The sequence below is a fragment of the Kineococcus deserti genome (assembly GCF_050871945.1).
In the GTDB taxonomy this organism is placed as follows: Bacteria; Actinomycetota; Actinomycetes; order Actinomycetales; family Kineococcaceae; genus Kineococcus.
On the sequence record NZ_JBJLSI010000033.1, the window covers coordinates 1 to 56,789 of the forward strand.

General features: G+C 74.2%; 56 protein-coding genes, 1 tRNA gene and 1 pseudogene (1 of these 58 running past the window's edge). 44 read left to right on the top strand and 14 right to left on the bottom strand.

Features of this window, described 5'->3' with window-relative positions:
- Positions 1-126 precede the first annotated feature (126 nt).
- Entirely contained in the window at positions 127-489 is a 363-nt protein-coding gene (locus ACRYR2_RS20155; protein ID WP_432564676.1) for a PRC-barrel domain-containing protein, read from the bottom strand.
- A 110-nt stretch (positions 490-599) separates the two neighbouring features.
- On the opposite strand from ACRYR2_RS20155, the gene ACRYR2_RS20160 reads away from it, so the two are divergent.
- Positions 600-1,478: a GtrA domain-containing protein gene (locus ACRYR2_RS20160; protein ID WP_432564677.1), complete on the top strand. Its 879-nt coding sequence runs from the start codon at positions 600-602 to the stop codon at positions 1,476-1,478.
- A 1-nt stretch (position 1,479) separates the two neighbouring features.
- Here the strand turns inward: ACRYR2_RS20160 and ACRYR2_RS20165 are convergent, their stop codons facing one another.
- From ACRYR2_RS20165 to ACRYR2_RS20180, 4 genes are read right to left on the bottom strand one after another with little or no spacing between them, the layout of a single operon-like run.
- On the bottom strand, positions 1,480-2,418 hold the full coding sequence (locus ACRYR2_RS20165; RefSeq protein WP_432564678.1) for an NAD(+)/NADH kinase: 939 nt from the start codon (positions 2,416-2,418) through the stop codon (positions 1,480-1,482).
- Between the two features lie 44 nt (positions 2,419-2,462).
- Positions 2,463-3,311 (bottom strand): ABC transporter ATP-binding protein, encoded by an 849-nt coding sequence (locus ACRYR2_RS20170; RefSeq protein ID WP_432564679.1) that lies wholly within the window; start codon positions 3,309-3,311, stop codon positions 2,463-2,465.
- Between the two features lie 26 nt (positions 3,312-3,337).
- Complete coding sequence (locus ACRYR2_RS20175) at positions 3,338-4,423, bottom strand: FecCD family ABC transporter permease (RefSeq protein WP_432564680.1); 1,086 nt, start codon at positions 4,421-4,423, stop codon at positions 3,338-3,340.
- Between the two features lie 8 nt (positions 4,424-4,431).
- On the bottom strand, positions 4,432-5,499 hold the full coding sequence (locus ACRYR2_RS20180) for a FecCD family ABC transporter permease (protein WP_432564681.1): 1,068 nt from the start codon (positions 5,497-5,499) through the stop codon (positions 4,432-4,434).
- A 277-nt stretch (positions 5,500-5,776) separates the two neighbouring features.
- Between ACRYR2_RS20180 and ACRYR2_RS20185 the strand changes: the two genes are divergently transcribed.
- Genes ACRYR2_RS20185 through hrpB form a run of 3 tightly spaced genes read left to right on the top strand, consistent with a single transcriptional unit; the run spans position 5,777 to position 10,589 of the window.
- Positions 5,777-7,318, top strand: a complete 1,542-nt coding sequence (locus ACRYR2_RS20185) for a DEAD/DEAH box helicase (RefSeq protein WP_432564682.1) — start codon at positions 5,777-5,779, stop codon at positions 7,316-7,318.
- 24 nt (positions 7,319-7,342) lie between these two features.
- Positions 7,343-8,134, top strand: a complete 792-nt coding sequence (locus tag ACRYR2_RS20190) for a hypothetical protein (protein WP_432564683.1) — start codon at positions 7,343-7,345, stop codon at positions 8,132-8,134.
- A gap of 4 nt (positions 8,135-8,138) precedes the next feature.
- Positions 8,139-10,589 (top strand): ATP-dependent helicase HrpB, encoded by a 2,451-nt coding sequence (hrpB, locus tag ACRYR2_RS20195; RefSeq protein WP_432564684.1) that lies wholly within the window; start codon positions 8,139-8,141, stop codon positions 10,587-10,589.
- On the opposite strand, the gene ACRYR2_RS20200 is transcribed toward hrpB, so the two are convergent.
- On the bottom strand, positions 10,581-11,081 hold the full coding sequence (locus tag ACRYR2_RS20200) for a phosphoribosyltransferase (protein WP_432564685.1): 501 nt from the start codon (positions 11,079-11,081) through the stop codon (positions 10,581-10,583). The two genes, hrpB and ACRYR2_RS20200, sit on opposite strands and share 9 nt — an antisense overlap.
- Before the next feature lie 110 nt (positions 11,082-11,191).
- Between ACRYR2_RS20200 and ACRYR2_RS20205 the strand changes: the two genes are divergently transcribed.
- Together ACRYR2_RS20205 and ACRYR2_RS20210 are read left to right on the top strand one after the other, a co-directional pair.
- A complete protein-coding gene (locus ACRYR2_RS20205; protein WP_432564686.1) occupies positions 11,192-12,244 on the top strand; it encodes an NAD(P)-binding domain-containing protein in 1,053 nt (350 codons plus the stop codon).
- Positions 12,245-12,313: 69 nt separating this feature from the next.
- Positions 12,314-13,111 carry a methyltransferase domain-containing protein gene (locus tag ACRYR2_RS20210; RefSeq protein WP_432564687.1) on the top strand — a complete coding sequence of 266 codons (798 nt, stop codon included), beginning with the start codon at positions 12,314-12,316 and terminating at the stop codon, positions 13,109-13,111.
- A 65-nt stretch (positions 13,112-13,176) separates the two neighbouring features.
- Here ACRYR2_RS20210 and ACRYR2_RS20215 read toward each other — a convergent pair whose 3' ends face one another.
- Positions 13,177-13,872, bottom strand: coding sequence for a SprT family zinc-dependent metalloprotease (locus tag ACRYR2_RS20215; RefSeq protein WP_432564688.1), 696 nt, complete (start codon positions 13,870-13,872; stop codon positions 13,177-13,179).
- Positions 13,873-13,975: 103 nt separating this feature from the next.
- Positions 13,976-14,050: transfer RNA gene (locus tag ACRYR2_RS20220), tRNA-Arg, on the bottom strand.
- Positions 14,051-14,158: 108 nt separating this feature from the next.
- Here ACRYR2_RS20220 and argS point away from each other — a divergent pair.
- The 28 genes from argS to ACRYR2_RS20360 all read left to right on the top strand — a co-directional run bounded on the left by argS (position 14,159) and on the right by ACRYR2_RS20360 (position 42,236).
- Positions 14,159-15,823 (top strand): arginine--tRNA ligase, encoded by a 1,665-nt coding sequence (gene argS, locus ACRYR2_RS20225; protein ID WP_432564689.1) that lies wholly within the window; start codon positions 14,159-14,161, stop codon positions 15,821-15,823.
- Positions 15,745-17,214 (top strand): diaminopimelate decarboxylase, encoded by a 1,470-nt coding sequence (lysA, locus tag ACRYR2_RS20230; RefSeq protein WP_432564690.1) that lies wholly within the window; start codon positions 15,745-15,747, stop codon positions 17,212-17,214. Before argS ends, lysA begins: the two co-directional genes overlap by 79 nt.
- 83 nt (positions 17,215-17,297) lie before the next feature.
- Complete coding sequence (locus ACRYR2_RS20235) at positions 17,298-18,596, top strand: homoserine dehydrogenase (protein WP_432564691.1); 1,299 nt, start codon at positions 17,298-17,300, stop codon at positions 18,594-18,596.
- Positions 18,596-19,675: a threonine synthase gene (gene thrC / locus ACRYR2_RS20240; RefSeq protein ID WP_432564692.1), complete on the top strand. Its 1,080-nt coding sequence runs from the start codon at positions 18,596-18,598 to the stop codon at positions 19,673-19,675. The genes ACRYR2_RS20235 and thrC overlap by 1 nt, the downstream gene beginning before the upstream one ends.
- Before the next feature lie 33 nt (positions 19,676-19,708).
- Entirely contained in the window at positions 19,709-20,689 is a 981-nt protein-coding gene (gene thrB / locus ACRYR2_RS20245) for a homoserine kinase (protein WP_432564693.1), read from the top strand.
- A gap of 424 nt (positions 20,690-21,113) precedes the next feature.
- Complete coding sequence (gene rho, locus ACRYR2_RS20250; RefSeq protein WP_432564694.1) at positions 21,114-23,183, top strand: transcription termination factor Rho; 2,070 nt, start codon at positions 21,114-21,116, stop codon at positions 23,181-23,183.
- A 135-nt stretch (positions 23,184-23,318) separates the two neighbouring features.
- Positions 23,319-23,534, top strand: a complete 216-nt coding sequence (rpmE, locus tag ACRYR2_RS20255) for a 50S ribosomal protein L31 (RefSeq protein ID WP_432564695.1) — start codon at positions 23,319-23,321, stop codon at positions 23,532-23,534.
- 88 nt (positions 23,535-23,622) lie between these two features.
- Complete coding sequence (prfA, locus tag ACRYR2_RS20260) at positions 23,623-24,684, top strand: peptide chain release factor 1 (RefSeq protein ID WP_432564696.1); 1,062 nt, start codon at positions 23,623-23,625, stop codon at positions 24,682-24,684.
- Positions 24,685-24,810: 126 nt separating this feature from the next.
- Positions 24,811-25,296 (top strand): ArsR/SmtB family transcription factor, encoded by a 486-nt coding sequence (locus tag ACRYR2_RS20265; protein WP_432564697.1) that lies wholly within the window; start codon positions 24,811-24,813, stop codon positions 25,294-25,296.
- 4 nt (positions 25,297-25,300) lie between these two features.
- Positions 25,301-26,416 (top strand): serine hydrolase domain-containing protein, encoded by a 1,116-nt coding sequence (locus tag ACRYR2_RS20270; protein WP_432564698.1) that lies wholly within the window; start codon positions 25,301-25,303, stop codon positions 26,414-26,416.
- A gap of 9 nt (positions 26,417-26,425) precedes the next feature.
- Positions 26,426-27,283: a peptide chain release factor N(5)-glutamine methyltransferase gene (gene prmC / locus ACRYR2_RS20275; RefSeq protein WP_432564699.1), complete on the top strand. Its 858-nt coding sequence runs from the start codon at positions 26,426-26,428 to the stop codon at positions 27,281-27,283.
- Between the two features lie 70 nt (positions 27,284-27,353).
- The gene (locus ACRYR2_RS20280) at positions 27,354-28,064 is read left to right on the top strand and encodes an L-threonylcarbamoyladenylate synthase (protein ID WP_432564700.1); all 711 of its coding nucleotides are present in this window, start codon (positions 27,354-27,356) and stop codon (positions 28,062-28,064) included.
- A complete protein-coding gene (locus tag ACRYR2_RS20285) occupies positions 28,061-29,236 on the top strand; it encodes an MraY family glycosyltransferase (RefSeq protein WP_432564701.1) in 1,176 nt (391 codons plus the stop codon). The genes ACRYR2_RS20280 and ACRYR2_RS20285 overlap by 4 nt, the downstream gene beginning before the upstream one ends.
- A gap of 143 nt (positions 29,237-29,379) precedes the next feature.
- Complete coding sequence (locus tag ACRYR2_RS20290) at positions 29,380-29,817, top strand: ATP synthase subunit I (protein ID WP_432564702.1); 438 nt, start codon at positions 29,380-29,382, stop codon at positions 29,815-29,817.
- Positions 29,814-30,044, top strand: a complete 231-nt coding sequence (locus tag ACRYR2_RS20295; protein ID WP_432564703.1) for a hypothetical protein — start codon at positions 29,814-29,816, stop codon at positions 30,042-30,044. The genes ACRYR2_RS20290 and ACRYR2_RS20295 overlap by 4 nt, the downstream gene beginning before the upstream one ends.
- An 88-nt stretch (positions 30,045-30,132) precedes the next feature.
- The gene (gene atpB, locus ACRYR2_RS20300; protein WP_432564704.1) at positions 30,133-30,921 is read left to right on the top strand and encodes a F0F1 ATP synthase subunit A; all 789 of its coding nucleotides are present in this window, start codon (positions 30,133-30,135) and stop codon (positions 30,919-30,921) included.
- Positions 30,922-30,986: 65 nt separating this feature from the next.
- Positions 30,987-31,199 carry an ATP synthase F0 subunit C gene (gene atpE / locus ACRYR2_RS20305; RefSeq protein ID WP_432564705.1) on the top strand — a complete coding sequence of 71 codons (213 nt, stop codon included), beginning with the start codon at positions 30,987-30,989 and terminating at the stop codon, positions 31,197-31,199.
- A 47-nt stretch (positions 31,200-31,246) separates the two neighbouring features.
- Positions 31,247-31,813: a F0F1 ATP synthase subunit B gene (locus tag ACRYR2_RS20310; RefSeq protein ID WP_432564706.1), complete on the top strand. Its 567-nt coding sequence runs from the start codon at positions 31,247-31,249 to the stop codon at positions 31,811-31,813.
- Complete coding sequence (locus ACRYR2_RS20315; RefSeq protein ID WP_432564707.1) at positions 31,810-32,637, top strand: F0F1 ATP synthase subunit delta; 828 nt, start codon at positions 31,810-31,812, stop codon at positions 32,635-32,637. The genes ACRYR2_RS20310 and ACRYR2_RS20315 overlap by 4 nt, the downstream gene beginning before the upstream one ends.
- A 104-nt stretch (positions 32,638-32,741) precedes the next feature.
- Entirely contained in the window at positions 32,742-34,400 is a 1,659-nt protein-coding gene (gene atpA / locus ACRYR2_RS20320; RefSeq protein WP_432564708.1) for a F0F1 ATP synthase subunit alpha, read from the top strand.
- 51 nt (positions 34,401-34,451) lie between these two features.
- Positions 34,452-35,360, top strand: a complete 909-nt coding sequence (locus ACRYR2_RS20325) for a F0F1 ATP synthase subunit gamma (protein WP_432564709.1) — start codon at positions 34,452-34,454, stop codon at positions 35,358-35,360.
- Positions 35,361-35,424: 64 nt separating this feature from the next.
- On the top strand, positions 35,425-36,885 hold the full coding sequence (gene atpD / locus ACRYR2_RS20330; RefSeq protein ID WP_432564710.1) for a F0F1 ATP synthase subunit beta: 1,461 nt from the start codon (positions 35,425-35,427) through the stop codon (positions 36,883-36,885).
- The gene (locus ACRYR2_RS20335; RefSeq protein ID WP_432564711.1) at positions 36,885-37,160 is read left to right on the top strand and encodes a F0F1 ATP synthase subunit epsilon; all 276 of its coding nucleotides are present in this window, start codon (positions 36,885-36,887) and stop codon (positions 37,158-37,160) included. Before atpD ends, ACRYR2_RS20335 begins: the two co-directional genes overlap by 1 nt.
- A 16-nt stretch (positions 37,161-37,176) precedes the next feature.
- Positions 37,177-37,629, top strand: a complete 453-nt coding sequence (locus ACRYR2_RS20340; RefSeq protein WP_432564712.1) for a DUF2550 domain-containing protein — start codon at positions 37,177-37,179, stop codon at positions 37,627-37,629.
- A 179-nt stretch (positions 37,630-37,808) separates the two neighbouring features.
- Positions 37,809-39,050, top strand: coding sequence for an ABC transporter substrate-binding protein (locus ACRYR2_RS20345; RefSeq protein WP_432564713.1), 1,242 nt, complete (start codon positions 37,809-37,811; stop codon positions 39,048-39,050).
- Positions 39,047-39,925, top strand: coding sequence for a carbohydrate ABC transporter permease (locus ACRYR2_RS20350; protein ID WP_432564714.1), 879 nt, complete (start codon positions 39,047-39,049; stop codon positions 39,923-39,925). Before ACRYR2_RS20345 ends, ACRYR2_RS20350 begins: the two co-directional genes overlap by 4 nt.
- Complete coding sequence (locus ACRYR2_RS20355) at positions 39,922-40,794, top strand: carbohydrate ABC transporter permease (RefSeq protein WP_432564715.1); 873 nt, start codon at positions 39,922-39,924, stop codon at positions 40,792-40,794. Before ACRYR2_RS20350 ends, ACRYR2_RS20355 begins: the two co-directional genes overlap by 4 nt.
- Positions 40,791-42,236: a YcaO-like family protein gene (locus ACRYR2_RS20360; protein ID WP_432564716.1), complete on the top strand. Its 1,446-nt coding sequence runs from the start codon at positions 40,791-40,793 to the stop codon at positions 42,234-42,236. The genes ACRYR2_RS20355 and ACRYR2_RS20360 overlap by 4 nt, the downstream gene beginning before the upstream one ends.
- Here the strand turns inward: ACRYR2_RS20360 and ACRYR2_RS20365 are convergent.
- Both ACRYR2_RS20365 and ACRYR2_RS20370 read right to left on the bottom strand, forming a co-directional pair.
- Complete coding sequence (locus ACRYR2_RS20365) at positions 42,221-43,210, bottom strand: hypothetical protein (protein ID WP_432564717.1); 990 nt, start codon at positions 43,208-43,210, stop codon at positions 42,221-42,223. The genes ACRYR2_RS20360 and ACRYR2_RS20365 overlap by 16 nt on opposite strands.
- The gene (locus tag ACRYR2_RS20370; RefSeq protein ID WP_432564718.1) at positions 43,207-43,536 is read right to left on the bottom strand and encodes a hypothetical protein; all 330 of its coding nucleotides are present in this window, start codon (positions 43,534-43,536) and stop codon (positions 43,207-43,209) included. Before ACRYR2_RS20370 ends, ACRYR2_RS20365 begins: the two co-directional genes overlap by 4 nt.
- Before the next feature lie 379 nt (positions 43,537-43,915).
- Here ACRYR2_RS20370 and ACRYR2_RS20375 point away from each other — a divergent pair.
- A pseudogene (locus ACRYR2_RS20375) lies at positions 43,916-44,206 on the top strand (STAS domain-containing protein); the annotation flags it as partial.
- A 74-nt stretch (positions 44,207-44,280) separates the two neighbouring features.
- Here the strand turns inward: ACRYR2_RS20375 and nucS are convergent.
- A complete protein-coding gene (gene nucS / locus ACRYR2_RS20380) occupies positions 44,281-44,976 on the bottom strand; it encodes an endonuclease NucS (protein ID WP_432564719.1) in 696 nt (231 codons plus the stop codon).
- Positions 44,977-45,130: 154 nt separating this feature from the next.
- Here nucS and ACRYR2_RS20385 point away from each other — a divergent pair, with 154 nt between their 5' ends.
- The 3 genes from ACRYR2_RS20385 to ACRYR2_RS20395 are packed head-to-tail and all read left to right on the top strand — an operon-like array spanning position 45,131 to position 47,247.
- Positions 45,131-45,424 carry a hypothetical protein gene (locus ACRYR2_RS20385; protein WP_432564720.1) on the top strand — a complete coding sequence of 98 codons (294 nt, stop codon included), beginning with the start codon at positions 45,131-45,133 and terminating at the stop codon, positions 45,422-45,424.
- Between the two features lie 25 nt (positions 45,425-45,449).
- A complete protein-coding gene (locus ACRYR2_RS20390; RefSeq protein ID WP_432564721.1) occupies positions 45,450-46,547 on the top strand; it encodes a threonine aldolase family protein in 1,098 nt (365 codons plus the stop codon).
- Positions 46,540-47,247 (top strand): alpha/beta hydrolase, encoded by a 708-nt coding sequence (locus ACRYR2_RS20395; protein ID WP_432564722.1) that lies wholly within the window; start codon positions 46,540-46,542, stop codon positions 47,245-47,247. Before ACRYR2_RS20390 ends, ACRYR2_RS20395 begins: the two co-directional genes overlap by 8 nt.
- 9 nt (positions 47,248-47,256) lie before the next feature.
- Here ACRYR2_RS20395 and ACRYR2_RS20400 read toward each other — a convergent pair whose 3' ends face one another.
- Entirely contained in the window at positions 47,257-48,339 is a 1,083-nt protein-coding gene (locus ACRYR2_RS20400; RefSeq protein ID WP_432564723.1) for a coiled-coil domain-containing protein, read from the bottom strand.
- 105 nt (positions 48,340-48,444) lie between these two features.
- Here ACRYR2_RS20400 and ACRYR2_RS20405 point away from each other — a divergent pair, with 105 nt between their 5' ends.
- Complete coding sequence (locus tag ACRYR2_RS20405; RefSeq protein WP_432564724.1) at positions 48,445-48,786, top strand: thiamine-binding protein; 342 nt, start codon at positions 48,445-48,447, stop codon at positions 48,784-48,786.
- Positions 48,787-48,807: 21 nt separating this feature from the next.
- On the opposite strand, the gene ACRYR2_RS20410 is transcribed toward ACRYR2_RS20405, so the two are convergent.
- Entirely contained in the window at positions 48,808-49,269 is a 462-nt protein-coding gene (locus ACRYR2_RS20410) for a DoxX family protein (protein WP_432564725.1), read from the bottom strand.
- Between the two features lie 275 nt (positions 49,270-49,544).
- Between ACRYR2_RS20410 and ACRYR2_RS20415 the strand changes: the two genes are divergently transcribed.
- The 3 genes from ACRYR2_RS20415 to ACRYR2_RS20425 are packed head-to-tail and all read left to right on the top strand — an operon-like array spanning position 49,545 to position 52,179.
- Complete coding sequence (locus ACRYR2_RS20415; RefSeq protein WP_432564726.1) at positions 49,545-50,195, top strand: hypothetical protein; 651 nt, start codon at positions 49,545-49,547, stop codon at positions 50,193-50,195.
- Positions 50,192-51,178: a hypothetical protein gene (locus ACRYR2_RS20420; RefSeq protein WP_432564727.1), complete on the top strand. Its 987-nt coding sequence runs from the start codon at positions 50,192-50,194 to the stop codon at positions 51,176-51,178. The genes ACRYR2_RS20415 and ACRYR2_RS20420 overlap by 4 nt, the downstream gene beginning before the upstream one ends.
- Positions 51,179-51,216: 38 nt before the next feature.
- Positions 51,217-52,179, top strand: coding sequence for a co-chaperone YbbN (locus ACRYR2_RS20425; protein ID WP_432564728.1), 963 nt, complete (start codon positions 51,217-51,219; stop codon positions 52,177-52,179).
- A gap of 3 nt (positions 52,180-52,182) precedes the next feature.
- Here ACRYR2_RS20425 and ACRYR2_RS20430 read toward each other — a convergent pair whose 3' ends face one another.
- Positions 52,183-53,823 (bottom strand): ABC-F family ATP-binding cassette domain-containing protein, encoded by a 1,641-nt coding sequence (locus ACRYR2_RS20430; protein WP_432564729.1) that lies wholly within the window; start codon positions 53,821-53,823, stop codon positions 52,183-52,185.
- A gap of 206 nt (positions 53,824-54,029) precedes the next feature.
- Here ACRYR2_RS20430 and ACRYR2_RS20435 point away from each other — a divergent pair, with 206 nt between their 5' ends.
- On the top strand, positions 54,030-55,412 hold the full coding sequence (locus ACRYR2_RS20435; RefSeq protein ID WP_432564730.1) for a serine hydrolase domain-containing protein: 1,383 nt from the start codon (positions 54,030-54,032) through the stop codon (positions 55,410-55,412).
- A 1-nt stretch (position 55,413) separates the two neighbouring features.
- Positions 55,414-56,789: the 5' portion of an aromatic amino acid ammonia-lyase gene (locus tag ACRYR2_RS20440; RefSeq protein WP_432564731.1), read on the top strand. The gene runs 52 nt beyond the window's last position; 1,376 of the gene's 1,428 nt are visible here — the first part of the coding sequence; its start codon is at positions 55,414-55,416; the stop codon falls past the right edge of the window.

Sequence of the window (56,789 nt, forward strand, 5' to 3'; positions counted from 1 at the left end):
TGTGGTGCCCGTCGCCGCGCTGCCGGCCCACCACCACCCCCCCCCCCCCCACCCGCGCGCCCCCGCCCCCCCCCCCCCCCCCCCCCCCCCCCCCCCCCCCCCCCCCCCCCCCCCAACGGTCCGTCCTCAGCGGCGCGCCAGGCGCCGGCCGCTGGGGGTGGAGGCGGGGGAGTAGCCCATGCCGTAGGCCGCGTAGATGCGCGGTTCGTCGTCGGGGCCCAGCTCCTCGTCGGGGCCGAACGTCGGGGCGTTCTTCACCGCCTCCTTGGAGTGCGCCACGCGGATGTCCTGCCGACCGACGGCGGCACCGTCCAGCGGCACCAGCACGACCTTCTTGAAACCCACGAGCCCCGTCTCGACGGCGGCGAAGAGCCACTCGTCGGTGGCCGCGTCGACGTACACCGACGCCAGGGTGCCGATCTTCGCGTCGGTGACGTCGACGACGGCCGCGCCCTTCCACTGGTTCAGGTCCTGCACGAGGATCGTCATGCGATCACTGTGGCCGAGCCCGCCGCACCCGGCCACACGAAGGCCTTCACAGGACCCTCCCGCCCCGTGGCGAGCACCGCCGGGAGTCGGATGCCACCATGGGAGGCGGCATGAGCGAGCAGACACCGCAGAAGACGACCCTGACCATCAACTGGCTGCAGATCGCCGGCGGTGCGGGGGCGGCCGTCACCTCCGCGGTCCTGCTGGCCGGGCTCAAGAGCCTGGGCACGTACGGCACCCTCGTCGGCGCCGCCCTCGGCAGCATCATCGCCTCCACCGCCGCGGCGGTCTACGGGTTCTACCTCAACCGCAGCAAGGAGCACCTGGCCGAGGTCGCCCGGCGGGCCCGCGAGCGTCGCACCGGGACCGTCCCGCCCGCGCAGGACGAGCACCCCGACCGTGCCGAACCACCCGTCGAGGAGGGCGCCCCCATCCCCGACCCGACGCCGGATCCGATTCCGGAACCTCTGCGCCGCAAGCGGTTCCGCCCGGTCCACGCCGTCGTCCTCGGCGTCGTGGCGTTCGTGCTGAGCGTCGGGGGCATCTTCGTGTGGGAACAGGCCAGCGGTCAGAGCGTCGCGGCCGAACGGCAGGGGTCCACGGCGACGGCGAACGCCGGCATCCTCGGCAACGAGATCACCTCGACGCCGACGCCCACCCAGAGCTCGACGCCGACCGACAGCCCGACGAGCACCGACACGGCGACGAGCACGGACACCGCCACCGACAGCCCCACCAGCACCGGCACGGGCACCGCGACGGACGAGAGCACCGCCACGGGAACCAGCAGCCCGTCCGGCAGCAGCAGCTCCTCGTCCTCCAGCAGCAGCTCCAGCTCGTCCTCGACGGCCGACCCGACGGACCGGTCGACCTCCCAGGACGGCGCGGACGACGAGGCGGACGGCGCCCCGACGGCGACCTCCGGCAGCAGCGACGGCGCGTTCAGCGCCCCGACCGGCGCCCCGACCGGAGCCCCGGCGGCGGGCTGACTCAGCGGGTCCGGGTGGACTCGCTGCGCCGCAGCTCCTGGGGCACGAGCTCGAGCATCTCGTCGGGCAGCAGGGGCAGGTCCAGCAGGCTGAGCTTCACCCGCGACCGGCGGCCGTGGTCGCCCGCGTCGAGCCGGATGACGTGGCCGGCGTCGCGTTCGGCGCGGACCTCCACGACCGAGCCGGGCGGCAGTTCCCCCGACGCGATGCCGTCGACCTCCACGACGGGCGCGCCGGACTTCTCGAGCAGTTCCAGCCGGACGGGTTCGTCGACGCCCAGGACGATGGGGCGCCCGATGCCGGACATCGGCGCGACCGGGGTGACGACGAGGGAGTCGGCGCCGGGAGAGACGACCGGACCGCCGGCCGCGTAGCTGTAGGCCGTCGACCCGGTCGGGGTGGCCAGCACGACGGCGTCGCAGCGCAGGTAGCCGATGCGCTGGTCGGCCACCGACAGCGCCGCGGTCACCGTCCCGTGCCCGGGCCGGCGGGCCAGGGCGACGTCGTTGAACGCCACCGACTCGCGGTGGCCCTCCCCGGTGCGCAGCTCGGTGCGCAGGCACAGGTGCGGTTCGACGGTGAAGTCGCCGGCCGAGATGCGCTCCAGGGCAGCGGGCAGTTCACGCGGTTCGAGCTCGACGAGGAACCCCAGGTGGCCCAGGTTCACCCCGAGCACGGGAACTCCGCGGCCGACCAGCAGCCGCAGCGCGCCGAGCATCGTGCCGTCGCCGCCCAGGCTCACGGCCGCGTCGACGGTCGAGGCGAACTCCTCCGGCCCGACCAGGTCCACGCCCTCGGGCAGCCGGGCGGCGTCGGTGCGCAACCCGACGACCTCCTTGCCGTGCGCCGCCGCCCACGTCTGCACCAGGCGGGCCTGTTCCACGGTGTCCCGCACGGGGTGCACGACGAGACCGAGTCGGCCGACGCTCGCAGGCTGCACGCTCGACACGCTAAACGGCGGGCGCACCAGCGGACCGGGCGGGGTCAGGCCGACTCGCGCGCGGGAGCGTGGGCGTGCGCCGCGGCGTCCCTGCCCAGCCGGCTCGTGCGGGCCTTCGGCACGACCAGCGGCGTGCCGGTCTCGGGATCGGGGACGACCACGCACGGCAGCCCGAACACGTCCTCGATGAGCCCGGCCGTGACGACCTCGGTCGGGTCGCCCTGGGCCATGACCCGGCCGTCCTTGAGCGCGACGAGGTGGGTGGCGTAGCGGGTGGCGTGGTTGAGGTCGTGCAGGACGGCGACCATCGTGCGGTCCTGCTCCTCGTGCAGCTGCGCGCACAGGTTGAGGACCTCGATCTGGTGGGCGATGTCGAGGTAGGTCGTGGGCTCGTCCAGCAGCAGGATGGGCGTCTCCTGGGCCAGCGCCATGGCGATCCAGACGCGCTGGCGCTGCCCGCCGGACAGTTCGTCGACGGTGCGGTCGGCCAGGTCGGCGACGCCGGTGGAGGCCATGGCCTCGTCGACGGCGCGTTCGTCGTCCCGCGACCACTGCCGCAGCAGCTTCTGGTGGGGGAACCGGCCGCGGGCGACGAGGTCGGCGACGGTGATGCCGTCGGGGGCCGTGGCCGTCTGCGGCAGCAGACCCAGCCGGCGGGCGACCTCCTTGCTGGGCAGCGACTGGATCTGCTCACCGTCGAGGAAGACGGTGCCGACCTTGGGCTTGAGCATCCGGGCCAGCGCCCGCAGCAGCGTCGACTTCCCGCACGCGTTCGGGCCGATGATGACGGTGAACGAGCCGTCGGGGATCTCGATGCCCAGGTCGGTGGCGATGGTGCGCTCGTCGTAGGCCAGCGTGAGGTTCTCGCCGCGCAGCCGGTTCCGGGTGGTCATGGGTCTCTCTCGCAGTCGGTTCTGGGTCAGCCGCGGCCGCGGCGCCACTGGGTGACGAGCAGGTGGGCCAGGTACAGCCCGCCGACCGCGCCGGTCATCACGCCGACGGGCAGCTGGGTCGGGGCGAACAGGCGCTGGGCGGCGAAGTCGCTGACCAGCAGCAGCAGCGCGCCGGTCAGGCCTGCGGCCACCAGCCCCGAACCGACGGCCCCGGTCAGCCGGCGCGCCACCTGCGGGGCGGCCAGGGCCACGAAGGCGATGGGGCCGGCGGCCATGGCGGCCAGCGCCGTGAGCGCCGTCGCGACGACGAGGACGAGCACCCGGGTGCGGCCCAGGTCCACGCCCAGGGCGCGGGCCGCGTCGTCACCGAGGTCGAGCATCGTCAGCGACCGGCCGCAGCCGAGCAGCACGGGCACCAGCAGCGCCAGCCCGATGCCCAGCGGCGTCGCCTGCTCCCAGCCGCGGCCGTTGAGCGAGCCGGTGATCCACACCTGGGCCTGCTGGGCGTCCTCGACGCGCGAGCGGGTCAGCAGGTAGCCGTTGGCGGCCTGCAGGACGGCGCTGATGCCGATGCCGACGAGGATCAGCCGGTAGCCCTGGACGCCGCCGCGGGTGGACAGCAGGTACACCAGGACCGCCGTCGCGCCGCCGCCGACCAGGGCGCCGAAGGAGGTCTGCCAGCCGCCGCCGTCCAGCACGAGCAGGACCACGAGCGCCCCGGTGACGGCGCCGGAGGTGAAGCCGATGACGTCGGGGGAGCCCAGGGGGTTGCGGGTGACCAGCTGGAAGACCGCGCCGGCCATGCCGAGCGCGCAGCCGACGAGCAGGCCGGTGACCACGCGCGGCAGCCGCAGCCCCAGGACGATGAACTCGTCGGCCCGCTCGCCCTGGCCGACGAGCGTGCGCAGCACGTCCGGGACGGTGATCGGGTAGTCGCCGGTGGTGAGGCTGACCGAGACGACGCCGAGCAGGGCCACGACCAGGCCGAGGCAGACCGCCAGGCTGCGGCCCTCGACGCGGACCGACAGGCCACGGCCGGCGCGGACCGTGCGCCCCTTGCGCGCCTTGTCGGCGACGCGCTGCCGCGGGATCGCCACGGGCTTCTCGCTCACGCCCGCGCTCACAGCTGGGCCAGCCGGCGCCGGCGGACGAGCGCGACCAGGACGGGCGCGCCGAGCAGGGCGGTCACGATGCTGACCTCCAGTTCTCCGGGCCGGACCACGATCCGGCCGATGACGTCGCCGAACAGCAGCAGCGCGGGCGCGACGACGCAGGAGAACGGCAGGACCCAGCGCTGGTCGGGGCCGGTCAGCGCGCGCACCAGGTGCGGGACGGCGAGGCCCACGAAGGCGATCGGCCCGGCCGTCGCCGTCGCGGCCCCGCACAGCAGGGTCACGGCGATCGCGGTCAGCACCCGGGTGCGGTTGACGTGGGCGCCTAGCGCACGGCCGGAGTCCTCCCCCAGGGCCAGCGCGTTCAGCGGGCGGGCCTGGGTCAGGGCCAGCGCGGTGCCGACGGCGAAGAAGGGCAGCATCTGCCAGAAGACCGTCATGTCGTGCCCGGCCAGCGAGCCGACCTGCCAGAAGCGGTAGCGGTCGAACGTCGTGGTGTCGAGCAGGATCTGCGCGCTGGTGTAGGCGTACAGCGCCGCGGAGATCGCGGTGCCGGCCAGCGCGAGCCGCACGGGTGTGGCCCCGCCGCGGCCGGTCGCGCCCAGGACGTAGACGGCCACCGAGACCACCGCGGCGCCGAGCATCGCCGCCCACACCAGCTGCATGCGCGAGGTGAGCCCCAGCACGCCCAGCGCGGTGACCATGGCCGCGGCCGCACCGGCGTTGACGCCGAGCAGGCCCGGGTCGGCCAGCGGGTTGCGGGTCAGCGCCTGCATGAGCGCGCCCGACAGGCCCAGCGCGACACCCACGACGATGCCGACGAGCGTGCGGGGGACGCGCAGCTCGCGCACCACCAGGACGTCCTGCGAGTCGCCCCCGGCACCGCGCAACGCGTCCAGGACCGTTCCCAGCGGGATCGCGCGGGAGCCGACCGCCAGGCTCGCCAGGACGGCGAGCACGAGCAGGGCGAACGCGACCGCCAGCGCCAGGCGGCGGTCGACCCGTCGCCGGCCCCGCGCCTGCGGGCGTGCGGTGGGGGCGGCCGCGGGGGGCGGCGCGCTCGTCGAGGTGGGCACGTAGTGAGGTTAGCCTCTCCACCTGTGGCTTGCGGAAGGCTCACCTCACCCGGCCCGTCCGCAGCGGAGTGGAATGCGTCACGAACTGTCCTCCGGGCCTCCATCTGCCGATGGAGGGGGAGCGGCGGCACTAGGGTGGTCGTCGGCGGTCACCGCAGGTGACCGCGGTCGAGTGTTCAGTCCGGGGTTCCCGGACGCAGGTCCCCCGCGATCGACGCGGGTGCGGTCGGGCACCACGGCCGATCCCCGTCGTGACCGTCCTCCGGAAGGCCCTGCAGTGAACTCGTCCGCGTCCCGCGGCCCCCGCACGCCCAGCACCACCACCCGCACCGCCGGTGAGTCGGTCCCGAACCCGCGCCGTCGCCGCCGCTCCGGTGGCGGGGGGCAGACCGTCCCCGCCCCCCGCACCGAGGCCGTGCGCCCCGAGGTCGTGCCCGACACCGTGACCGAGGTCGTCGCCGACGACCGCTCCTTCGCCGAACTCGGTGTGCCGCAGGCGCTCGTCGACGTCCTGGCTGCGCGCGGCGTCGCCTCGCCGTTCCCCATCCAGACCGCGACGCTGCCCGACTCCCTCGCCGGCCGCGACGTCCTGGGCCGCGGCCGGACCGGCAGCGGCAAGACCATCGCCTTCGCGCTGCCGCTGGTCGCGCGGGTCGCGGCCTCGCAGCGTCCGCGCCGCACGACCCGCCCGCGCTCGCTGGTCCTGGTCCCGACCCGTGAACTGGCCAACCAGGTCGCGGCCACGGTGACCCCGCTGGCGCAGGCGCTCGGGCTGCGCACGGCCGTGGTGTTCGGCGGTGTGGGGCAGAACCCGCAGGTCACCGCCCTGCGCGAGGGGGTCGACGTCCTCATCGCCTGCCCGGGCCGGCTGGAGGACCTCATCCGGCAGGGCCACTGCCACCTCGACGCCGTGGAGGTCACCGTCCTGGACGAGGCCGACCACATGGCCGACCTCGGCTTCCTGCCCGGCGTCAAGCGCCTGCTCGACGCGACCCCGGTCGTCGGCCAGCGGCTGCTGTTCTCGGCCACCCTGGACAACGGCATCGACGTCCTGGTCAAGCGCTACCTGTCCGAGCCGGTCGTGCACTCGGTCGACCCGGCGGTGGCGCCGGTGGCGACCATGGAGCACCACGTGCTGGAGGTCGCGGCCGACGGCAAGAACTCCCTCGTGCGCGAACTGGCGTCGGGCCAGGGCCGGACGGTCCTGTTCACGCGCACCAAGCACGCCGCCAAGAAGCTGGCCAAGCAGCTGACCGCGGCCGGCATCCCGGCCGTCGACCTGCACGGCAACCTCAGCCAGAACGCCCGCGAGCGCAACCTCGCGGCCTTCTCCGACGGGTCGGTGCGCGTGCTGTGCGCGACCGACATCGCCGCCCGCGGCATCCACGTCGACGAGGTCGGGCTCGTGGTCCACGTCGACCCGCCGACCGAGCACAAGGCCTACCTGCACCGCTCGGGCCGCACCGCCCGCGCCGGCTCCGACGGCCTGGTCGTCACCGTCGCCACCCCCGACCAGCGCGGCGACGTCCGCACGCTGGCCCGGCAGGCGGGGATCTCCCCGCAGTGGACGGCGGCCGCCTCCGGTCAGGACCTGATCGCGCGGCTCGTGGGCCCGCAGGCGGAGTGGGTCGACCCGGCCACCTCGCCGGTGCCGACCGCCCCGCCCCAGCCGCAGCGCCAGCCCAAGGCGGCCAAGACCGCCGCCAGGCCCGCCGCCAAGCCCGCGGGAAAGCCCGTCGGCGAGTCCACCGGTGACCCCGCGCGTCGTCGCCGTCGTCGCGGCGGGCGCGGGCGCGGCACGGGCGCCCCGGCGAACTGACCGCCGCGCATCTGGATCGCCGGAGTGGGGCGGCGCAGCTGGCGGGGGTACAGCCACCCGCGCAGCCGCGCCGCGATCCACCTCGGCTTCTGGCTGCTCGTCGGCGGGGTCCTCGGAGCGCTGTACTGGTGGTTCAAGGGCCGGCACGCTCCGATCCGGTCGGCGCCGGTGCGCGTCGCCCAGGGCGTCGCGGCCGGGCTGGCCGTGGGCCTCGTCCTCGTCGGCACGACGTGGCGCAGCCTCACCGACCTCGGGAACGCGCCGGTCTGCGCCGCGCCACCGGGGGAGGAGTGGGGGTCGACGCCCGAGGTCGGCCCGCTGACGGCCTCGGTGTTCGCGCAGAAGGTCGCGACGTGGCCCGAGACCGGCCTGGCGATGCTCTACGCCGACGCCCGCGGGCTCACGGTCTGCCGGTACGCCGCGGCGAACTACTACGTCGGGGTCGTGCAGGTCGCCGAGGCCGGCAAGCGGACCGTGAACTTCGGGGACATGGTCATCTCCCCACGCTTCCCGACGCTGCCCTCGGAGGCCGCCGAGCTCGCCGAGCACGAGTCGCACCACCGGCCGCAGTGGGCGGTGGGGACGCTGCTGGCCGGGCCCGCGGGGTTCCCGGTGGCCTACGGCGTCGACGACTTCTTCTTCCCCGGGGCCCGCAACCACTTCGAACGGCTCGCCGGGCTCGAGAGCGGCGGCTACGTCCCGGAGGGGACCGGGCCGGTCCTGGGTGCTGCGCAGATCGCCGCCCTGACCGGGGTGGCCGTGGCGGCCGGGGCGGGCCTGGTGCACCGGCGGCGGCTGCAGCTGCGGGCAGGATGAGCGGGTGCTCCCCGACCGGCTGCTGACCGCCCTGCCCGCCGGTGCCGCCGTTCCCGACCTGCTGAGCGCGCTCGAGGGCGCGGGCACCGCCGTCCTGCAGGCCCCACCGGGCACGGGCAAGACGACGCTGGTCCCGCTGGCGCTGGCCGACGCCTTCCCCGGCCGGATCGTCGTGGCCGAACCCCGCCGGGTCGCCGCCCGCGCCGCCGCGGCGCGGATGGCCTCGCTGCTGGGCGAACGTGTCGGCGAGAGCGTCGGGTACGCCGTGCGCGGTGAGCGGCGGGTGGGTCGCGGCACCCGGGTCGAGGTCGTCACCACGGGCCTGCTGCTGCGCCGGATGCTGCGTGACCCCGAGCTGCCGGGCGTGGCGGCCGTGCTGCTCGACGAGGTCCACGAGCGGCAGCTGGACGCCGACCTCGTCCTGGCCTTCGCGCTGCAGGCCCGCGAGCTCCTGCGCGAGGACCTGCGGCTCGTCGCGGCCTCGGCCACCCTCGACGTGCCGCGGCTGGCGGCGCTGCTGGGCGGCCCGGTGGTCACGGCCACCGCCCCCGTGCACCCGCTGGAGGTGCGGTGGTGCCCGCCGCCGCGGCCGGTGCGGCCGCCGGAGGGGCTGCGCGTGGACCCCGCGCTGCTGGACCACGTCGCCGGGCTCGTCGGGCGCGCGCTGGACGAGCTGGACGGGGACGTGCTGGTCTTCCTGCCCGGGGTGGGGGAGATCCGGGCGGTGCAGAACCGCCTGCGCCGCACCGACGTCGACGTCGTCCAGCTGTCGGGGAGCCGTTCGGGCGCCGACCAGGACGCCGCCCTGCGGCCGGGCCCGCGCCGTCGGGTGGTGCTGTCGACGGCCGTCGCGGAGTCCAGCCTCACCGTTCCCGGCGTGCGGGTCGTCGTCGACGCGGGTCTGGCCCGGATCCCGCGGCTGGACCACGCCCGCGGCTTCGGCGGCCTGGACACCGTGCGCGTCTCGCGCGCCTCGGCCGACCAGCGGGCCGGGCGGGCCGCCCGCGAGGCCCCGGGCACCGTGCTGCGGGCCTGGTCGGCCGCCGACCACGCGCTGCTGGCGGCGCACACCGCCCCGGAGATCCTCACCGCCGACCTCACGGACTTCGCCCTGCTGACCGCCGGCTGGGGCGAGCTGGACGACCTGGCGCTGCTCGACGCCCCACCCGCCGGACCCCTGGCGGCCGCGCGCGAGACGCTGCGCCGGCTCGGCGCCCTGGACCCCGGTGGTGCGATCACGGCGTCCGGCCGCCGGATGGCCGAGGTGGGCCTGCACCCCCGGCTGGCCCGGGCGCTGCTGACCGGCGCGCCGCGGGTGGGCTCGCGGGCGGCCGCGGAGGTGGTGGCGCTGCTGTCGCAGGACGCCCCGTCGCGCGTGGACGACCTGGCGGCGGCCTGGCGCGCCGCCGAGGGGGAGGAGTCCTGGCGGCGGGAGGTGAGCCGGTTGCTGGCCGTCGTCCCCGAGGCCCCGGCGGCCGGCCTGCCGCGGGACCTGGCGGCCGGAACGGTGGTCGCGCTCGCGTTCCCCGACCGCATCGCCCGACGGCGGGGTGCCGACGGGACGGCCTACGCGACGACCGGGGGCACCGGCGTCGAGCTCGCCGAGGGCAGCGGACTGCGCGCCGCGCCGTGGCTGGCGGTGGCCGTGGCCGACCGCGCGCCGGGGCGGGCCGCGGCCCGCGTCCGGTCCGCGGCGCCGATCGACGAGGACACCGCGCGCGAGGTCGTCGGCGTGGAGGTGACCGACGAGGTGCGCTGGGACGGCGACGTCACCGCGCGGCGCATCGAGCGCCTGGGAGCGCTGGAACTGTCCGCCCGGCCCCTGCCGGACCCGCCCGCCGCCGCGGTCGCCGACGCCGTCGCCGAGGGGATCCGCCGGGAGGGGTTGCAGCTGCTGACCTTCGGCCCGGCGGCGGCGTCCTTGCGCGACCGCGTCGCGTGCTGCCGTGCCGCGCAAGGGGATCCGTGGCCGGACCTGGGGGACGAGCAGCTGCTGGCGACGTTGCCGCAGTGGCTGGGAGCGCAGCTGGCCGGGGTCCGCTCACGGCGCGACCTGGCCCGCATCGACACCACGGCCGCGCTGCGGGCGCTGCTGCCGTGGCCGCAGGCGGGCCGGCTCGACGAGCTCGCCCCGGAGCAGCTGCCCGTCCCCACCGGCCGGACCGTGCGGGTCGACTACTCCGACCCGAGCGCCCCGGTCCTGGCGCTGAAGCTGCAGGAGGCGTTCGGGTGGACGACGACGCCCCGGCTGGTCGAGGGCCGGGTGCCGGTGCTGCTGCACCTGCTCTCACCGGCCGGCCGGCCGCTGGCCGTCACGGCCGACCTGGCCTCGTTCTGGATCGGCGCCTACCCGTCGGTGCGGGCCGAGATGCGCGGCCGCTACCCCAGGCACCCGTGGCCCGAGGACCCGCTGAGCGCCGTGCCGACCGCGCGCACCAACCGGCGGTCAGGCTGACCGGCCGGCGACCTGCGGCACCGGGCCCTGCGCCGACCACGGGAACTCGATCCAGCGGTCGGTCTCCTGCCACGCGTACTCCGGCGCCAGCCGGGTGGTGGGCTTGCGGTAGACGACGACGGCGCGCGCATCGATCCCGGCGTCGGCGCACATCCGCACGACGACCGCCAGGGTGCGGCCGGTGTCGGCGACGTCGTCGACGACGAGCACCCGCCGGCCCGTCAGCTCGGACAGGTCCACCGAGGGCGGCAGCACGACCGGCTCGGGCAGCCGGGAGTCGACGCCGGTGTAGAACTCGACGTTGATCGTCGCGGTCTCCTTGACGTCCAGGGCGTAGGCCAGCCCGGCGGCCAGCGGCAGGCCGCCGCGGGCGATGCCCAGCACCACGTCGGGCCGGTACCCGTCGGCGGCGATGGTGGAGGCGAGTTCGCGCACGGCCTCCCCGAAGACTGACCAGGTGAGGACTTCGCGGGCGGGGGTGGCGGACGTCACCGGCGAAGCCTAGACGCCGGCCGGTGGTCGTCCCTGTCCGCCGGAGCGCCCGGACGATTACGATCACTCGCTGTGACCAGTCGTGGCGTGCGCCGGGCGGGTGGGCCGTCGTGAGCCCCGCCCTGAGCACGGTGGACGTCGTCGTCGTGGGCGCCGGGCAGGGCGGGCTGGCCACCGCCCACTTCCTCGACCGGGCGGGCCTGGCTCCCGGCCGCGGTTACGTCGTCCTGGACGGCGACGACGCACCCGGCGGCGCGTGGCGGCACCGCTGGCCGGGACTGACCATGGCCCGCGTCAACGGGGTGCACGACCTGCCGGGGTTCCCCCTGGGCGCCGTCGACCCGGCCGCTCCCGCCCGCGAGGTCGTGCCGGCCTACTTCGCCGAGTACGAGCGGCGGCTGGGGCACCCCGTCCGCCGGCCCGTCGCCGTGCGCGAGGTCCGCGCCGCCGGGGCGCGGCTGCTCGTCGACTCCGACGCCGGCGCCTTCGCCGCGCGTGCCGTCATCAACGCCACCGGGACCTGGACGAAGCCGTTCTGGCCGTCCTACCCCGGGCGGGACTCCTTCCGCGGCCGGCAGGTGCACACGGCCGACTACGCCGGACCGGCCGCGTTCGCGGGCGCCCACGTCGTCGTGGTCGGCGGCGGCATCTCCGCCGTCCAGCACCTCGAGGAGCTCGCCGACGCCGGTGTCGGGACCACCTGGGTGACCCGCCGCGAACCGGAGTTCCGCGACGACTTCGACGTGGAGGCCCGCCGCGCGGCCGTCGACGTCGTCGCCCGCCGGGTCGCGGCCGGGGAGCCGCCGGGCAGCGTCGTGTCGGCGACCGGTCTGGTGCTCACCCCGCAGGTCGCCGCGCTGCGCGACCGCGGGGTGCTCAAGCGGCACCCGGTGTTCGAGCGGATCGTGCCCGACGGGGTCGCGTGGGGCGACGGGTCGGTGCAGCAGGCGGACGTGATCCTGTGGGCCACCGGGTTCCGGCCCGCGCTGGACCACCTGCGGCCCCTGCGGTTGCGCGAGCCCGGCGGCGGGATCCTCGTCGACGGCACCCGCGCCGTGCACGAACCGCGGCTGCACCTCGTCGGCTACGGGCCCTCGGCCAGCACCGTGGGGGCCTCGCGGGCCGCGCGCGAGGCCGTGCGCGAGGTGCTCACCGGCCGCTGACGTCTCGCATTCCGAGACGCGACGTCCAGAGTGTGGACGGCGAGGTGCCGGGGCCGCCAGGGTCCGGTCATGACCACCACCGGCTACGTCCACGGCTACGCCCCCGCCGTCCAGGCCTCGCACGGCCGCCGCACGGCCGAGAACTCCGCGGCGTACCTGCTGCCGCACCTGCGTCCCGGCGCCTCGCTGCTCGACGTCGGCTGCGGGGTGGGCAGCATCACCGCCGACCTGGCCGCGCGCGTGGCCCCGGGCCGGGTCGCGGCCGTCGACGTGTCGGCCGAGGTGCTCGAGACCGCGCGGGCCGCGGCCGCCGCCCGCGGGGTGCACGTCGAGTTCGGCGTCGCCGACGCGTACGAGCTGCCCTACGCCGACGGGACGTTCGACGTCGTGCACGCCCACCAGGTGCTGCAGCACGTGGCCGAACCCGTCCGGCTGCTGCGCGAGATGCGCCGCGTCGCACGGCCCGGGGGAGTGGTCGCGGTGCGCGAGGCCGACTTCGCCACGACGCACTTCCATCCCGAACTGCCGGGCCTGACCGCCTGGCTGGACGGCTACCGCGCCACCGCGCGGGCCGGCTCGGGCGACCCGCACGCGGGCGCGAAGCTGCTGGCCTGGGCGCGCGAGGCGGGCTTCGCCGAGATCACCCCGTCGGCGTCGGTGTGGACGTTCGCGACCCCGGACTCGCGCGCCTGGTGGGGCAGCACCTGGGCCGAGCGGGTCGAGGCCTCGACCCTGACGGAGCGCCTGCGCGCGGGCGGCGTCGAGCAGGACGGGATCGAGGCCATGGCCGCCGACTGGCGCGCCTGGACGCAGCACCCCGACGGCTGGATGACGATGGTGCACGGCGAACTGCTCTGCCGCGCCTGACCCCCGGGGAGTGCCGGGCACGTTCCGCGCGCGGCCGTCGGGGAACCGGCCGGCGCGAGGTCGGCTCACCGTTGCGCGACCACCTCGACGAGGCCGAACGGGACGGTGAGCACCCCGGCCCGGGTCCGCACGTGGTAGCGGGTGCGGCCCAGCCCCACGACCCGCCCCGTCGTCCCGGCGTACCGCCCACCGCCGCCCACCCGCACCCACGCCCCGAGCGGAAGCCGTCGCGCCGCGACGGCCACGGCACCGGCGTCCCTGCTCTGCAGGTGCGCCCAGTCCAGCCGGTAGCTGGCCGGCATCGACTCCAGCGCGACCGGGCGGCCGTGGAAGGTCCAGGTGACGACGTTCGCCGGGTCGAAGGTGCCCCCGCAGCGGGCGCAGGCCATGACGCGCGAGGGGCGCCGGTGCCGGGTCAGGACGTGCCCCGCGGGACACGTGCCCGCCCACGCCCCGGGCGCCCGGGCCGCCGTCGACGTGCGCTCGGCCGAGCAGCCGATGCGCCGCGCCATCGCCTTCCACACCGCGTCGTGCCCGTGCCGCGGACCCACCAGCGCGTGCGCGATCTCGTGCAGGACCGTGTCCCGCACCTCGTCCTCGTCGTGCAGGGCCGTCAGGGGCGCGCTCAGCCCGATCTCGCGCCGGTCCGCCCGGCAGATGCCCGCGCGCGTCCTGGCCCGGTCCAGCACGACCGTCCAGCCGTCCAGCCCGTGCTCGACGACCAGTCGCCGCGCCATCGTCAACGCCGCCTGCGGATCCACCCGCGTCACCTCCTGCACCCGGAGGGCATCCCAGCACAGGGCCCCGACACGGGACCCGGAACGCAGATCGGCCCGGACCTGCGGTGAGGTCCGGGCCGATCGGTGGTGCCCCCGGCAGGACTCGAACCTGCGCACACGGCTCCGGAGGCCGATGCTCTATCCGCTGAGCTACGGGGGCCCTGCGGTGCGTCGCAGACACTACCAGCGATCAGCCACCGCTCCGACCACCGTTCCCCCGGGCGGTGGCGCACCGTGCAGGGTCCGCCCGCCGGTACCCTTGTCCTTCGTGACTCCCGCCGAGCTCTCAGCTGCCCTGAGGGACGCCCTGACCACGGCCGTGACGGCCGGAGAGCTGTCCCTGGACCCGGCCGACGTGCCGGCCGAGGTCCGCGTGGAGCGCCCCAAGAACCGCGACCACGGCGACTGGGCGACCAACGTCGCCCTGCAGCTGGCCAAGAAGGTCGGCAGGCCCCCGCGCGACGTGGCGACGGTGGTGCAGCAGCGGCTGGTCCAGGTCGCCGGCGTCAAGGCCGTCGACATCGCCGGCCCCGGTTTCCTCAACATCACCCTCGACGCCGCCGCCGCCGGCGGGCTGGCGCGCGACGTCGTCGAAGCCGGCGCGGCCTTCGGGCACGCCGCCGTGCCGAGCGGTGAGAAGGTCAACCTCGAGTTCGTCTCGGCCAACCCGACGGGCCCCATCCACCTCGGCGGCACCCGCTGGGCCGCGGTCGGCGACTCCCTGGCCCGGATCCTGCAGGCCTCGGGCGCCGCGGTGACCCGCGAGTACTACTTCAACGACCACGGCGCCCAGATCGACCGGTTCGCCCGGTCGCTGCTGGCCCGCGCCAACGGCGAGCCCGCCCCCGAGGACGGCTACGGCGGGGATTACATCACCGACATCGCCCAGCAGGTGATGGCCAAGGTGCCCGGCCTGCTCGAGCAGCCCCGCGACGAGCAGCAGGAGACGTTCCGCCGCGAGGGCGTCGAGCTGATGTTCGCCGAGATCCGGCAGAGCCTGGCCGAGTTCGGCGTCGAGTTCGACGTCTACTTCCACGAGGACTCCCTGCACACCTCCGGTGCCGTGGACCGCGCGGTGCAGAAGCTGCGCGACCTCGGCCGGATGTACACCGCCGACGGTGCCGAGTGGTTGCGCACCAGCGACTTCGGTGACGACAAGGACCGCGTCGTCATCAAGAGCGACGGGAACGCGGCCTACATCTCCGGCGACATCGCCTACTACCTCGACAAGCGCGAGCGCGGTTTCGACCGCTGCGTGCTGATGCTCGGCGCCGACCACCACGGCTACGTCGGCCGGATGATGGCGATGTGCGCAGCGTTCGGTGACACCCCCGGGGTGAACCTCGAGATCCTCATCGGCCAGATGGTGAACCTCGTCAAGGACGGCGTCCCGGTGCGGATGAGCAAGCGCGCCGGCACGGTCGTGACGATGGAGGACCTCGTCGGCGCGGTCGGCGTGGACGCCGCCCGCTACTCCCTGGTCCGCTCCAGCGTCGACTCCAGCATCGACATCGACCTCGACCTGCTGACCAGGCGCAGCAACGACAACCCGGTCTTCTACGTGCAGTACGCGCACGCCCGGACCGCCAACGTCGGTGTCAACGCCGCCGCCGCGGGGGTGCGCCGCGAGGACGCCTTCGACCCGGCGCTGCTGACCGACGAGACCGAGTCGCTGCTGCTGGCGGCCCTGGCCGAGTTCCCCGAGGTGGTCCGGCGGGCCGGTGAACTGCGCGAACCGCACCGCGTCGCGCGGTACCTGGAGGAACTGGCGGGCAAGTTCCACAAGTTCTACGACGCGTGCCGGGTCACCCCGCGCGCGGGTGAAGAGGTCACCGACGTCCACCGGACGCGGTTGTGGCTCAACGACGCCACCCGGCAGGTCCTGGCCAACGGCCTGGGTCTGCTCGGCGTGAGCGCCCCGGAGAGGATGTAGTGGCGAACATCGCCGTCGTGCCGGCCTGGCTCAAGCCGCCCGCCGACGTCAACGAACTGCTCCCGCAGCTGTGGGCCCGCACGGTCGGCCGCGACGAGGCCGGTGCGCTGCACGTCGGCGGGGTCGGCGTCGCCGACCTGGCCGCGACCTACGGCACCCCGCTGTACGTCGTCGACGAACTCGACTTCCGGGCGCGGGCGGTGGCCTTCCGCGACGCCTTCGCCGACGCGTTCGCCGACCTGTGCGGCGGCGCCGACGTCTACTACGCCTCCAAGGCGTTCCTGGCGACCGGGGTGGCCCGCTGGATCGCCGAGGACGGGCTGCACCTGGACACCACGACGGGCGGCGAGCTGGAGCTGGGGCTGCGCGGGGGTGTGCTGCCCGGGCGGATCGCGTTGCACGGCAACAACAAGTCCCGCCGCGAGATCGCCACCGCGCTTGAGGTCGGCGTCGGGCGGATCGTGGTGGACTCCCTGCAGGAGATCGACCTCGTCGCCGACCTGGCCCGCGAGCGCGGGATCGTCGCCCCCGTGATGCTGCGCGTCACCGTCGGCGTCGAGGCGCACACCCACCAGTACATCGCCACGGCCCACGACGACCAGAAGTTCGGTCTGTCGCTGGGCTCGGGGCAGGCCGAGGCCGCCGTCGCGAAGGTGCTGGCGCGCCCGGAACTGCGCCTGCTGGGACTGCACAGCCACATCGGCTCGCAGATCTTCGACATGGGCGGTTTCGAGGTCTCGGCGCGCCGGCTGCTGGAACTGCACCGCAAGGTCGAGCGCGACCACGGGGTGGAGCTGCCCGAGATCGATCTCGGCGGCGGGTACGGCGTGGCGTACACCTCCGAGGACGAGCCGTTGGCGCCCACCGAGATCGCCGGCCGGCTGGCCGACATCGTGGCCCGCGAGTGCCTGGTCCAGGGGATCGCGGTGCCGCGCGTCTCGGTCGAGCCGGGCCGGGCCATCGCCGCGCCGAGCACGTTCACGCTCTACGAGGTCGGCACGACCAAGGACGTCGAGCTCGACGGCGGCACCCGCCGCCGGTACGTCTCGGTCGACGGCGGTATGAGCGACAACATCCGCACGGCGCTGTACGACGCGGACTACTCCGCGACGATCGCCTCGCGCGCCTCGGCCGCCACCGGGGTCCTGTCCCGTGTCGTCGGCAAGCACTGCGAGAGCGGTGACGTCGTCGTGCGCGACGAGTTCCTGCCCGCCGACGCGGGGGCCGGTGACCTGCTGGCCGTCCCGGGCACGGGTGCCTACTGCCGCAGCATGGCCAGCAACTACAACCAGGTGCCGCGGCCGGCGGTGGTCGCGGTGCGCGACGGGTCCTCGAAGCTGCTGGTGCGTCGCGAGACGCCCGAGGACCTGCTGGCCCTCGACGCGGGCTGACCAGTCGTGGTCAGGCGAGCCTGACGAGGGTGAGAGGGTAGGGCCGGTCGGACGATGGTGGACGGACGTAGGGAGCGCAAGCGGTGGAGCCGGTGAAGGTCGCGCTGCTCGGGTGCGGTGTCGTGGGCACCGAGGTGGCGCGGCTGCTGACGACGCAGTCCGACGAACTCGCGGCGCGCGTGGGCGCGCCGCTGGAGCTCATCGGGATCGCGGTGCGACGGCTCGGCCGCGACCGCGGGCTGCCGGTCGAGGAGTCGCTGTTCACCACCGACGCCGAGGGGCTGGTGGCCCGCGCCGACGTCGTCATCGAGGTCATCGGCGGGATCGAGCCGGCCCGTTCGCTCATCCTGCACGCCTTCGAGCACGGCGCCTCCGTCGTCACCGCGAACAAGGCGCTGCTGGCCGCCGACGGCCCCACGCTGTACGAGGCCGCGGCCAAGAACTCCGTCGACCTGTACTACGAGGCCTCGGTCGCCGGCGCGATCCCGCTGCTGCGCCCGCTGCGCGAGTCCCTCGTCGGCGACCGCGTCACCCGTGTGCTGGGCATCGTCAACGGCACGACGAACTACGTGCTGGACCAGATGGACACCACCGGCATGGGGTTCGCCGAGGCCGTCGAGCAGGCCCAGGCCCTGGGCTACGCCGAGGCCGACCCGACCGCTGACGTCGAGGGTTTCGACGCCGCCGCCAAGGCCGCGATCCTGGCCTCGCTGTCCTTCCACACCCGCGTCAGCCTCGACGACGTCCACCGCGAGGGCATCACCGACGTCAGCGCCGCCGACGTGCGCGCCGCCCAGCTGCAGGGCTGCGTCGTGAAGCTGCTGGCGATCTGCGAACGGGGCACCGACGCCGACGGCAACGAGGCCGTCTCGGTGCGCGTGCACCCGGCCATGCTGCCGCGCGAGCACCAGCTCGCCGGGGTGCGCGGGGCGTTCAACGCCGTCTACGTCGAGGCCGAGTCGGCCGGGCAGCTGATGTTCTACGGCCCCGGTGCCGGCGGGCAGCCCACGGCCAGCGCCGTGATGGGCGACGTCGTCGCCGTCGCGCGGCACAAGGTCGTCGGCGCCCGTGGTTCGGGGGAGTCGGCGTACGCCCAGCTCGCGGTGCAGCCCATGGCCGAGACGATCACGCGCTACCACGTGCGGCTCGACGTGGCCGACCGTCCGGGCGTCCTGGCCCAGGTGGCCGGGGTGTTCGCCGCGCACGGCGTCTCGATCGAGGCCGTGCAGCAGCGCCAGGACGACGCGGGCCGTGCGGTCCTGGTCGTCGTGACGCACAGCGCGACCGACGCCGCCCTGGCGGCGACGGTCGAGGAACTGGAAGACCTGGAGATCGTGGACTCGGTGGCCGGTGTGCTGCGGGTCGAGGGAGGAGACGCCTGATGGCGCACGTGTGGCGAGGTCTCCTCGAGGAGTACCGGGACCGGCTGCCCGTGACCGAGGCCACCCCCGTGGTCACCCTGGGCGAGGGCGGCACGCCGCTCGTCCCGGCGCGCCGGCTGTCCGAGGTCGTGAAGGGCCGGGTGCTCCTCAAGGTCGAGGGCTGCAACCCGACGGGGTCCTTCAAGGACCGCGGCATGACCATGGCCATGAGCAAGGCCAAGGAGAACGGTGCCGAGGTCGTCATCTGCGCCTCCACCGGCAACACCTCGGCCTCGGCGGCCGCCTACGCCACCGCCGCGGGCATCCGCTGCGCGGTGCTGGTGCCGGACGGCAAGATCGCCATGGGCAAGCTGTCCCAGGCCGTGGCCCACGGCGCGACGATCCTGCAGGTCGACGGCAACTTCGACGACTGCCTGAACCAGGCCCGCAAGCTGGCCGAGGCCTACCCGGTCGAGCTGGTGAACTCGGTCAACCCGTTCCGCATCGAGGGCCAGAAGACCGGTGCGTTCGAGGTCGTCGACGTCCTGGGCGACGCCCCGGACATCCACGCGCTGCCCGTCGGCAACGCGGGGAACATCACCGCGTACTGGAAGGGGTACACCGAGTACGCGGCCGACGGTGTCGCGACGAGGACGCCGAAGATGTGGGGCTTCCAGGCCGCCGGTGCCGCCCCCATCGTCAAGGGCCACCCCGTCGACGAACCCGAGACCATCGCCACCGCCATCCGGATCGGCCACCCGGCGTCCTGGACCGGTGCCACCACGGCCCGTGACTCCTCCGGCGGCCGCATCGACGCCGTCTCCGACGAGCAGATCCTCGCCGCCCACCGCTGGCTGTCGGCCGAGGAGGGCGTCTTCGTCGAGCCCGCGTCCGCTGCGGGCGTCGCCGGGCTGCTCGCCGCGGCCGAGGCCGGTGAGGTCGAGGCCGGCCAGACCATCGTCATCACCGTGACCGGTCACGGCCTTAAGGACCCGCAGTGGGCCCTCGAGCTCGCCGGCGGCGCGAACCACTCCGTGCAGCCCGTGCGCGTGCAGCCGGACGCGGTGACCATCGCCCGGGCCATCGGCCTGGACGTCTGAGGGCGACCTGACGTGGAGCAGGCGACCGGGGCCGTGAGCACCCCGACCCCGACCCGTGCGCGCGGCCTGGTGCCGCTGCCGGTCGGGACGGCCGTGACGGTGTCGGTGCCGGCCACCAGCGCCAACCTCGGCCCCGGGTTCGACGCCTTCGGCCTCGCGCTCGACCTGTGCGACGAGGTGCGCGCCGAGGTCCTGCCCGAGGGCCTGCAGGTGCGCGTGGAGGGTCAGGGACACGGCAGCGTCCCGACGGACGGTCGACACCTCGTCGTCAGGGTCCTGCAGGAAGAGCTCGCGGCCGCCGGGTTCAGCTGCCCGGGCCTGGACCTGCTGTGCCGCAACGTGATACCTCACGGCCGTGGACTGGGTTCCTCCGCATCGGCGATCGTCGCGGGCCTCGCCGCCGCCCGTGGGCTGCTGCGGGCCGCCGGCGTGGTCGAGGAGACCGACGACCAGACCCGCCAGCGGCTGCTCGTGGAGAGTTCGCGCCGCGAGGGGCACCCGGACAACGCGGCCCCCGCCGTCTTCGGCGGTTTCACCATCGCCTGGACCCGTGGGGAGGACCCGACGCACCCGGACGCCGTGTGCTCGGTCCGGCTCCCGGTGCACCCGGCCGTGCGCACCGTCGTGTGCGTGCCGGCCGAGGAGCTCGCGACGTCGCGGGCGCGTGCGCTGCTGCCGGCCACCGTCCCGCACGCCGACGCCGCGCTGACCGCCGGCCGGGCGGGACTGCTCGTGCACGCCCTCACCGCCGACCCCTCGCTGCTGCTCGACGCGACCGAGGAGCGGCTGCACCAGGGGCAGCGCGCCCCCGCGATGCCGCGGTCGGCGCAGCTGCTGACCGGGCTGCGGGCGGCGGACCTGGCGGCCGTCGTCTCCGGGGCCGGCCCCAGCGTCCTGGTCCTGACCGACGCCGCGGGGGTGGCGCAGGTGCACGCCACGGCCGCCGCGCACGGTGGCTGGGACGTGCACGACCGGGCCGTGCACCCGTCCGGGGTCAGCTGGCGGGTGTCCTGACGCGTCGGTGAAGCCGTTGCACGGCAGGCGGTGAGCGCGGGCTCCCGCGCTGCTGCCGACCCTGTCGGGGCCGTGCCGGGCGGGCGCGCGCCGCAGGTCCGTCCGGGGGATGTGGAACGACTTCGCGCCCTCGGGTGTTATTGTCGTGTCAGCACTCACGGCGGCGTTCGAGGCCGTCCACCGTGGTGGATCCCACCACGTCGGACTTCCCTCGGGCACTGAACAAGCGTTGTTGACGACCACCGGCGTGTGATCTTCTACCGGCGCGAGTCCTCCGTCACCGGGTGCGTCTCCACGCATGACTCGCGCTCCTCCGCGCAGCCGTGGAATCCGTTCCTGCCCGATCGGGCAGTCACCGCGACACCCCGGACCCGGCGAGGCCGGCTCTGCAGGTCAATCGCTCCGACGAGGGGGAAGGACCTTCGTGACCGACACCACCGACATCGCTGCCAGCGACGGCGCGACCACCGAGGCGCCTGCGCGCCGTACCGGGAGCCTGTCCGCGCTGCGGCTGCCGCAGCTGCAGGCGCTCGCGGCCGAGCTCGGGATCTCCGGCACCGGACGCATGCGCAAGGTGGACCTGCTCGCGGCCATCCGCGAGCACCAGTCCGGCGGCCCGCAGAGCGGCGGCCGCCCCGAGGCCGCCGCCGAGCGCCCGGCCGCCGCCGAGCGCCCGGCCGCCGACAGCGCCGCCCCTGCGACGCAGGCGCCGCCCGCCGTGACCGGCGAAGCCGCTCCGGTCTCCGCCCTGAACGACAGCGCCCCGGCCGAGTCCGCGGCCGCGTCCGCCTCGGCGCCGCGCACGCGTTCGCGCCGGGCCGGTGCCGCAGCCGGTGCTCCGCCGGCGAGCGCGCCGGTCGAGCAGACCCCGGCCGGGACGGCGCCGCAGCAGCGCCCCGAGCCGACGCTGGACGACTTCACGGGCGGCCGGACCGAGCGTCCGGAGCGCACCGAGGAGGCGCCGCAGCGCCTGTCCCGCCGTGAGCGGGCCCGCCGCGAGCGCGTCCGCGAACCCGACCAGCAGGTCGAGCTGCCGAACATGCCGCGCCGGGAGACCCCGGCGGGTGAGGCCGAGCGCGGTGAGGGCCGCGGGGAGAACCGCGACCGCCGCCCCGAGTCCCGCTCCGAGTCCCGCTCCGAGCGCCCGGCGCGTTCGGACGAGCGCGGCGAGGACCGCGCCGAGCGTCCCGTGGCCGCCCAGCAGGCTCCGTCCAACGGGCCGGCGGACGACTTCGACGACGAGCGCGGCGGCCGCCGCGGCCGGCGCAACCGCTACCGCGACCGCAAGGGCCGCCGTGGCGAGCGCGGTCCCGGTGCCCCCGAGGTCGACGAGCAGGTCAGCGAGGACGACGTCCTGCTGCCCGTGGCCGGCATCCTCGACGTGCTGGACAACTACGCGTTCATCCGCACCTCCGGCTACCTCGCCGGCCAGAACGACGTGTACGTCTCCCTGGGCCAGGTGAAGAAGAACAACCTGCGCCCCGGCGACGCCGTCACCGGCGCCGTCCGCCAGCCCCGCGAGGGCGAGCAGACCGGCCAGCGGGCCAAGTACAACGCGCTCGTGCGGGTCGACACCGTCAACGGTGCCGCTCCCGAGCAGGCCCGGCACCGCCCGGAGTTCACCAAGCTCACGCCGCTGTACCCGCAGGAGCGGCTGCGGCTGGAGACCGAGCCCAACGTCCTGACCACGCGCATCATCGACCTGATGTCGCCGCTGGGGAAGGGCCAGCGCGGCCTCATCGTGGCCCCGCCGAAGGCCGGCAAGACGATGGTCATGCAGGCCATCGCCAACGCCATCACGACGAACAACCCCGAGTGCCACCTCATGGTCGTCCTCGTCGACGAGCGGCCCGAAGAGGTCACCGACATGCAGCGCACGATCAAGGGTGAGGTCATCGCCTCCACCTTCGACCGTCCTGCCTCGGACCACACCGCGGTCGCCGAGCTCGCCATCGAGCGGGCCAAGCGCCTCGTGGAGCTCGGCAACGACGTCGTCGTGCTGCTGGACTCGCTGACCCGCCTGTCGCGCGCCTACAACATCTCGGCGCCGGCCAGCGGCCGGATCCTGTCCGGTGGTGTCGACGCCTCGGCGCTGTACCCGCCGAAGCGGTTCTTCGGTGCGGCCCGCAACGTCGAGAACGGTGGCTCGCTGACGATCCTGGCCTCGGCCCTGGTGGAGACGGGCTCCAAGGCCGACGAGGTCATCTTCGAGGAGTTCAAGGGCACCGGGAACATGGAGGTGCGGCTGTCGCGCCAGCTGGCCGACAAGCGCATCTTCCCCGCGGTCGACGTGCCGGCCTCCGGCACCCGTCGCGAGGAGATCCTCATGTCCCGCGAGGAGCTGCAGACCGTCTGGAAGCTGCGCCGCGTGGTCACCGCGCTCGACGCGCAGGCCTCCATCGAGCTGCTGCTCGACCGGCTCAAGAAGACCCGCAGCAACCTCGAGTTCCTGCACCAGGTGCAGACCTCGACCCCGCTGGTCCAGAAGGACTGAGACGGGAATCTTCCGCGGGGTCGCCGGGTTCCACTACCCGGCGGCTCCTGTGGGAGACTGCTTCGACCGCAGGTACCGGCTCACGCCAGCACGAACGGCGACCCGGTACCGACGACGCGCTATGAGGAGAACACCATGAAGGCCGGTATCCACCCGGAGTACGTGGAGACCCAGGTCACCTGCACCTGCGGCAACACGTTCACCACCCGCAGCACCGAGAAGGGCGGCGAGATGCGCGCCGACGTGTGCAGCGCCTGCCACCCCTTCTACACGGGCAAGCAGAAGATCCTGGACACCGGCGGCCGTGTCGCCCGCTTCCAGCAGCGCTACGGCAAGAAGACCGCCAAGTAGCACGTCCGCAGCGCCGGTCCCACCGCCCCACGGGGTGGAGGGGCCGGCGCTGTCGCGTTCCCACCCCACCTCGTCCCAGGAGCCCGTCGTGTTCGAGTCCGTCCAGCCGCTGCTCGACGAGCACGCCGAGCTCGAACGCCGGCTGGGTGACCCGGCCGTGCACGCCGACGCCGGCCTGGCCCGCACCCTGGGGCGCCGCTACGCCGAGCTCGGCCAGGTCGTCGAGGCGCACACCGCCTGGCGTGCGGCCGTCGACGACGCCGAGGCCGCCCGCGAGCTGGCCGCCGAGGACCCCGGGTTCGCGGCCGAGCTGCCCGCGCTGGAGCAGGCGGCCACCGAGGCGGGCGAACGGCTGCGCCACGTGCTGCTGCCCCGCGACCCCGACGACGCCCGCGACGTCATCCTGGAGATCAAGGCGGGGGAGGGCGGGGAGGAGTCCGCACTGTTCGCCGGCGACATGCTGCGGATGTACCTGCGCTACGCCGAGCGTCACGGCTGGGCGACCGAGATGATCGACGCCACCCCCAGCGACCTCGGCGGGTACAAGGACGTCTCCGTCGCGGTGAAGACGCGCGGGGCGGCGGCCGAGGGGGTCTGGCGCCGGCTGAAGTACGAGGGCGGCGTGCACCGCGTGCAGCGGGTGCCCGTCACCGAGTCGCAGGGCCGCATCCACACCTCCGCCGTCGGCGTGCTCGTCATGCCCGAGGCCGAGGAGGTCGAGGTGCACATCGACCCGAACGACCTGCGCATCGACGTCTTCCGCTCCTCGGGCCCCGGCGGGCAGAGCGTCAACACGACCGACTCCGCGGTGCGGATCACGCACCTGCCCACGGGCATCGTCGTCAGCTGCCAGAACGAGAAGTCGCAGCTGCAGAACAAGGAGCAGGCGCTGCGGATCCTGCGCGCCCGCCTGCACGCCGCGGCCCAGGAGGCCGCCGACGCCCAGGCCTCGGCCGCGCGCCGGTCGCAGGTGCGTACCGTCGACCGCTCCGAGCGCATCCGCACCTACAACTACGGCGAGAACCGCATCGCCGACCACCGCACGGGGTTCAAGGCCTACAACCTCGACGCCGTCCTCGACGGCGACCTCGACCCGGTCGTGCAGTCGGCCATCGACGCCGACGAGGCCGCCCAGCTCGCCGCCTCCTGACGCACTCCCGAACCCCGCGGAAACAACAGTCTCCGTCGCTCAGAGCTCGCTGTGGCAACGGAGACTGTTGTTTCCGCGGGCATCCTCGTCGGGCGCGATGACTACGGAAGTGCGTAGGATCTACGCATGGACGACGAACGGTGGGACGTCCTGGAGAAGCGGGTCGCCGCGCTCGAGGCCAGGGTGGCCGACGGCGCGGACGCGCGCGAGCACGACGAGTTCTGGGCCCTGCGGGAGCTGAAGCGCCGGGCCCAGGACCGTTCGCACGTCCTGTTCACCGGCAGCCTCACGCTGCCCACGGGGGCGCACTACGAGTGGCAGGAGACCGTCGAGGTCTCCTCGATGCTCCAGGCCGACCCCACGCAGGCCGTCGCGGCGCTGTCCGCGCTCGCGCACCCGGTGCGGATCCAGTTGCTGCACAAGGTCCTGCACGGCCGGCACACCGTCGCCGAGCTCGTCGAGGGGCTCGGCACCTCCGGGCAGCTCTACCACCACCTGCGCCAGCTCGTCGCCGAAGGCTGGCTGGCCACGTCCGGCCGGGGCGTCTACGACGTCCCGCCGGCCCGTGTCGTCCCGCTCGTGACCCTGCTCGCCACCGCCGGACTGAGGTGACCCGTTGCGCCAGGACCTGATGCCCCGCACGAGACCCGCCCTGCTCGTGGCCCTGGCCGCCGCGCTCGTCGCGGGACTGAGCGCCTTCACGCCGCCCGGACCACCCCGCCCGACCGCCGACGCCACCGGCGACGCGGTCCTTGCCGACCGCCTGCGCGCCGCCACCACCGACGTCGTCGGCCGCGGGTTCGCGGTCGCCGCCGGGAACGGCACCACGTCGGCCTCCGCCGCGATCGGCACCGCCGACGCGGGCCGGCCGCTGACCGCGACGACCCCGCAGGAGATCGGCTCGGTCACCAAGTCGATGACCGGTCTGCTGTTCGCGGACGCGGTCGAGCGCGGTGAGGTGGCGCCGGAGACGACGCTGGCCGAGGTGTACCCCGACGCCGGCCTGGCGCCGGAACTGGCGGTCACGACGCTGGCCGAGCTGGCCACCCAGACGTCCGGGCTCCCGCGGCTGAGCACCCGCGCCCACGTCGCGAGCCTGTGGACCGGCCTCACCTACGGCAATCCGTACGCGTGGGACACCCCCGGGTCGCTGCTGTCGGACGCCGGGTCGACCCTGCTGCGCACCCCGCGCGGGGAGTACGCCTACTCCAACCTCGGCTACGCCCTGCTCGGCAACGCCCTGGCCGCACGCGCCGGGACGTCCTACCCGCAGCTCCTGGCCGAGCGGGTCCTGGTCCCGCTCGGCCTGACCGCGACCGTCGCCGGCCCCGCGGCGCCTCCCGCAGGCAGCGCCCGCGAGCTCGCCCCCGACGGCCGCGCGACGTCCCCGTGGCTGTCCGCGGGCAGCACCCCGGCCGGGACGGGCGTGTGGTCCACGGCCGAGGACCTCGGCCGGCTGGCGCGGGCGGCGGCCACCGGGCAGCTGCCGGGGACCCGCGCGCTCGAGCCGGCGGTCGAGACCGGCGGAGCGTGGGCGGGCTGGGGCTGGCTCGTCGCGCAGGTCGGGGGCCGGACGGTCGTCGGGTTCAACGGCGCCACCTACGGGGCCCAGTCCTCCATCTGGGCCGAACCCGCGACGGGGGACTGGGTCGCCGTCACGGCTCCGACCGGTGCCGGGACCGGACCCGGTACCCAGGACGTCGCGTTCCGGTTGCTCGGGCTGCAGAACTAACCTCGGACCGTGATCGACGCCCGCGAGCTCCTGCTCGACGCCGAGCGGCGGCTCGCGGCCGCGGGGGTTCCCTCGCCGCGCACCGACGCCGAGACCCTGCTGGCCCACGCCCTCGGCGTCGACCGGTCCCGGCTCGGCCTGCTCGTGGCGATGGGGGAGGCCGTGCCGGCCGAGGGTTTCGAACCCCTGCTGGAGGAGCGTGAGCGACGCGTTCCGCTGCAGCACCTCACGGGCCGGGCGGGATTCCGCGCACTCGACCTGCACGTGGGGCCCGGGGTGTTCGTGCCGCGGCCGGAGACCGAGACGGTCGCGCAACTGGCCATCGACGAGGCGCACCGGCTCGTCGCGGCGGGGACGTCCCCCGTCGTGGTGGACCTGTGCACGGGATCGGCGGCCATCGCCCTGGCCGTGGCCACAGAGGTCCCGCGCGCCCGGGTGCACGCCGTCGAACTCGACCCGATGGCCCACGCGTGGGCCCGGCGCAACGTCGAGGAGTTCGCCCCCGGCCTGGACCTGCGCGAGGGCGACGCCGCGAGCGCCTTCGCCGACCTCGACGGCACGGTCGACGTCGTGGTGAGCAACCCGCCCTACGTCCCGCCCGGCGCCGTCCCGGTCGACGCCGAGGTGGCCCGGCACGACCCGCAGATCGCCCTGTACGGCCTGGGCGACGACGGGCTGCTGGTGCCCCGCCGCGTCGTCGCCACGGCGGCGCGGCTGCTTCGGCCCGGCGGCCTGGCCGTCGTCGAGCACGCCGAGGTGCAGGAGGAACCGGCCCGTGCCATGTTCGGCGCCCGCGCCTGGCGTGACGTCGGCAGCCACCAGGACCTCACGGGACGTCCCCGCTCCACCACGGCGCGTCGCCGGTAGATCACGTGGCAACCCGCCGAGGCCGACGCTGCCGTTCCACCGGCGGCCGACGGTGGGAGACTCTTCTCCCGTGAGGCCCCCGTTCGATTGCGCAGACCCCGTCATCCGCGAGCGCGGATTGTCCGCCGCCCACAACGCCGTCAAGCGCGGTGAGGTGGTCGTGCTGCCCACCGACACCGTCTACGGGATCGGCGCCGACGCCTTCAACCCCGCCGCCGTCAAACGGCTGCTCGAGGCCAAGGGCCGCGGCCGGGACATGCCGCCGCCGGTCCTGGTGCCCGAGACGCGCACCATCGACGGGCTGGCCAGCTCCATCCCCTTCGCGGTGCGCGAGCTCATCGACGCGTTCTGGCCGGGGGCGCTGACGATCGTCTGCCGCGCCCAGCCGTCGCTGACGTGGGACCTGGGGGAGACGAACGGAACGGTCGCGCTGCGGATGCCGTTGCACCCCGTCGCCCTCGAGCTGCTGGGGCGCACCGGGCCGCTGGCCGTCTCCAGCGCCAACAAGTCCGGCCACCCCGCCGCGACGCTCGTTCCCGAGGCCGTCGAGCAGCTGGGGGAGTCGGTGCGCGTCTACCTCGACGGCGGCCCCAGCCCGAAGGGGGCTCCCTCGACGATCGTCGACGCCTCCAACGGCCCGCTGCGGGTGCTGCGCGTGGGGGCGATCTCCGAGGCGGAGCTGCGCGCCGCCGTCCCCAAGGGCTGGGTCGAGCTGGACGAGCCCGCCGAGGTCGAGCCGCCGGCCGAGGGGTCAGAACCGAGCCCGACGACGAGCGGATGAGGGCCTACCTGCTCGTCATCGTCGTGGCCGCGGCCGTGACGTACCTGACGACGCCCCTGGTGCGGCGGCTGGCCCAGCGCGTCGGGGCGGTGACCCCCCTGCGCGACCGGGACGTGCACACCGTGCCGATCCCGCGCCTGGGGGGGCTGGCGATGCTGCTCGGCATGGGCGCGGCGCTCGTCGTCTCCAGCCGGATCCCGTTCCTGTCGCGCGTCTTCGAGACCGATCCGGGCCCGCTGTGGGTCCTCGTCGGCGCCGCGGTGGTCGTCGCCGTCGGGGTCGCCGACGACATCGTCCAGCTCGACGCCGTCACCAAGCTGGCCGGGCAGGTGCTGGCGGCGGGGATCATGGGCTGGCAGGGCGTGAGCCTGCTGCAGCTGCCGATCGGTGGGGTCACCCTGCTGTCGGGCCGGACGATGATGATCATCACGATCCTCGTGGTGCTGGTGTCGGTGAACGCGGTGAACTTCGTCGACGGCCTGGACGGCCTGGCGGCCGGCATCGTCGGCATCGGCGCGATCGCCTTCTTCGGCTACTCCTACGCCCTGCAGCGCGGCAGCGTCCCGGACGACTTCTCCTCCCTGGCCACGCTCATCGCGGCCATCACCGTCGGGGTCTGCCTGGGGTTCCTGCCGCACAACTTCCACCCGGCGCGCATCTTCATGGGCGACTCCGGTTCGATGCTGCTGGGCCTGCTGATGGCCAGCTCCACGATCGCCGCGACGAGCACCGTCGATCCCGAGACGGTCGCGGACGAGCAGATCGCCCCCGCCTTCTTCCCCCTGCTGCTGCCCATCGCCGTGCTGCTGGTGCCCTTCAGCGACATGCTGCTCGCCGTCGTGCGCCGCACCCGGGCGGGCCGGGCGTTCTGGCACCCGGACAAGAAGCACCTGCACCACCGGTTGTTGCAGATGGGGCACTCGCACCGGATCGCGGTGCTCGTCATGTACTCCTGGGCCGCGTTCCTGAGCTTCGGCGTGGCGTCGTCGGCGTTCCTGCCGCTGACGCAGGCGCTGGCGGTCGCCCTCGCCGCCGGCTGCGTCGTGCTGGCCGTGACGTTCCTGCCCTTGTACTGGCGGCGCCGCAGGCCCACCGTGGAACCCGTGGATCGTGACGCGGCGAACGCAGGACGTGAGGCCAGGACAGTCCCCCCTGAGACTTCACGCACATGACCGACGACGGCGAACGACGCGGCGTAGGAGACCCCGGAGCTCGTGATAGCTTTCACGAAGTCTCCCCGGAACCACCCGCTTCCGGGGCTGCCGCCGATGAGCCTGTCCCACCGGACGACCCGCCGACGACGAAGGAAGAACCCGTGAGCACGAGCACCGACGCAGGAGTCCAGGCCTCCGAGGCCTTCGGCGTCCTGCTGCGTCGTGCGTCGTTGATCTCCGGGATCGCCGCTCTCGTCTGCGTCGTGGTCGCCGCCGTGTGGCAGGGCGTGGGAGCCGGACTGTCCGCTCTCCTCGGCGGCGCGATCGTCGTCGGGTTCTTCGGGGCCCGGCTGGTCGTGATGCGCAAGGTCACCGAGAAGAACCCGCACATGATCATGCTGACCGCGATGGTCGTCTACTCGGTCAAGGTCGTACTGCTGGGCGTGGCGATGCTGCTGCTGATCCGGGTGGAAGGGATCTCCGGTCCCGCACTCGGGTTCACCGTCATCATCACGGCCGTCGTCTGGCTGGCCGCGGAGCTGCGCGCGTTCATGACGATGCGCATCCCGGTCTTCATGTCGGACGAGGGGCGCAAGTGAGCCTGGCGAAGCCCTCGGACGACCCGAGCACCGACATCGGCAACGGCCTCACCGAGAAGGTCGCCTGGAGCATCACGTCGTACCTCATCTCCGGCGCGCTCCTCGGGGCGCTGGCCGGCTGGGGGGTCGACCAGCTGCTCGGCACCGGTTTCGTGGTGGGGATCGGCCTGGTCCTCGGCAAGGCGTTGACCTTGTACTACATGTGGCTCCGGTACGGTACGCACTGACCGCGAGACGCCCGACCACTGTTCAGGGGGCCACGCGGCCGGCAGACCGGCCCCGTACCCACGATGAAGTTCGCACGGAGGAGTTGACGTGAGCCTGCCCCTGCTGGCTGCCGCGGAGAGCGGGTACACCGCGCCCAACCAGGACATCTTCTGGCAGCCGCTGATCGGCAGTGGTGCTTTCGCCATCACGCGGCCGGCCATCGTCTTCGCGCTGTCCGCCGTCCTCATCATCTGGCTGCTGCTGGCCGGGACGAAGCGCCTGGCGGTCGTCCCCGGCAAGAAGCAGATGGCGATGGAGGCCGTCTACGGCTTCGTCCGGAACACCATCGGCCGGGACATCATCGGCAGCAAGGAGTTCCGCAAGTTCGTGCCGCTGCTGTTCACCTTCTTCACGGTCATCCTCGTCAACAACCTGTTCGGCGTCATCCCGCCGATCCAGTACCCGACGATGGGGCGCATCGCGTTCCCGTTGGCGCTGACGATCATGCTGTACCTGACGTACCACTACGTCGGCATCAAGAAGAAGGGGTTCGCCGGCTACTTCGCGGGCGTCGTGCCGCACGGCCTGCCCAAGCCGATCGTGCCGCTGGTGTTCCTGCTCGAGGTCCTGTCGATCGTCGTCATCCAGCCGGTGACGATCACGCTGCGGCTCTTCGGCAACATGTTCGCCGGCCACCTGATCCTCGTGCTGTTCATCACGGGCGCCGAGCACATGCTCCTGCACGGCGGCTTCGGGTTGAAGCTCCTGAGCGTCCCGACGATCGGCATGGCCTTCGCCCTCACGCTCTTCGAACTCTTCGTCGAGTTCCTCCAGGCGTACGTCTACACGATGCTCGCCGCCACCTTCATCGCCAGCGCCCTCGCTGACGAGCACTGAACCGCCCCACCCAGAAACCCCGGGGCGCGGCGTGCGCACCGGCAACGAAAGGAAGACGCAGGACCATGACTGGCTCCCTCGCCATCGTCGGCTACGGCCTCTCCGCCATCGGCCCGGGCATCGGCATCGGCCTCATCTTCGCGGCGTACATCAACGGCGCTGCCCGCCAGCCCGAGGCCCGCGGCATGCTCCAGAGCATCGCCATCCTCGGCTTCGTCCTCGCGGAAGCGCTCGCCATCTTCGGCATCGCGCTCGCCTTCGTCTTCTCGGGGCAGTGACGGGCCTTTCCAGGCTCGCCCACTCGTCCTAGCCCGAAGGAGGAATCGTGCTCGTAGCAGGCTTCGCCGCAGCAGGCGAAGAAGTCGAGGGCGACCCGCTGTACCCGATCCTTCCCCACTGGGGGGAGCTGATCGTCGGCATCGTCTTCGCGATCATCATCTACGCAGTGATCGCCAAGAAGGTCGTCCCGCGCCTCGAGAAGATGTACGAGGAGCGGCGCGCGGCCATCGAGGGCAACGTCGAGAAGGCCGAGAAGGCCCAGGCCGAAGCGCAGGCTGCTCTCGACGAGTACAAGGCCCAGCTCGCGGACGCCCGCGGGGAGGCCAACCGCATCCGTGAGGAGGCGCGCCAGCAGGGTGCGCAGATCCTCGCCGAGATGCGCGAACAGGCCCAGGCCGAGGCCGACCGCATCACGACCTCGGCGCGCGCGACCATCGAGGCCGAGCGTGCCCAGGCCACCGCGCAGCTGCGCGCCGAGGTGGGACGCCTGGCGACCGACCTGGCCGGCCGCATCGTCGGTGAGTCGCTGCAGGACCCCGCTCGCCAGAGCGGTGTCGTGGACCGGTTCCTGGCCGACCTCGAGCGCAGCGAGTCGGGGGCGACCTCCCGATGAGCGAGCTCGACTCCGGCGTCGCGAAGGCGAGCCTCGCCGCCGCGCAGCAGGTGCTCGACGCGCAGTTGGCCGCCGAGGGGGCCGACGCGGGCCGGACGGGGGAGGACCTCTTCGCCGTCACCAGCCTGCTCGACTCCTCGGTCGGCCTGCGCCGCGCGCTGACCGACCCGTCCCGGGACCCCGGGGCCAAGGCGGACTTCGTGCGCCGCACGTTCACCGGCAAGATCAGCCCGGCTGCGGTCGAGACGCTGGCCACGCTGGCCTCGGCCCGCTGGACCGCCGGTCGTGACCTGTCCGACTCCGCCGAACGGCTCGCCGTCGTCGCGGTCGTCACCCAGGCCGAGCGCTCGGGACACCTGGACGCGCTGGAGGACGAGCTCTTCCGGTTCTCCCGGACCATCGCCGGCACCCCGGCCCTGCGGGACGCCCTGGCCGACCGCACGGCCCCGGACGCCAACCGCGCCACGCTCGTGACCCGGCTGCTGCTGGGCAAGGCGTCCCCGGAGACGGTCCAGCTGGTCCGTCGCGCGGCCGTGGCCCCCCGCGGGGTGCGCGCCGAGCGGCTGCTGGAGGAGTGGGTCGAGGTCGTGGCCAGGCGCCGCGAGCAGCTCGTCGCCCACGTCGTCAGCGCCGCGCCGCTGACCGAGGCCCAGCGCGACCGGCTCGCGAGCACGCTGTCGCGTCAGTACGGCCGTCCCATCCGCATCAACGTCGACGTCGACCCCCACCTGGTGGGCGGGCTGCGAGTCAGCATCGGCGACGACGTCATCGACGGGTCGATCTCGACCCGGCTGGACGACGCCCGCCGGCGCCTCGCCGGCTGAGTGCCGACCACCCGGTCGAACGCACCGCCAACCCCCGGTGCACCGTCACAGGGGGGACAATGGACTTCAGGACTGCAGGACCCGAGAAGGAGAGCAGGGCTTCCATGGCCGAGCTGACCATCCGCCCGGAGGAGATCCGGGACGCTCTCGACGCCTTCGTGGCGTCGTACGACCCCGGTACCGCCGCGCGTGAGGAAGTCGGCCGCGTGACCGACGCGGGCGACGGCATCGCCCACGTCGAGGGCCTGCCCTCGGTCATGGCGAACGAGCTGCTGCGCTTCGAGGACGGAACCCTCGGCCTCGCGCAGAACCTCGACGTCCGCGACATCGGTGTGGTCGTCCTGGGCGACTACGCCGGCATCGAGGAGGGCCAGGAGGTCTACCGCACGGGCGAGGTCCTCTCGGTCCCCGTCGGTGACAACTTCCTGGGCCGCGTCGTCGACCCGCTGGGCGCGCCGATCGACGGCCTGGGCCCGATCGAGGCCGAGACCCGTCGTGCGCTGGAACTGCAGGCCCCCTCGGTCGTGCAGCGCCAGGAGGTCCGCGAGCCGCTGCAGACCGGCATCAAGGCCATCGACGCCATGATCCCGGTCGGCCGCGGTCAGCGTCAGCTGATCATCGGCGACCGCCAGACCGGCAAGACCGCGATCGCGATCGACACGATCATCAACCAGAAGGCCAACTGGGCCTCGGGCGACCCCAAGCAGCAGGTCCGCTGCATCTACGTCGCCATCGGCCAGAAGGGCTCCACGATCGCTTCGGTGAAGCGTTCGCTGGAGGAGGCCGGCGCGATGGAGTACACGACCATCGTCGCGGCTCCCGCCTCCGACCCGGCCGGCTTCAAGTACCTCGCGCCGTACACCGGCTCGGCCATCGGCCAGCACTGGATGTACGCCGGCAAGCACGTGCTCATCGTGTTCGACGACCTGTCCAAGCAGGCCGAGGCCTACCGCGCCGTGTCGCTGCTGCTGCGCCGTCCGCCGGGCCGCGAGGCCTACCCGGGTGACGTCTTCTACCTGCACTCCCGTCTGCTGGAGCGCTGCGCGAAGCTGTCCGAGGAGCTCGGTGGCGGCTCGATGACCGGTCTGCCGTTCATCGAGACCAAGGGCAACGACGTCTCGGCGTACATCCCGACCAACGTCATCTCGATCACCGACGGCCAGATCTTCCTGCAGTCGGACCTGTTCAACGCGAACCAGCGTCCGGCGATCGACGTCGGCATCTCGGTGTCCCGCGTCGGTGGCGCCGCGCAGACGAAGGCCATCAAGGGCATCTCCGGCACGCTGAAGCTGGACCTCGCGCAGTTCCGCGCGATGGAGGCGTTCGCGATGTTCGCCTCCGACCTCGACCAGGCTTCGCGCAACCAGCTCGCCCGCGGTGCGCGTCTGGTGGAGCTGCTGAAGCAGCCGCAGTACACGCCGTTCTCCCTGGAGGAGCAGGTCGTCTCGATCTGGGCCGGCACCACCGGTCAGCTCGACTCCGTCGAGGTCTCGGACATCTCCCGCTTCGAGCGCGAGTTCCTCGAGTACGTCAAGCGCAACCACGGCGGCGTCATGCAGGGCATCCGTGAGAGCAAGCAGTTCTCCGACGGCGCCAAGGACGAGCTGAAGAAGGCCATCGACGCCTTCAAGCCGCAGTTCACCGCCGGTGCCACCGACTCGGCCGTCCCGGCCGACGAGGACCACGGCGCGACGGACGCGGACGACATCTCGCAGGAGCAGATCACCACCCGCCGCGGCGGGGCCACGGCCGCCCGCGGCTGAGCACCACCAGAACGAGCAAGGACCGAGCGGAGCAGGGAAGAGGAGCAGGACATGGCAGGCCAGCTGAGGGCCTACCGGCGGCAGATCCGCTCGGTCCAGGCGACCAAGAAGATCACCCGCGCGATGGAGCTGATCGCGGCGTCGCGCATCATCAAGGCGCAGGCGAACGTGCGTGCGTCGACCCCCTACGCGCGGGCGCTGACCCGCGCGGTGTCGGCGGCGGCGTCGAACTCCTCGCTCGACCACCCGCTGATCACCGAGAAGCCCGAGGTCCGGCGCGCGGCCGTGCTGCTGCTGTCCTCCGACCGCGGGCTCGCCGGTGCGTACTCCTCCAGCGTGATCCGCGAAGGTGAACGCCTCACCACCGCGCTGCGGGCCGACGGCCGCGAGATCACCCCCTACCTGGTCGGCCGCAAGGCGGCGGCGTTCTACGGTTTCCGCCGCCGCGAGGTCGCCGACCAGTGGGCCGGCTTCACCGACTCGCCCAGCTACGAGGACGCGAAGAAGATCGGCGACCGGCTGCTGGCCGACTTCGCCAAGGAGTACGCCGACGGCGGCGTCGACGAGATCCACGTCGTCTACACGCACTTCGTCAGCATGGTGACCCAGGAGCCCCGGGTCATCCGGTTGCTCCCGCTGGAGGTCGTCGAGGGCGTCGAGGGGCCCTCGGACGGCGGCCTGCAGCCGCTGTACGAGTTCGAGCCGAGCGCCGACGCGGTCCTGGACGCGCTGCTGCCGCAGTACGTCAACAGCCGCATCTTCAACTGCCTCCTGCAGTCCGCGGCCTCCGAGCTCGCGGCGCGGCAGCGGGCCATGAAGAGCGCGACCGACAACGCGGACGAGCTCATCAAGAAGCTGACCCGGCTGGCCAACAACGCCCGCCAGGCCGACATCACCCAGGAGATCAGCGAGATCGTCGGCGGCGCCGACGCGCTGGCCTCCTCCGGTTCGCGCGCCTGACGGCTGCCGGGCCCACCCACACTTCAGCTAGAACTCACTCGACGAAGGAAGCCCGAGGAGCGACATGACCGCCACCGTCAACGAAGCGCCGACCAGCACCAGCAAGGGTGCGACCGGCCGCATCGCCCGAGTCATCGGACCCGTCGTCGACGTCGAGTTCTCGGCCGACGCGATGCCCGACCAGAACAACGCCCTCACCACCGAGGTGACCATGGGCGGCCAGACGTCCACGGTGACGCTCGAGGTCGCCTCCCACCTGGGCGACAACATGGTCCGCGCCATCTCCCTGAAGCCGACCGACGGCATGGTCCGCGGTGCGGCCGTCGTCGACACCGGCGCCCCGATCTCGGTGCCCGTCGGCAACGTGACCCTGGGCAAGGTCTTCAACGCCATCGGCGAGGCCCTGAACCTCGAGGAGGGCGAGACGCTCGAGGTCACCGAGCGCTGGCCGATCCACCGCAAGGCCCCGAGCTTCGACCAGCTCGAGTCCAAGACCCAGATGTTCGAGACCGGCATCAAGGTCATCGACCTGCTCACCCCGTACGTCCAGGGCGGCAAGATCGGCCTGTTCGGTGGTGCGGGCGTCGGCAAGACCGTCCTCATCCAGGAGATGATCCAGCGCGTCGCGCAGGACCACGGTGGTGTGTCGGTGTTCGCCGGTGTCGGCGAGCGCACCCGTGAGGGCAACGACCTCATCGCCGAGATGGCCGAGGCCGGCGTCTTCGACAAGACCGCCCTCGTGTTCGGCCAGATGGACGAGCCGCCGGGCACGCGTCTGCGCGTCGCCCTGTCCGCGCTGACGATGGCGGAGTACTTCCGCGACGTGCAGAAGCAGGACGTGCTGCTGTTCATCGACAACATCTTCCGGTTCACCCAGGCCGGGTCCGAGGTCTCCACGCTGCTCGGGCGCATGCCCTCGGCCGTGGGGTACCAGCCCACGCTGGCCGACGAGATGGGCGTCCTGCAGGAGCGCATCACCTCGACGCGTGGTCACTCGATCACCTCGCTGCAGGCGATCTACGTCCCCGCCGACGACTACACCGACCCGGCGCCGGCCACGACGTTCGCGCACCTCGACGCGACGACCGAGCTGTCCCGTGAGATCGCCTCGCGTGGTCTGTACCCGGCCGTGGACCCGCTGACCTCGACGTCGCGCATCCTGGACCCGCTGTACATCTCGCAGGACCACTACAACACCGCGGTCCGCGTGAAGCAGATCCTGCAGCGCAACAAGGAACTGCAGGACATCATCGCGATCCTCGGTGTGGACGAGCTGTCGGAGGAGGACAAGCTGACGGTGAGCCGCGCTCGCCGCATCCAGCAGTTCCTCTCGCAGAACACCTACATGGCCGAGAAGTTCACCGGTGTCGCCGGTTCGACCGTCCCGCTCAAGGAGACGATCGAGGGCTTCTCGAAGATCGCCGACGGCGAGCTCGACCACATCGCCGAGCAGGCCTTCTTCAACGTCGGTGGCCTCGAGGACGTCGAGCGCAACTGGGCCCGCATCCAGAAGGAAACCGCCTGATGCCTCTCCAGGTCGAACTCGTCGCCGCCGACCGCTCCGTGTGGTCGGGCGAGGCGTCGCTGGTGCGCGCGCGCACGGCCGAGGGCGACATCGGGATCATGGCCGGTCACCAGCCGACCCTGGCCATCCTCGCCTCGGGTGAGGTCGCCATCAGCGGCTCCGGCGCCGAGGGGGTCACCGCGACCGTCAGCGGGGGCTTCTTCTCGGTCGACCACGACAAGGTGACGATCGTGGCCGAGACCGTCGAGGTCTCCTCGGGCGCAGGCGCCCGCTGAGACCGGCCGGCCGACGGTGCACGAGCTCCTGCTCTCCCTGGAGATCGCGGGAGCGTGCGCCGTCGTCCTGCTCGCGCTGCTCGTCGCCGTGGTGCTGCGCCGCCGTCGGCTGACGTCGCGGCTGGGCACGTTCGACTGTTCCGTCCGCCAGACCCGGGGGACCCGCCGCCGGTGGGCCCTCGGGGTGGCGCGGTACGAGACCGACCGTCTGGACTGGTACCGCACCTTCTCGCTGTCTCCGCGCCCGTCGTGCTCCTACGCACGGCGGGCGCTCGACGTCTCCCTGTTCCGCGACGCCGAGGGCGCCGAGGTCGTGGCCGTGCAGCCGGGCGCGATGATCGTCGAGTGCCGCCTGCACGTCGACGGGGTGGGTGAGGAGGTCGACTTCGCCATGAGCCCGGACGCCTACACGGGGTTCGCATCGTGGCTGGAGTCCGCCCCGCCCGGCCAGGGCGTCAACGTGGCCTGAGCCTCGCCGCGCCGAGCGTCCGTGCCGTCGCTACCGTGGGTCCGCCTTTCCCAGGTGCCAGTCCTGCGCGCGACCCAGCAGGTGGAGAAGCCGCCTGCGCGGACATCGGAGTTCTGATGCTCAAGCCCGCCCGCCCCACCCGTCGCACACTTCTCGGAACAGGTGCCACCACCGCGGCCGTGGGGGCTCTCAGCGCCTGCAGCGGTTTCTCCACCGGCGGCTCGGACGACTCCAGCGCCTCCGACGACACCTCGATCACCATGATCACGTGGGCCTCGGACGCCGAGGCGACCGCGTTCCAGGCCCTCGCCGACGCCTTCCGCGAGCAGAGCGGCACCACCGTCAATCTCCAGGTCGTGCCCTACTCGGAGGTCCTCACGGCCGTCGACACCGGCCTGCGCACCGACACCCCGCCGGACCTGTTCCGGGTCAGCTACACCGACGTGGCGGCCTACCGCGCCCAGGGCGTCCTGGCGGACCTGCCCGACGCCGCCGACCTCGAGCCCTCCTTCCTGCCCGCCTTCTGGGCGGCCGTCACCGACGAGGCGGGCACGTTCGGGATCCCGCACCACACCGACACCTCCATGGTGGTCCTGAACACCGCCGCCGTCGCCTCCGCCGGGCTGGGCGCCCTGCCCACCACGCTGGACACGGCGTGGACGTGGGAGCAGTTCGCCGACGCCCTGAACCGCATCCAGCCCTCGCGCGCCGACACGTACGCGTTCGCGGCGAACTGGCAGAACGCCGGCGCCTACCGGTGGCTGAACTTCGTCGACCAGGCCGGCGGCCGGCTGCTCACCGACGACCTCACGAGCGTGGCGACCGGGGACCCGGGCGCGCTGAAGGCCCTGACCTTCGCCCGGGACCTGTTCCGCGACCAGTTGACGCCGCAGAACGCCTCGACCCGGGGCCAGGCCGCCAGCGACCTGTTCCTCAACCAGACCGTGGCGACGGCCTTCGCCGGTGACTTCCTGCTCGCCGAGATCGAGGGCGGCGGTTTCGACTACACCGCGACCTTCCTGCCCCGCGACGTCAACGCCTCGGCCGACCTGGGCGGGAACGCCCTGGTGGCCGTGCAGGCCGGCCAGAAGCGGGACCTGGCGCTGCAGTTCCTGTCCTTCTGCGCCCAGGCCGAGCAGATGGGCACCTTCTGCGCGGCGGCCACCGTGCTGCCGACGCGCACCGACGTCGACCCCGCGACGCTGGAGTACCCGGTGCGCCCGGACCTCATGGAGCTGTACGTCCAGCAGGCCCAGGCCATCCGCGAACCCCTCGTGCAGCAGGTCGTCGTCCCCAGCTTCAGCGCGATCAACGCCCAGCTGCGCGACCGCCTCGACGAGGTGTTCCTCGGCAGCGACGACGACGCGGCCGCGCTGGACCGGATCACCGACGGCGTCGCGTCGGTGCTGCAGACCCCGTGACGAGACCCGCGGTCCGCCGCTGGGCGACGTCCTACCTGATGCTCGCCCCGGCGCTGGTGCTGTTCGGGGTCTTCGTGCTGTACCCGCTCGTCGGGGCGGTGCGGATCTCGCTGACCGACTCCACCGGCATCGGGGAGGCGGACTTCGTCGGGTTCGCCAACTACACGGCGATGGCCGGGGACCCGACCTTCTGGAAGGCGGCCGGCAACACCGTGCTGCTGGCCGTCGTCTCGGTGCCGGTCAGCCTGGCCCTCGGGCTGGGCGTCGCACTGCTGCTGCGCGACCGGATCCCCGGCGGCGGGCTGTTCCGGGCCGTGTTCCTCGCGCCCTACGTCATCTCCGGCGTCGTCGTGGCGATGGCCGGGCGCTGGTTGTTCGACCAGAACGTCGGCATCGTCGACTCCGTCCTGGGCGGGCTGGGCCTGCCGCAGCCGGACTGGCAGTCCGACGGCACGGCCGCGGCGGTCTCGGTCGTCGTCGTGCTGCTGTGGGCGCGGACCGGCCTGGCGGTGATCCTCTACCTGTCCGCGCTGCAGGGCGTCGACGCCGACGTGCTGGAGGCGGCCGAACTCGACGGGGCCTCGCCCCGGCAGCGGCTGCGGCACGTCGTGTGGCCGTTGCTGCGGCCGACGACGTTCTTCCTCACCGTCATGCTCGTCATCGAGACGTTCCAGGTCTTCGACATCGTCTGGGTCATGACCGGAGGCGGCCCGGCGGGCTCGACCGAACTGCTCGTCACCTACGCCTACGGCCAGGGTTTCAGCGCGCGGCGCGAGGGCTACGGCTCGGCGATCGGTGTGGTCGTCTTCGTCGTCGTGCTGGCCGCGACCGTCCTGTGGTGGCGCGCGCAGCGCCGCACCGAGGAGGACCTGTGAGCACCGCGACGACGACGCGACGCAACACCCCCACCCTGCTGCAGCACACCCGTCGCCGCGGGGGCGACCGTCGCGGCCGGATCGTCGTCCTGACGGTCCTGAGCCTGGTCTGGCTGTTCCCGCTGTACTGGATGCTCGTCACCGCGCTCTCCCCGCGCGACGACCTGGCCGCCGGCCGCATCGGCGTGGTCCCCACGACGCTGGACCCCGGCGGCTTCTCCCGGGCGCTGACCCAGTTCCCCGTCCTGCAGTGGGCGCAGAACTCCCTGGCGATCGCCGTCGTGGCGGTCGCGATCACCATCGTCGTCGACGTCACGGCGGGCTACGTCCTGGCCAAGCACCGGTTCCCCGGCCGGGCGGTGGTGTTCTTCCTCATCGTCGCCACGCTGATGATTCCGGTGCAGGTGCTGCTCATCCCGCAGTTCGAGCTGGTGAACTCCCTGGGCTGGATCAACTCCTACTGGGCGGTGATCGTCCCGCGCTCGGCCGAGGCGTTCGGCGTCTTCCTGGCCCGGCAGTACTTCCTGTCGCTGCCCGACGAGCTGCTGGAGGCCGCGCAGCTGGACGGGGCGGGCCAGCTGCGGACCCTGTGGTCGGTCGTGCTGCCGCTGTCGCGCCCGCTCATCGCCGTCCTGCTGGTCATGACGTTCATGTACCGGTGGAACGAGTTCGCCTGGCCGCTGGTCGCGCTGCGCGACCCGGACCTGTACACGCTGCCCGTGGGGTTGTCGTTCCTGCAGAGCCAGTACACGACCGACTACCCCGCCCTCATGGCCGGCGCGCTGGTCTCGGTGCTGCCGGTGCTGGTCCTGTTCGGCATCGCCCAGCGGCAGTTCGTCGCGGGCATCGCCAGGAGCGGCCTGAAGTGAACGCGGCGGAACGCTACGCAGCGGCGCTGACCCCGGGCGAACTGCTCGAGTTCGACCTCACGCCGTTCGACCGCACGGGGATCCCGGTCGTCGGGACGGTGTGGCGTCCCGAACCGGGGTCGGCGACCTCCGGGCACGGCGTGGGGTACGGCGCGCAGGTGAGCGCCGCCCGCACGGGCGCGTTCGGGGAGCTGGCCGAGCAGGTGCTGCTCGACCGGCACCTGGCGACCCTGGAACCCGTCGTCGCGACCCACGCCGAGCTGCGGGCCGCCCGCGGGGAGCAGGGCGTCGTCGACCCGGTGACCCTGACCCTGCCCGCCGGCAGCCCGTACGCACCGGACACGCCCCTGCGCTGGCTGCCGGCCCGCCGCTGGCGCACGGGGGAGGAGGTCCTGCTCCCGGCCGAGTTCGCCGCCCCGCACGCGGCGGGGATCGCCGGCGGCGGCACCGGGCTGCTCACCACCCCGATCACCAACGGCATGGGCGCGGGGGACACCCTGGAGCGCGCCGTCGCCCACGGCCTCGGTGAGCTGCTGCAGCGCGACGGCGACACCGTCTCGTTCCGGGCGCTGGAGCAGGGTCACCTGGTCGACGGCGTCGCCGACCACCCGGACACCCGGGACGTGTGGGCGCGGCTGGTGGCCGCCGGGCTGGCGCCGAGGGTGTTCCTGGACAGCACCGAGTTCGCCGTCGTCGTGCACGCCGTGGCCGCGGACGCGGACCCGGCCACCGCACCGATGGCGGTCACGGCCGTCGGGGAGGCCGCCGCCCGCGACGCCGCGACCGCGGTGCGCAAGGCGCTGCTGGAACTGGCCAGCTCCCGGGCGCGGCGGGCGTTCGCCTTCGGGCCCCTGGAGGACGTCCGGCGGCTGTGCCCGGACTACTGGGCCGCCGAGGAACGCTGCCCGGTGCCCGACCAGGAGCCGCGGGCCCTGGCGGCGATGACCGACTGGACCCGGCGCAGCGCCGCGGAGCTGTCCGCGCTGATGGCCCCGGCCCTGCGGGTCACCGCGCACGTCGCGCTGGGCGACCTGCCGACGGCCCCGGCACTGGACCCGCAGGCCGAGCTGGCCGAGCTGCTGCGCCGGCTGGAGGACTTCGACGTGCTCGTCGTGGCCACCGCGGTCGACACCGCGGCCGGGGCGGTCCACGTGGCCAAGGTCGTCGTGCCGGGCCTGGAGGTCGAGACGCTGAGCTACCACCGGATCGGCGAGCGGGTGCTGCGCCGGCTGCTGGAGCGCGGGTCGCCGCTGGTGGGCCTCGGCCCCGCCGGGGGCTCGCGCCGCGAGGTGCGGCTTCCCGCCCCGGCCGTCGAGCGGCTCGGCGGACCGGCCTGGTTCGACGTCGAGGCGGCCGACGCGACGGTGGGGGAGCTGTACCCGCTGTACCGCGAACCCTCCCGGCACGCCCCGCAGCGCCTGGGCGGTCAGCCCAGTCGCTGAAGGCTGGTGTTGGAGGTCCACAACCGCACCCCGGCCCCGGCGACGGCGCGGTCGCCGGGGCGGTCGGGGTCGAAGGCGGTCCCACCCAGCCACGCCCAGGCGGCCGGGGTGCGGCCGATCACCTCCGTCAGCCGGCGCAGCGGTTCGAGCACCTCGGCCGCCACCTGCCCGGCGGAGTCCACGGCGGCCGTGGCGGCGTGGGTCGCCGAGTGCCCGCAGACCTCGTGCCGCTGCGACAGCGCGGCCAGCTCGTCCCACGTCATGGCCAGCCGGCCCTCGGGGTGCTCCAGCACGCCGTACTCGTGGGCGCGGGCGAAGTCCCGCTGCCGGGCCGGCGGCACGTCCAGGAAGGCGGTCGGCGGGTAGAACCAGCCCGTCAGCCCGACCTCCTCCAGCGCGGGCAGGGCCACCTCGACGGCGCTGGCGAAGCCGTCGAAGAACGCGGGCACGATCCCGGGCCGCGGGTCCGGCCAGGCGCCGGTGTCGCAGAAGGCGTGCACGTCGGCGGCGGTGACGGGAACGAACCGCTCGGCGTACCAGGCCAGCTCCGCGCGCAGCTCCCGCGCGCTCGCGCGCGGGGTGTCGTGGTAGTTCACGACCCGCAGCAGCCGGCCGCCGGCGAAGGCGTCGCGGACGGTCCGCACCTCGGCGTCGCGCACCGCCCGGGGCGCGACGGGCGTCCCCGGTGGGCGCCAGGCGGCCAGCCGGGCCGGGGCCGCCCCGGGCACCGGCGCGGGCACGGGCCGCAGGTCCAGGTCGCCCAGGACGGCGAGCGCGTCCTGGACGGTCACCTCCGGATCGGCCGCGGCCAGCACGGCCCACGCCCGGGTGAGCCGGTCGGCCAGCGCCGCGCCGTCGGCCGAGCCCGGTCCCGGCACGGACGGTCCGACCGTCAGGTACGTCGCGACGCCGGCGCGTTCCTCGTCCTCGGCCGCGACCGCCCAGGCCGCGGCGAGCAGTTCGTCGCGGGTCACCGCTGCCGGGGCCCCTGCAGGATCTGGCGGGCCAGGCCGGCCTGGTCGGGGAACACCATGACCCGCGGCCCCTCCGTCGTGGGGGCCAGCGTCGCGCGGATCCCGGCGTCGACGAGGGTGCGCCGCTGCACCTCGGCCTCGACGAAGGTGCCGGGCGCCGAGACCACCTCGAGCAGTCCGTACTCGTCGCTGGCGCCCTGCTGCGGCCGGCGCTCCACGACCGACTTGCCGTGGGAGAACGTCCAGCGCAGCAGCAGGGCCAGCACGCCGACGGCGACCAGGGCCACGAGCGGCCCGAAGGCGTAGGAGTAGCTGCCCCAGTTCACGAGCTCAGTGTCCACCCAGTCGGCCCGTTGGTCACCGTCTGGTGACGACTGGCCGTTTCCTCACGCAACGCTTGTCCGTGGTGGCAGAGTGTGCTCACAGGATCACCGTCGGCCGCACCACCCCCAGGAGTCACACGCGCACGGTGCCAACGCTGTGTGCGATCTTCAGAACGGGGTGCAACCGATCGGCGGTCTCCTGCGTCTGACGGAAACGATCACACGATCACGACCGGCGTCCTCGGGGGAGGCACAGATGGCGATCGGAGTCGCGGTGTCCACTGCACGGCCGACGGGGGTCGCGCCCAGCGCGGCCGACGACGTGGCCGCCCGCCGCGCCGCCCGGTCGGCGCCCGGGCAGGAGGCCCACGTCAGCGAGGAGGTGCCCGGCCAGGTCGTGCACGTGGCCGGCCGGCTCGACGTGCACACGGTGCCCGACGTGCGCGCCGCGCTGCACGCGGCCGTGGACGCCGGCTCGGGCGACCTGGTGGTCCACGTCGAGGACGTCGTCGTCGCCGACGCCACCGGCCTGGGGGTCTTCGTCGGAGCGCACCGGCGGGCTCAGCGCACCGGCCGCCGGCTGGTGCTGCGCAGCGTGCCGCTGCCGGCGTTGCGGCTGCTGCGCGTGACCCGGCTGCACCGCGTCCTGCAGGTCGAGGACGAGGAGGCCGCGGCGGCGGACCGCGCCGCCGCACGGCTGGCCCGCGCCCGGGCCGTCCTGCGACCGGCTCAGAACAGCCGGGTCCCTCAGAACAGCCGGGCCTCGACGTCGTCGATGCCGCGCAGGGCGTCGTAGTCCAGCGTCACGCAGCGGATCCCGCGGTCGGTGGCCAGGGTGCGGGCCTGGGGCTTGATCTCCTGCGCCGCGAACACGCCGGTCACCGGCGCCAGCAGCGGGTCGCGGTTGAGCAGGTCCAGGTAGCGGGTGAGCTGCTCGACGCCGTCGATCTCGCCGCGACGCTTGATCTCCACGGCGACCGCCCGGCCGCCGGCGTCGCGGGCCAGGATGTCCACGGGCCCGATCGCGGTCATGAACTCGCGGCGGACGAGCGTGTACCCCTCGCCCAGGGTCGCGATGTGCTCGGCCAGCAGCTTCTGCAGGTGCGCCTCGACCCCGTCCTTGACCAGCCCGGGGTCCACGCCGAGGTCGTGCTCGCTGTCGTGCAGGACCTCGTGGATCGAGACGACGAGCCGGTCGTCGGTCTTGGTGTGCTGGACGGTCCAGGTCTCCTGCACCCCGGCCTCGCGCTGGTCCTCCTGCGGCACGGCGACGGTCAGCCTGGCCGGCGGGCTCATCCAGTTCAGCGGCTTGTAGGACCCGCCGTCGGAGTGGACCAGGACGCTGCCGTCGGCCTTGACCAGCAGCAGCCGGGTCGCGAGGGGCAGGTGGGCGGTGAGCCGACCCGCGTAGTCCACCGAGCAGCGGGCGATGACGAGACGCACGAGGGGCGAGCTTAGGCGAGAGGGCGCACCGGTGAGGACGGGGTGTGTAACGAATGCCGCCCCTGCCGCGACTACCGCACGAACCGGGCGTGGCCACGGTGGTGTGGAGGGGACACCACCGCGGCAGCGTCCGGAGTCTTGAGACGATGGGCCCGTGCCCCGCGCCAACCGCCGCCGACCCGATCCGCCGCCGCGAGGCCCGCTCGGTGGTGGCGTCGACCGCACGGTGTCGGGCCCGGACGGGGACTGGGTGGTCCGCGATCTGCGCGGCACCTCCTCGACGAAGACGTACACGTGCCCCGGCTGCGCCCAGGGGATCCCGCCCGGCGTCCCGCACCTGGTCGTCTGGCCCTCGCGCGGCACCTTCAGCCCCGCCGACGGGGCCAGCGAGCGCCGGCACTGGCACCGGGCCTGCTTCTCGGCCCGGGGACGTCGCGGCACCTGGTGATCGCCCCGGGAGGTAGCGTGCCCGGGTGACGCAGCAGCTCCACGACCCGGCCGTGCGGGGTTTCGCCAGCGACAACGCCGCCGGCATGCACCCCGAGGTCCTGCAGGCTCTCGTGACCGCCAACGGTGGTCACGTCGCCAGCTACGGCGGCGACCCCTACACCCAGGCGCTGACCGAACGCCTGCACGAGCACTTCGGCCCGGGAACCCGCAGCGCCGTCGTGCTCACCGGGACCGGGGCCAACGTCGTGGCCCTGCAGGCGCTGACCCGGCGCTGGGAGTCGGTGCTGGCCTCCGACCAGGCCCACGTCCTGCACGACGAGGCCGGCGGTCTGGAGCACGTCGGCGGCGTCAAGGTCACCGCGCTGCCCACGGTCGACGGCCTCGTCGACCCGGCCGACGTCGAACGGGCCGTGCGGCACGCCGACAGCCCCATGCGGGCCCCGGTGGGCGCGCTCACCCTGACCCAGAGCACCGAGCTCGGGACGACGTACTCGGTGGAGCAGCTGCGCGACCTCGTGCGCGTCAGCCACGGGCTCGGCGTCCGGGTGCACGTCGACGGTGCGCGGCTGTCCAACGCGGCGGTCTCGCTGGGCGTCGGGCTGGGGGAGATGACCACGGCGCTCGGCGTCGACGCCGTCTCGGTCGGCGGCACGAAGAACGGCGGGGGTTTCGCCGAGGCCGTCGTCGTGCGCGGGGACGGGTCGGCACCCGGGGTCGCCAGGGCGCTGGCCCGGCTGGTGAAACCCTCGATGCAGCAGTCGAGCAAGACGCGGTTCGTCTCGGCGCAGCTGCTCGCCCTGTTCGGGACGGACCTGTGGCAGCGCACCGCCGCCGCGGCCAACGACGCCGCGGCGCTGCTGGCCGAGGCGGTGACCTCGGCCGGGGCGCGGGTGACCCGCCCGGTGCAGGCGAACGGGGTGTTCACCGAACTCCCGCCCCAGGTGGCCGAGCGCGCCGCGGCGCGCGTGCCGTTCCACGTCTGGGACCGGCACTTCTCCACCACGACCGTCGAGGCGCGGCTGGTGACGAGCTTCGACACCACGACGGCCGACGTCGAGGGGTTCGCGCAGGTGCTGCGCGAGGAGTTCGCCCGTGAGAGCGCGGAGTCCGTCGGTGCCTGAGATCCGTTCCGACACGGTGCTTCCCGCGCGCCGGGAGGAGGTCGAGCTGCACACGGCCGACGGGCTGACGCTCGTCGGCGAACTCGCGCTGCCGGCCGACCGGGATCCCGTCGCGACGCTGGTGACCCTGCACCCGCTGCCCACGTCGGGCGGTTTCATGGACAGCCACGTCCTGCGCAAGGCCTCCAACCGGTTGCCGGCGCTGGCCGACCTGGCGGTCCTGCGGTTCAACACGCGCGGCACCGCCTCCCCGCGCGGGCGCAGCCAGGGCAGTTTCGACGCCGGCCGCGGTGAGCGCTTCGACGTCGCCGCCGCGCTGGAGTTCGCCGAGTTCCGCGACCTGCCGCACGTGTGGTTGCTGGGCTGGTCGTTCGGCACGGACCTGGCCCTCGTGCACGGCCGGGACCCGCTGGTGGAGGGGCTGGTCCTGCTGTCCCCGCCGCTGCGCTGGTCGACGCCGCAGGACCTGGCGGCCTGGGCTCAGTTCGGTCGTCCCGTCACCGCGCTGGTCCCGGAGTTCGACGACTTCCTGCGACCGGCCGAGGCGAGGCAGCGGTTCGCCCCGCTGACCCAGGCCGAGGTCGTCCCCGTCGAGGGGGCCAAGCACCTGTGGGTGGGGGAGAACTCGGTGCGCCGGGTCCTGGACGAGGTGGTCGCGCGGGTCAACCCCGCGCGATCCCCCCTCCCGACCGAGTACTGAGACGCAGCACTAACCCGCCTGCTCCACGGGTTCGCCCTCGCGCACGTCGACGTCGCGGGCGGGCAGCTTGGGAGCCAGCCCGAGCAGCCCGCGCAGGTCGTCGAGCTGGTCGGTGATCTGGTCGCGCTGCGACATGAGCTCGTCGACCTCGGCCTGGGCGTTGGCCCGGCTGCGCTCGGCCTGCTCGCGGGCGGTGTCGATCATCGACTGGGCCCGCGACCGGGCGTCGGCCAGCAGCTCGTCGGACTCGCGGCGGGCGGTCTCGGCACGCACGGCCGCCTGGGCGATGGCGTCGGCCCGGATCGACTCGGCCGCCTCGACGGCCTCGCGGGCGCGTTCCTCGGCCTCGGCGGCGCGTTCCTCGGCCTCGGCGATGCGGGCGGCCGTGCGGGCCGCGGCGACCTCGAGGCGCTGGCGGTCCTCCTCGGCCGCCTGCTCGCGGGCGGTGGCCAGGGCCAGTTCCTGCTCGCGCATCCTGGCCTCGGTCGTCGAGCGCAGTTCGGCGACCTCGCGTTCGACCTGGGTGCGCAGCGCGGCGACCTGGCGTTCGGTCGCGGCGACGGACTCGGCGGCCTCGTGCTGGGCGGCGGCCGTCAGCTGCTCGGCCTGCCGGTGCGCGGCGGCGGTCACCTCCGAGGCGGTGCGCTGGGCGGCCTCCACCATGCCGTCGGCCTGGTGCTTGGCGCGCGAGACGATCTCCTCGGCGTCCCGGCTGGCCTCGCCGACGCGCCGGCGGGCGTCCTCGTCGGCCTGGCTGCGGGTGGAGGCGGCCTCGGCGCGGGCCTCCTCACGCAGGCGGTCGGCGTCGCGGCGGGCCGAGCGCAGGATCTCCGAGGACTGGTCCTCGGCCAGGCGCAGCAGCTTCTCCATGCGGGCGCCCAGGCCGGCGTAGGAGGGTTTCTCGTGCTCGCGCAGTTCCTTGTGCGCCTCGGCGAGCTTCTCCTCGACCTGGCGCAGTTCGTGGTCGCGCTGGGCGACCCGGGCGCGGGCCTCGGCGATCGCGTCGTCGAGGTGCTTCAGGCGCGCGTCGACCTGGCTGCGTTCGTAACCGCGGACGACGATGCTGAACGCGTCGTGGGAGTCGGTGGACACCGGCGGACCTCCGGCCAGGACGGGAATCGGATCGGACTGACCGCAGCGTAACCGCGCCCGCACCGGGCCAGGCGCCGGACACGGCCCGCGGGTAGTTTCGGTCAGGTGATCGTCGCCTTCTCCGTCGCCCCGTCCGGTGGCCCGGCCCCTGCGGACGGCCAGCCCGACTCCGTCAGCGCGGCCGTGGCCGACGCCGTCCTGGTGGTCCGCTCCTCGGGCCTGCCGCACCGCACCGACTCGATGTTCACCACCATCGAGGGGGAGTGGCAGGAGTGCATGGAGGTCGTGCGCCGGGCCTGCGAGGCCGTCGGCCGGCACGGCCCGCGCGTGTCGCTGGTGCTCAAGGCCGACATCCGCCCCGGGCGCACGGGGGAGATGACCGGCAAGCTCGAGCGGCTGGAGGCCGCCGTCGAACGGGCCCAGGGCGAGGCCGGCCGGGGGCAGTGACGCCCCGGCCGGCCCCGGGTCTCACGCCTTGCGCAGCAGCAGCCCGTCCGCGCTGTACCGGCCGGCGCCGGTGAAGGCGAACGTCAGGCCGAGGGCGGCGAACAGCAGCGCGTTCTCGCCGTTGACCTGACCCTCCACGAGGAAGCCCTCCGGCGCGTGCGCCAGCAGCCAGATGCCGGCCATCTGCACCAGCAGCAGGATCCCGGCGACGCGCGTGGCCAGTCCCAGGAGCAGCAGCCCGCCCAGGCCCACCTCGCCCAGGATCACCAGCCAGCCCGCGAGGTCGGGGGCCGGCACGCCCAGCGAGGCGGCCATGCCGCCCGCGCCGGAGGGGTTGGACAGCTTCGGGATGCCGTGCACCAGCAGCAGGGCGCCGGCGACCAGGCGCAGGGCCAGCAGCCCGAACGAGGCGGTCGGGCTGGTGCGGACCACCCGGGGACGGTCGGGTCGGGTGAGAGTGGGACCGGGGGACGTGCTGCTCATGGATCGTTCCTCTGCGTCGGGAGGGAGCCGGTCGGCTCTTCGGGCGGGCAGGGGTGCGGCGCGCTCGCGCCTGCACCGGCGTCACGACGTGTCCGGTCATCCGGTTCACCCGTTCGGAGTGGTCTGCGCCACATCCGGCACTCTCCGCCGTGGATCGGGCACCCCGCGTGGACGAGGAGCGGTCGCCCGCCGGGCAGCACGTAGGGTGGCCCGGCGACGCGACGACGGAAGGACCGCAACGCTGTGAACTCCGGGACGAACTCCGGGACGCTCCTGTGAGGCGGGTGCTGGCCTGGGTCCTGCTCGTCGCCGGTCTGGTCTGCGCCCTGGCCGGGGCGGCCCTGCTGACCGTGCTGGCCCCCGCCGACCGCCTCGACGTGCGCGTCGCGGTCGGCCAGGACCCGGGCGTCGCGGTCGTCACCGCCCCCGGCCTGCTCGACCTGTCCGGTCCCGACGCCCACGTCCAGGCCACCGCGCAGGGGCAGGACGTCTTCCTCGCCGTGGCCCGGGCCCAGGACGTCACGGCCTGGCTGGACCAGGCGCGTCACACGCAGGTCGAGGCCGTCACCGGAACCCTCGCGGAACCGCAGGCGGACACCACGACCACCGGGACGGGACCCGCCGTCGACCCGCGGGCCGCCGACATCTGGCTGACCAGCACCACCGGTGACGGCTCCGCGGCGCTGACCTGGGCGACGGGCGACGACGCGGACTACCGCGACGCCGGCGGGGTCGTCGCCTTCGCCGCCACCGACGGGACGGCCGCCGCCCCCGGCGAGGTGGAGCTGAGCTGGCGGACCGAGGGGAACGCCGCCACCCACCCCTCCGCCGTCCCGCTCGTCGTGGCCGGGGGCGTCCTGGCGGTGCTCGGAGCGCTCGGGCTCCTGCTGACCCCCCGCCGCACCACCCCCAGGAGGCGCGCGTGATCCGCCGACCACTGGCCGCCGGGATCGGGCTGCTGGCGCTGCTGTCCAGCTGCGCGCAACTGCCCACCGCCACCGCCCCGACCGCCGGCGACGCGCAGGCCCTGGTCCTGCAGCCGGTCCAGGCCACCCGCGTGGTCGACGCCGCCACGGCCGTCCTGACCGCCGCCGCGGACCCCGCGACGTCCGACCCGGCCGCGCTGGCCGCGCGGGTCGGCGGTCCGGAGCTGCAGTTCCGCACCGCGGCGCACACCATCGCCGCCGCCGGTGCCACCCCGCCGCCCACCGGAGGCGCGGACGACCTCACGGCGATCACCTCGATCCTGCCGCGGCAGGACGGCTTCCCCCGCTGGTTCGCCACCGTGACCGGCGCCGGCGCCGACCAGGCCCCCTCGCTGGTGGTGTTCCGTTCGGCCTCGGCCCGTGAGCCGTACACGGTGTGGGCGACGCCCTCGCTGCTGCCGGGCGCCTCGCTGCCGACGCTGGCCGCCCCGGCCGGCGGTGTCGCGGTGGTCGCGGCCGACGAGGCCACCAACCTGCCGCTGACCCCGGCCGACCTCGCCGCGCACTACGCCGACATGCTCACGGCGGGGGACAGCAGCCGGTACGCCGCCGAGTTCGCCCCCGACGCCTACCGCCAGGGGGTGGCCGACGCGACGGCCGCCGAGCGTTCGGCGCTGGAGGCCGCGGGCGGTCGCTTCACCCAGGAGCGGTCGGTCCTGCCCGACGGCGTGCTCGCGGTGCGCACCCGCGACGGTGGCGCCCTCGTCGTGGCCGGCTACAGCTGGTCCACGACGTCGGCCGGTCCCGCCGGTGGCCAGGCCGGGACCCTCGACCCGGCGCTCGCGGCCCTGGCCGGCACCGGCCAGGCGCTGGAGGCGACCGTCACCCGGCAGGAGGTCGTCGTGTTCTCCGTCCCGCCGGGGCAGGGTCCGGTGAGCGTGGTGGGGGCCGAGAGCGGCCCGGTCTCGGTCGGCGTCGGGTAGCTCGTGACCCGGTCGGGGCCCGTGAGAAGGTGACCCGCATGACTTCCCAGCCGACTCCTCCCGGCGCCAAGCTCAACCTGCGCGGAGCGGTGGACCTCGGTGCCCTCGCGGCCCGCAACACCCGTCGTGAGGAGGTCGCCCGCCGTGCGGCGGCCGACCCCGACGCCGCGGCGGCCGCGTCGCCCTTCGTGGTCGACGTCACCGAGGAGACGTTCACCGACGTCGTCCAGCAGTCCGTCCAGGTCCCGGTCGTCCTGGACCTGTGGGCCGAGGGCTACGACGAGGGCGCCGACGCCCTGCGCGCCCTGGCCGACGAGTTCGCCGGCGCCTTCCTGCTCGGCCGCATCGACGCCCAGGCCGAGCCGGGCCTGGCCCAGTCGCTCGTGCAGTCGTTGCAGGCCAGGGCGATCCCGCTGGTCGCCGCGATCGTCAAGGGCCAGCCGATCCCGCTGTTCACCGGCTCCTACCCGAGCGCGGAGGAGATCCGCCCCGTCCTGCAGGAGGTGCTGCGCGTCGCCGAGGCCAACGGGGTGACCGGCCGCCTCGAGGGGGTCGTCGCCGCGCAGGACGAGCCGGCCGCACCGCCGGTGCCGCCGCTGCACGCCGAGGCCCTGGCGGCCGTCGAGGCGGGCGACTTCGACGCCGCGGCCGCCGCCTGGACCAAGGCGCTGGCCCAGGACCCCAAGGACTCCGCCGCGACCGAGGGCCTGGCCCGGGTCGGCGTGCTGCGCCGCGTCGCCGGCGTCGACCTGAACACCGCCCGCGCCGCCGCGGCCGCCGCTCCCGACGACGTCGCCGCCCAGCTCGTGGTCGCCGACCTCGACCTCGTCGGCGGGCACGTCGAGGACGCCTTCAACCGGCTGCTCGGCATCGTCCAGCGCACCGCCGGCGAGGACCGCGACGCGGCCCGCACCCACCTGCTGGACCTGTTCGCCGTCGTCGGTGCCTCCGACCAGCGGGTGGTCAAGGCCCGCCAGGCCCTGGCCCGCGCCCTCTTCTGAGGATCACGCGCCCCGCAGCTCCAGGACGTCACCGCGGAACGTGCGGCGCAGCCGGCGGTCGTGGCTGACGACGACGACCGCGCCGGGGAACGCCTCGACGGCCGCCTCCAGCTCCTCGACCAGTTGCGGGGCGAGGTGGTTCGTCGGCTCGTCCAGCAGCAGGACGTCGTGCCGGTCGGCCAACAGCCGGGCGACGTCGAGCCGGCGGCGGGCGCCGGTGGACAGCTTGCGCACGGCCACGCCGAGGCGCTCGGCGTCGAACAACCCCATCCGCAGCAACCGGTGGGCGAGCTCGTCGGCGGTGCCGGCGCGGCCGTCGGCGAAGGCCGCCAGCACGGTCCGGTCCAGGTGCTCGCCCGCCGGGTCCTGGCGCAGCAGCCCGAGCCGGCCGCGTCGGCGCACCGTGCCCGTCGTGGGCGTCAGCGTTCCGGCCAGGACCTCCAGCAGCGTGGACTTCCCGCTGCCGTTCGGCCCGGTCACCAGCAGCCGCCCGGTGGGCCCGACCTCGACGTCCACCGCGGCCAGCCTCCCGGCGACCGAAACTCCCGCCGCGTGCAGCCCACCGCGTCGCCCACCGGCACCCGGAGGCGTGAACCGCAGGGGTTCGGGCGGCCGGGGAACCTCCGCCTCCTGCAAGCGCCGCAGCTTCTCGGCGTTGGCGCGGACGCGCGAGGCCAGCGACTCGGCCACCCGTTCGCCCTTGTAGTCGTACTGCATCTTGTCGTTGTCCCGGCGCGCGCGGGCGTGGTTGACGTCGCGGGCCCGGGCGTCGCCGGTCGTGCGCAGCCGTTCCACGTCGGCCTCCCACTGCTCCCGGGCCAGTTCCCAGCGCCGGCGCTGCGCGGCCTTGGCGTGCAGGAACCCGGCGTACCCGCCGGGGTAGCGGGCCACCCCCGTGGGCAGGTGGGGATCGACCTCGACGAGTTCGGCGGCCACGGCGTCGAGGAACTCCCGGTCGTGGGAGACCACGACCGTGGTTCCCCCGCGGGCCCGCAGGTGCGCCTCCAGCCAGCCCGCCGCGGCGGCGTCGAGGTGGTTGGTCGGTTCGTCCAGCAGCAGCACCTCCGGCGCCGCGGCCAGCAGTGCGGCCAGGTGCAGCCGGGAACGCTGCCCGCCGGACAGCGTGGCGACGGACCGGTCGCGGGGCAGGGCGGGCAGCCCGAGGCCGGTCAGCGACTGCTCCAGCCGCACGTCGGCGTCGTACCCGCCGCGCAGCTCGAACGCCGTCTGGACCTCGCCGTACTCCCCGAGCACGTCCAGGTCCCCGCCGCTCATGAGCTCCTCGAGTTCACGCATCCGGGTCCGCAGCGCCCGCAGGTCGGCGAAGGCCGCGTCGAGCACCGCGCCGACGGCGAGGTCGCAGGGGGCGCCGGCGTCCTGCGGCAGGTAGCCGGTGCCCCCTCGTCCAGCACCGGCCGCGGTGGCCACGACGCGACCGGAGTCGGCCGGTTCGGCGCCGGCCAGCAGGCGCAGCAGCGTGGACTTGCCGCAGCCGTTCTCCCCGACCACCCCGGTGACGAGGCCGGGCGCGAACGCGAGGTCGACGCCGTCGAGGACGCTGACGTGGTCGTAGCTCTTGGAGACGCCCCGCAGGGCCAGGGTGGTGGTCGTGCTCGTGGTGGTGCGGAGGTCGGTGGCGGGCATGCGGGCTCCTGGTGTGACGTACGCCGGTGGACCCGCGTGCGCACGCACGGCGGGCCCTGGGGATCGGGGCACGTCAGATGAGCACCGCAGCAGCTCCTCGGGTCGACACCAGGACACCCCGATCCTGTGCCCGCACCGAACCGCCCCGCAACCGGTTTCCCGCGCCCCCTCGCCCGGTCCGGCGGCCGCGCCCTAGAGTCGCCCCCGTGAGCACCGAGGCCACCTCCACCCGTTCCGCACCCCTGCAACGCAGCACGCCGTCGGCGCAGGGGGTCGACGCCCGCGGGATCGCCGCGTTCGTCGACGCCCTCGAACGCCTGCCCGGCGTCGAACCGCACAGCCTGCAGGTCCTGCGGCACGGCGCCGTGGTGGCGCAGGGGTGGTGGGCGCCCTACGGCCCCGACCGGGCGCACCTGCTGTACTCCCTCAGCAAGAGCTTCACCTCCACCGCGCTGGGGTTCGCCGTCGCCGAAGGCCTGGTCGACCTGGACGCGACGGTGCTGTCCTACTTCCCCGAACTCGACGCCGACGTGACCGACGAGCGGTCCCGGCGGATCCTGGTGCGGCACGTGGCCGCGATGGCCAGCGGGCACCGCGAGGAAACCCTCGGCCGGGCGGCGCAGGACCCCTCCGGTGACGTCGTGCGGGGTTTCCTGCGCCTGCCGCCGGAGGCCGAACCGGGCACGTCGTTCTGCTACAACCAGCCCTGCACGTACTCCGTCGCCGCGATCGTGCAGCGGCAGTCGGGGCAGGGGTTGCTGGAGTACCTGCGCCCGCGGTTGTTCGAGCCGCTCGGCCTCGACGTGGAGACCAGCGGCTGGATCCGCGACGCGCAGGGCCGGGAGATCGGTTTCTCGGGGTTCCACGCGCCCACGGAGTTCATCGCCCGGCTCGGTCAGCTGTACCTGCGGCAGGGGGTGTGGAACGGCGAGCAGCTGCTGCCTCGCGACTGGGTCGCCGAGGCCACCCGCTCGCACGTCGAGAACGCCCACGCGCACGAGAACGTCGACTGGCAGCAGGGGTACGGGTTCCAGTTCTGGATGGCCCGGCACGGGTACCGCGGGGACGGCGCGTACGGCCAGTTCTGCGTCGTGCTGCCCGAGCAGGACACCGTCGTGGCCATCACCTCCCAGAGCCCGGACATGCAGGCCGTCCTGGACGCCGCGTGGGAACACCTGCTGCCGGCCGTCTCCGACCCGCAACTGCCCGCCGACGCCGCCGCGCACGACGAAGCGCTGGCGCGCAGGCTGTCCGCGCTGGAACTGGCCCCGCTGGACGGCGGCGACCTGCCGCAGGGGGAGTTCACCCCGGCCGCCGGCAGCGAACCGGCGAGCCTGACCTCGATCACCGTGACCGGCGACGTCGTCGTGCTGACCGACTCGGGCGACGAGCTCGAGGCCACCGTGGGGCGCGGTGCGTGGCGGGACAGCGGGCCGCTGGCCCTCAGCGGGGGAGGGAACCGCGTCGACGTGGTCTTCGCCGAGACCCCGCACCGGTTGCACCTGGAGTTCACCGACGGCCGCTTCCGGGGCCGGTGGGAGACCGCCCCCCTGCACGCTCCCGCGTTGGCGACCCTGCGCCGGCCCTGACGTGAGGATCGACCGGGGGTCCGACCTCGGCCGCGACGCGGTGCTGCGCATCGCGGCCGGGGCCCCGGTGGAACTGTCCAGCGAACTCCTGGAGGCGCTCGCCGCCTCCCGGGCCGCGGTGCTCGACGCCCTCAGCGGGGCCGGGCCGGTGTACGGCGTGAGCACCGGGATGGGGGCGATGGCCGGGATAGCGCTGGAGGCGCGCGCCCGGGCCGTGCACCAGGAGAACCTCGTCGTCGGCCGTGCGGTGGGATCGGCGCCCTGGCTGCCGCCGGAGGCGGCGCGGGCCGTGCTCGCGGTCCGGTTGCGGACGTTCCTGCACCCCGAGGCGGGAGTTTCACCGGAACTGTGCACCCGGCTGGCCGACCTGCTGAACGAGCGGTTCCACCCGCCGATCCCGTTGCGCGGCAACGGTGCCGCGGGCGAGATCATCCCGCTGGCGCACCTGGGTGCCGTCGTCCTGGGCCTGGGGGAGGCCCTGGACGGCCGGCGTGCCGAACCCTTCACCTTCGGGCCCAAGGAGGGGGTGGCCTGCCTGGAGGGGGTTCCCGTCGCGACCGCGCTGGCGATCCGTCAGGTGGCGGACGCCGAACTGCTGGCCGACCAGGCCGAGTTCGTGCTCGCCGCCACGTCCGAGGTGCTGCGCGCCAGCCCCGACCCCCTGCACCCCGCCGCGTCCAGGGCGGACGCGGTGCTGGCCGCCGTCCACGCCCGGGTGCTCGACCTGCGCCCGGGAGGTGACGTGCACGGTCTGCAGGCGCCGGTCTCGGTGCGGGTCGGCGCCAACGCGTGCGCGCTGCTGCGGCGGCGCACCGGCGCGCTGGGCGAGGCCGCCGACCGGGCGCTGGAGGGGGTGAGCGACTCCCCGGCGTTCCTGGACGGGGAGTTCACCGGCACCGCGGGTTTCGCCGGTACCGAACTGGCCGCCGGGTCCGACGCGCTGACGGCCGCGCTGGTGCACCTGGCCGACACCTCGGTCGCGCGCACGCACCGCACGCTGGACCCGCGGCTGACCGGGCTGCCGCCGCAGCTGTCGCCCGAGCCGGGCGTGCAGGCCGGGTTGGTGGCCGTGCACAAGCGGGCGGTCGGGACCGCGCACCGGCTGCGGCGGCTGGCCGCGCCCGCGCTGCTCGGGGCGGTCGAGACGTCGCTGGGCCAGGAGGACGTGCAGAGCTTCGGGCTGGAGGCCGCCGAGTGCCTGGAGGAGGCACTGGCCGGGGTGCGGGAGGTGCTGGCCGTCGAACTCCTCGCGGTGCACCGGGCCCGGGTGCTGCGCGGCGGTTTCGCGGGCGTCTCCGCGGAACTGACCGCGGCCCTGGACGTCGTCGCGGGCGAACTCGGGCCCGACCCGGCCGACCGTCCCTACGGCGCCGACGT

Excerpts from the sequence above, each read along its gene's own strand:
- ACRYR2_RS20410 (WP_432564725.1), bottom strand. The coding sequence starts at position 49,269 with ATGAGCAGCACGTCCCCCGGTCCCACTCTCACCCGACCCGACCGTCCC.
- thrC (WP_432564692.1), top strand. The coding sequence starts at position 18,596 with ATGGCGCACGTGTGGCGAGGTCTCCTCGAGGAGTACCGGGACCGGCTG.
- ACRYR2_RS20170 (WP_432564679.1), bottom strand. The coding sequence starts at position 3,311 with ATGACCACCCGGAACCGGCTGCGCGGCGAGAACCTCACGCTGGCCTAC.
- ACRYR2_RS20430 (WP_432564729.1), bottom strand. The coding sequence starts at position 53,823 with ATGCCCGCCACCGACCTCCGCACCACCACGAGCACGACCACCACCCTG.
- atpA (WP_432564708.1), top strand. The coding sequence starts at position 32,742 with ATGGCCGAGCTGACCATCCGCCCGGAGGAGATCCGGGACGCTCTCGAC.
- rpmE (WP_432564695.1), top strand. The coding sequence starts at position 23,319 with ATGAAGGCCGGTATCCACCCGGAGTACGTGGAGACCCAGGTCACCTGC.
- atpD (WP_432564710.1), top strand. The coding sequence starts at position 35,425 with ATGACCGCCACCGTCAACGAAGCGCCGACCAGCACCAGCAAGGGTGCG.
- ACRYR2_RS20265 (WP_432564697.1), top strand. The coding sequence starts at position 24,811 with ATGGACGACGAACGGTGGGACGTCCTGGAGAAGCGGGTCGCCGCGCTC.
- atpE (WP_432564705.1), top strand. The coding sequence starts at position 30,987 with ATGACTGGCTCCCTCGCCATCGTCGGCTACGGCCTCTCCGCCATCGGC.
- ACRYR2_RS20155 (WP_432564676.1), bottom strand. The coding sequence starts at position 489 with ATGACGATCCTCGTGCAGGACCTGAACCAGTGGAAGGGCGCGGCCGTC.
- ACRYR2_RS20315 (WP_432564707.1), top strand. The coding sequence starts at position 31,810 with ATGAGCGAGCTCGACTCCGGCGTCGCGAAGGCGAGCCTCGCCGCCGCG.
- ACRYR2_RS20425 (WP_432564728.1), top strand. The coding sequence starts at position 51,217 with ATGACTTCCCAGCCGACTCCTCCCGGCGCCAAGCTCAACCTGCGCGGA.
- ACRYR2_RS20335 (WP_432564711.1), top strand. The coding sequence starts at position 36,885 with ATGCCTCTCCAGGTCGAACTCGTCGCCGCCGACCGCTCCGTGTGGTCG.
- ACRYR2_RS20325 (WP_432564709.1), top strand. The coding sequence starts at position 34,452 with ATGGCAGGCCAGCTGAGGGCCTACCGGCGGCAGATCCGCTCGGTCCAG.
- ACRYR2_RS20210 (WP_432564687.1), top strand. The coding sequence starts at position 12,314 with ATGACCACCACCGGCTACGTCCACGGCTACGCCCCCGCCGTCCAGGCC.
- ACRYR2_RS20160 (WP_432564677.1), top strand. The coding sequence starts at position 600 with ATGAGCGAGCAGACACCGCAGAAGACGACCCTGACCATCAACTGGCTG.
- ACRYR2_RS20285 (WP_432564701.1), top strand. The coding sequence starts at position 28,061 with ATGAGGGCCTACCTGCTCGTCATCGTCGTGGCCGCGGCCGTGACGTAC.